Origin of the sequence: Vibrio sp. FF266, from assembly GCF_041439695.1 — a bacterium.
Classification (GTDB): Bacteria; Pseudomonadota; Gammaproteobacteria; order Enterobacterales; family Vibrionaceae; genus Vibrio; species Vibrio tasmaniensis_A.
The window spans coordinates 350736-408406 of record NZ_JBGOOO010000001.1; the positions used below are offsets into that span (position 1 = coordinate 350736).

The following is a 57671-nucleotide window of genomic DNA, read 5'->3' on the forward strand; positions in this document are numbered from 1 at the left end:
GACTCCACGTAGTTTTCCATTAAATCAACATCTATTAGATACAAAAAAGCCCGAAGCCTGATACACAGAACACTTCGAGCCTTTATACAGCAGTAGATACACTACTTAATTCAATTGAGCTAACTCCGCTCGCATTGAATCGATAGCTTGTTGATAATCTTCACTATCAAAAATAGCAGAGCCCGCAACGAACATATCGGCACCCGCTTCAGCAATCTCTTTTATGTTGTTAACTTTCACACCACCGTCGACTTCTAAACGAATATTTCGACCTGATTCATTAATGCGCGATCTGATTGAACGCAGCTTAGTTTCAGATCTCAGGTCCGCTACCCACTTCCAAACCATTCGCTGGAACAAACTTAGTTATCTGCCCGTTTTCAACCATGTAGCAATCCATGCCTGCCGATGTCGCTGCGTGCTGGCCTATAATCGTATCTTCAAACACCACACAATCGCTCGGTTCAAGCTCTAACTGGCTAGCGACTTTCAGAAAAGTATCTGGGTTAGGTTTGTGATTTTCTACGTCATCGGAAGTCACAATCGTACGTATCATTGATGGGATATCGGTCGTCTTTAAAATCGCCCTTGCATGCTTGGCTTGAGCACCAGTGCCGATGCCTATCTTTTTCAACTGATACTGTTGCTGTAAGAGTGCGTATGTCTCTGGAATAACATCCCCTTTGTGCTCAATAGCCTCAAAGTTAGCGATTTTGTCCGAAGTAATTTGTTGAGCATCAAGAGTTAGATCGTAACGCTTAAGGATCTCTTGAGTCACTTTTCGCGATGGCATCCCACCAAGTTGATCGAGCCACTCTTTGTCGTAGGGAATACCAAACTTCTGACAAGTTTGTTCCCACGCATGAGCATGTGCCACCATAGAATTGACCAGAGTCCCATCGAGATCAAAAATAATTCCTTTATATTTATCTAACTTTGGCATCGTCAATCTCTCATATTGTTTTGAGACTCATACTACTAATCACCATACATAAAACCTATTCATGATCGCCTTAATATGATCTTATTCAACAATCCGACAATTAAACGAATTGATGCAATAAAAGCCGTTGTTTTACTATTGAAATCATATTTTGAGCACATCTCACCCATTTTTACTTAAACCAAGTAGAGTTGCATAAATTGAAGATGATATAGTCCACGAAAATCAAATACCTTGGACACGACCATGCATTCTAGCGACATCATCAAATTGGCAAATTTAGGCGTTAATATCGAAATTTCAAAAGACTCTTCATTGCATCCTTCTGATGCGTTGGAAGTGGTAAAGATTGTTGCTGAAATCGGTAGCCAAATCGTCATCAAGAAAAAATACCATACGGACTACCTGATTCAGATGGCTGAAGTGGGCCGTGATCATGTGACGATCGCTGTTTAAGAACCGCCACTATTTCGAAATTGACATAACCTCAGCTTCAACAGTTTAGAGCGACATGTTGATATAAAAATGCAGCATATTGGGGGCAATATGCTGCATTTTCTCTTTTCGTTAGGAGCATCGAGAACGCAAAGAGAAACTGGTTAATCATTCTAAGTAGAGTTAGTGGTCAAACAATCTCGGAACACCCGTTTGCACACAAACATCATTCAGTCGTTTTTGTGCCGTGAGAATATTCTCTTTCCAACGTTCATCTTGAGCCCACATCTCGATCACGAGTGGCACAACGCACTCAGTCTCTTTCAACGTTTCAAAAATAGCATTGAAGTCAACTTCGCCATCACCAATCACTAAGTCTCGAAACTGCCCTTTGTACTCGTCAGTCACTTTATAAGTGTCTTTGAGGTGGATCTGAGTGATATGAGGCTTACTCAGTTTTAGCTCAGTCACTATGTCGTAATTCCAACCAGAAATATTACCCACATCCGGATACGCCGTGAAATACGGTGAATTGACTTCGCGACTCAGCACTTCGAACTTACTCAAAGAGTTCAAGTAATCGGTGTCCATAATTTCCACAGCAAGCATTACGCCTGATCTTTCCGCCAACTGCGCCGAAAGCTTCATGCCTTCAATGAACCTCTGGTGAGTCACTTTATCGGCTGGCTCGTAGTAAACGTCATACCCAGCCAATTGGATGGTACGAATACCCAATTTGTAAGCGAGTGAGATCGCTTTTTCCATATGAATAACTGCTTGTTCACGAATCGCCGGATCTGCTGAACCAAATGGGAACTTACGATGCGCGCTTAAACACATGGATTGCAGCGGTACACCATGCTTTTCACACAGGTGACGCAAGGCATACACTTCTTCGTCATTCCAATCTAATCGACTGCGACGCTCGTCTGATTCATCGACCGATATCTCAAGAAAATCAAAGCCGAGTTCTTTGGTTTGCTTAAGTTTATCTTCCCAGCTGAGTTCGTTAGGTAGAGCCTTTTCATAAAGCCCAACACGGTGGCGTAACAAGTTTTGATACATAACGCCTCCTAGTTCCAGTAGCGATCGATCTGAGCTTTTAGCGCTTCTGCTGTCTCTTTACCTTTGTCGCCTGCAAGTGCACGGCCTGCGATAAAGGTTTTCGCCTTAATGCCTTCAAATAGGTATAGGTCTTCAGGCACGATACCGCCCGTGATAGAAAGCTCGATACCCATTTCAGACAATGCACGCATCTTCACGAGATCTTCTTCAGTCCAGCCCACACCAGCTAATTCAGCGTCACGAGAACGGTGATAGATAGCTTGAGAGATACCTAGGTCGACCCAAGATTGAGCATCGTCCATTGTCCAGTTACCATAAATTTCGATTTGGATTTCACCGTTAAATTCATCAGCGACTTTCTTACATGCACCAATGGTTGCGATGTGTGCAGCAGCAGAAACGGTAATCCAATCAGCGCCCGCTTCGAATGCCATACGAGCCAAAATAGCACCGCCATCGGTGGTTTTCATATCGCATACAAGGATATGGTCTGGGTGGTTTTTACGAAGCGTAGAAACCGCCGTCATGCCTTCTGCGAAAGCCAAAATAGTGCCCACTTCAATCACATCAACGAAGCTTTCAACGTTGTTTGCCACTTCAATTGCTGCAGGAAGATTTGTTTGGTCTAGCGCGATCTGAATCATTGGTTTAGTCATGTTGTTATCCTTTAATTTGTTCACGTATTAGACGGGCTAAGCCATCATGGTTGTTATCTGTTGAGCACACGCATTGAACGTGTGACTTGACGATGTCATCAGCATTGAGCATCGCTACGCCTAACCCGGCGTACTTGAGCATGGAAATGTCATTGTGGTTATCACCGACGGCAATGACGTCATCGGCTTGATAACCGAGTTCTGCGATGTATTCAGCAAGGCGTAGGCCCTTACTGTTACCTTTCGCAGCAAAGTCGATTCGGTTTGACCAAGAGCGCTCACCGTTGAAGTTCTCTTCTATCCATGGGTGTTGCATTAAACGGTCTACTGAGTCTTGGCTACCTTCCACCACAAACTTCCAAACGTGTTCGGCTTGCTGAGCCGTTTCAATGAATGATTCCACTTGGTAAATTTGAGGGCGATGTTGCTCTGGTGCCGTTTCCGCCCAACTTTCCAATGCCAACATGTAGGCAAATGGGTTGTAGTGTGAGTACGTCATGGCATGCGTGATGTACATGACCATTTTGAGCTGAAACTCGTCTGCCATATCGATGAAGGTCAGCGCTTTGTCTTTATCTATCGCGTTTTGAGTCAGTACCGTTTCAGTCTGATAGTCGTAAACATAAGTGCCGTTACAGCAAATGATTGGCGTATCTAACCCCAATTCGTAGTAATAAGGTCGTGCTGCTGTGTGGTGTCGACCAGTCACAATCACGACATGACAACTTTGTTTGGCTTCTTGGATCGCCTTTTTCAGTTCTGGATGAATCGTGTGATCATCCTTTAACACGGTTCCATCGAGATCTAACGCCAGCACTTTATACATAGAGTCCTCTCACTTATTCCCTGAAGTCGGGCCTAATCAATATTGAAACTACTTAGAGCCGAAGCTCGTTAAACGGCTTACTTAAACAGCCTACTTAAACGAACAACCGATTTACTGTTGGCCGTAATAAGCATTTTCACCGTGCTTACGTAAGTAGTGTTTGTCGGATAGTTCTGGCTGAATTTTGATGCCGCTATTCAAGGTGCGCGTTGCCAACGCCATTGCAGACACTTCTTCTAATACCACCGCGTTGTGAACCGCATCGTTGGCGTCTTTGCCCCAAGAGAAAGGTGCATGTCCTGCAACAATCACGCTGGGAACGGCCATTGGATCGATTCGACGCTGCTTGAACTCTTCAATGATCACCAAGCCAGTATTTTTCTCGTACTCTTCAGCAATTTCAGAGTGAGACAATCGACGTGTACATGGGATGTCACCGTAGAAATAGTCAGCATGAGTGGTGCCCAAGGCTGGAATATCGATACCGGCTTGTGCCCAAATTGTGGCACTGCGTGAATGCGTGTGAACAATGCCACTGACCTCAGGGAAAGCTTTGTAAAGCTCTAAATGAGTTGCGGTATCACTTGAAGGATTAAGTTTCCCTTCAACAATGTTGCCTTCTAGATCGACGACCACCATATCTTCAGCTGTCATATCGCAGTATTCGACACCCGATGGCTTAATCGCTATCACGCCATTAGTACGGTCAAACTCAGAGACATTGCCCCAAGTGAATGTCACCAAACCATACTTCGGAAGCTGCAAATTGGCTTCTAAGACGCGTTGTTTCAGTTGGCTATATATAGACATAGTTGTCTCCTTACGCTGCTTCCGCTTGCAGTAACGCAGCATCAATTAAACGCGCCACTTCTTCTGGGCTTTTGCATGCGCGAAGTTTTGAGAAATCTTCATCGAACTCAATCAAGTTCGCCACTTGCATGGTACCGTCGATGTGTTCTTCTGAATCTTTACCCGCTAGCGTGATCAGTACATCAACTGGCTCATCAACACCTTCAAACGTAATGGGCGTTTCAAGCACGGTTAACGCAAACCCGGTACGAATCACACCATCTTCAGGGCGGCAATGAGGCAGAGCGAACGCATCGTGAATACAGATATAAGGGCCTTCTTCACCAATCGCTTTGGTAATCGCGTCGTAGTAACGCTCTTCAGCAACACCGGCTTTAACCAATGCGTCAGTACCTAGCTTGATCGCCGCTTTCCAGTCAGTTGCTTTTGCGTTCAGTAGGATAGAGTTATTCTTGATAAGAGATTCTTTTAAGTTCATGTTATTGCTCACTTATATAATTGTTTTTATTGGCTCAGCAGTGCGATACCACTGAGCCGTTTTTAATTATTTATGAAAGTTGTTCTCGATGATGGAAACAAGCTCGTCGCCGAAAGTTTTCACCATAATCATGTTCTTAACCGCTAACTGTTGCTTACCTTCAGGCAGACCCGTGATCTTCGCTGCCAGAGCAACCGAAGTAACGATGATGTCGAATGAACCAAGGTGCGATTTGTAATCAGTGATAGCGCTGTTAAAGGTCGAACTAGGAATGCCTTTCTTGTCCAAGTACTCTTTGATTTTCTTAGAGCACATCATTGAAGAACCTTGCCCTGAACCACAGCACACTAAGACACGAACCGGTTTCTGTTCAGCTGCTGGTGAGACGCGAATTTCTGACGTTGTAGGAGCTGATAGAGATTGATCAGTTGCTGTTGATTGTTGTGGTACTGCGACTTCAATGCCCTCAGGTGTTACTGCGGTCATTGTTTCAGCGGCAGCTTCTGCGTCTTCTTCAGCTCGTAGTTGTTTAGAAGCGAAGTACATGTAGACACCAGCTAAAGCCAAAATCCCGAAGAAGAACATGTTAGAGCTCGAAATACCTTGCATGATAGGTGGGAATACCAGAGCCCAGTCAGCCATACCCATCCAGCCATTAAACTCTGCTCCCGATTGAGCAAAGATATGAATTGCCCAAGCAGAACCAACCACTTCGATGATGCCCATCACGAAACAGATCTTCATTACCGCTTTCCAACCACCGAAGTGGTTCGCAAACACACCAATCGTCGCGTTCGAGAAGAACATTGGGATAAAGCCAGGAATGATCATAATAGGAGAATCAAAGGCTAACATTGCAAGAACGGCTGTGAATTGACCAACAGCGCCCCACATGAAACCGAACACCATTGCATTTGGAGAGTATGCGTAGATAGCCGCACAATCGATTGCTAACACAGCGTTAGGAATAAGGCGTTGAGAAATACCATTAAATGCCTCAGACAATTCCGCTACGAACATACGGACGCCGGTGACGATAACTTGAATAGCCACTGCGAATTTCAACCCAGTTTCGAAAATATAGATAAACCAGTGTGTTTTTCCTGCCATGTCTTGAAGGTTATCAAGACCAAATGAAAGAAGAATAATGCCGAAGAAAGCAGTCATGACTAGCGTTGTCGCTGCGATACTGTCGTGGAAAATGTGTAACCATTTAGGCAGTTTGATGTGGTCAACGCTGTCATTTTTGTCGCCAAGCTTAGGAGCAACCTTTGTCGCTACCCATGACGCAAACTGTTGTTGGTGACCAATAGAGAAACCCGCCCCGCCAGTAACCTCTTGGGTAGGCTTGAACATGATGTTAGACGAGATACCCCAGTACAACGCCATCAATATTGCTGAATAGATGATGGTTTCCCACATACCTGCACCAAGCACGAAGTAGAAAACAGCAATGAGGCCAGCTTGTTGGAACATGATATGTCCCGTAAGCATGATGGTTCTGATGCCCGTGATGCGGCGGAAGGCAACAAGAAGAATATTGAGACCAAGTGCCAGTAATACGGCATATCCAACCCAAGAATAATTGTCTCCCATGGTCTCCATGGTAGACATCATGGTTGTGTACGGATCTATCACTGACCCCGTCAATCCATGAATCTCACTCATTTTCAGAATCACTGGTTTGAAACCCGCTACCAATGTTCCTGCACCTACCTGCACTATCATGAAACCAACGATGGTTTTGATAGAGCCGGAGATAATAGTTGTTGCGTCACGCTTGAGTAGAATGTAACCCAGACAAGTAACAAGACCGAGTAGCAAAGGTGCTTTGGTCATTACCTGACTGTAAAAAATATAGAAAATATCGTATAAGAATTCCATATCTTTACCCCTGATTAATTTTAATTTTAATGGTATGTAGGATGTGATGATGTCTATTTTTGCTCACGAATTAGACTTTACCAATCAAAAGTAATCATTCAATGCTCGCTTGTGATTACTTTGATTTATATCAATTAACCACACCCAGAATGTGCCTAATTGAGCTTCGGATCACACCAAAAAACAACAAATCAAATAAAATCAATAACTTATAAATCATTGTGATTAAGATCTAGTTTTTATAGCAATGTAGTTTGACAATCATGATGGTGATTATTAGAATCAAAACAAATCAAAAGTAATCATCAAATTGTCACAACGACATAAAGAGTGATAAATATGAATGAAGTACAAAGACATAACGGCATCGTGTCGCTATTAGAAGATATGCAGACAATAAACGTCTCACATATTATTGATAAATTTAGTGTTTCACCTGCTACTGCAAGACGTGACATCGCTAAATTAGATGAAGTTGGCCGACTTAGAAAAGTTCGAAATGGCGCTGAGCGAGTAGAGAATCAGAAGAGAAAGTGGTCACCACTCAATATCAACAGCACTGAGTTCTATGAAGAGAAAGCAGAGATTGCGCAAGCAGCAGCAGGACTTTGCGAGGCTGGAGATACAGTTGTGATCAACTGTGGTTCTACTGCGTTCCTACTTGGACAACAGTTATGTGGGGAAGATGTACAGATCGTAACGAACTACTTCCCACTCGCAAGCTACTTGATCAACGAAGATCATGACGATGTCATCATCATTGGCGGTCAATACAACAAAGCGCAGAACATCTTTTTAAATCCCGCGCCCAATTCGCTGGGAGGCTATGCCGGAAACTGGATGTTTACCTCTGGTAAAGGCTTAACCGATGCTGGCCTCTACAAGGCCGACATGTTAACTGCTGTAGCAGAGCAGCAAATGCTTGAACAGATCGATAAACTCGTTGTTGTTGTCGACAGTTCAAAGGTTGGACAACGTACCGGAATGCTCTTTTGCAGCACCAAGCAAATAGACATCGTCATCACTGGTAAAGATGCCAACCCCGAAGTCGTCAAGCGGATTGAAGCTCAAGGGACGCAAGTCATCCTAGTTTAAATCGAAGGCTAACTAGCCCACCAATAATAATAAATTTAGCTCAGTGCCTTAATCAAAATTAAGGCGCTCGGCTCCCTACATCCAAAATTAATCAAATTATTGAAATAAAAGGTATTATCATGAGCAACGTAAACGAAATCACTCGCGAGTCTTGGGTCCTAAATACATTCCCTGAGTGGGGCACATGGTTAAATGAAGAGATCGAGCAAACCGTCGTGCAACCAAATACATTTTCTATGTGGTGGCTTGGCTGTACAGGTATTTGGCTAAAATCAGAAGGTGGTGCAAACCTATCAATGGACTTCTGGTGTGGTACTGGTAAAAAAACACAAGCTGTTCAAAAAATGAAAAACCAGCACCAAATGATGCGTATGGGCGGTGTTGAAGCACTTCAGCCAAACCTACGTACTGCAATCTTCCCATTGGACCCTTTCGCTATTAAAGAGATCGATGCGGTTATGGCATCTCATGATCACGGCGACCACATTGACATCAACGTTGCTGCAGCCGTTCTACAAAACTGTGGCGAGCACGTTAAATTCATTGGTCCTAAAGCGTGTGTTGATTTATGGATGAAATGGGGTGTGCCAGAAGATCGTTGTGTTATCGCGAAAGTTGGCGACGAGATTAAGATCAAAGACGTCAATATTAAGGTTCTTGATGCATTCGACCGTACTGCTCTAGTGACACTTCCTGAAGGCACTTCTTCTTTAGACACTGATATCTTAGGTGGCATGGACGATCGTGCAGTGAACTACCTAGTAGAAACGACAGGCGGTTCAGTTTACCACTCTGGTGATTCTCACTACTCAAACTACTACGCTAAGCACGGTAATGACCACAAGATCGACGTTGCACTGCTTTCTTACGGTGAAAATCCACGTGGCGTAACTGACAAAATGACGTCTTCAGACATTTTACGTGCCGCTGAATCTTTGGATTGTGAAGTCGTTGTTCCTTTCCACCACGATATCTGGGCTAACTTCCAAAATGACCCACGTGAAATTGAAATGCTGTGGAACATGAAGAAAGAACGTCTGCAATACGGCTTCGCACCTTTCTTCTGGCAAGTCGGTGGCCGATACACTTACCCTACAGATAAAGGTCGCATGCACTACCAACACTTCCGTGGTTTTGCAGATATCTTTAAAAATGACCCAGAACTGCCATACCGCGCATTCTTGTAATCATTAGTACCAACATTAATTAGGGAGCGATTCGCTCCCTTTTTTAATCATCGAATAAGGATATTGATATGGTATTACGCGAATTTAAGGAGCATTTCAAACGTGGCGATTTAGAATCAGCAATTGCCGTAAACTCTCCAAACAATGATGGCTATTACTTGATGGTTCTAAGCAGCAAATGGGGAATAAATAGTTTCTTAGAGTCCGACCGAAAGCTGAAACCAAGGGTATTCAAGACCCAACAAGCTCTACTAAATGCGGCAAAATCAATTGGCTTCAGTCATCAATCAGTCGATATGCAAAATTTCTAGAGCCTTCTGCCTCCTGCTCTATCAAATGATCCCCTTCGTCTATCTAAATAATTCTAATAAAGCAAGAACAGCCCTTCATAACCGCCAATATGAATTTCAGTCACATACTCTCCGATGTTGCCGTTTTCATCGACAGGCTTCATCGGCACGTCCAATACAATCATCAGCTTCTCTGCCTCATAAAAGCTCGAATTCTTACCGTGGAAATCCGTGCGATACAACACACGACCATTGCTGAACTCTCTCGCTAACACCATATCTTCAGGGCCACCAGCTGCCACCTGATTTTTAGATTGATACATAAAGTACGTGAACGTAGGTAGAACGTGAGTCATACCATTAGGCAGATCAGCATGCACCACTTCACTCATCGATGAATCACCAACGATGGTGTAGTCTGTGGGTTGAGGTGTCGTTGTCGATAGCATCAAAGGGATTGGCTCAAATCCCTGTAGGACCTGATGACTCGGCTCTCCCAAATCAACGGCTAATAACGAACTTGGTTGATAAGCGATATTTTTAGGGACACCACTTTGCCAGAAAATGTCTGCAGTCGTGTTATCACTCCCATAGACGTAACTATTGTTCCACTGATTAAAATAGCTGTGTTGAGCATGTCGATTGAGGTGGTAAATCGCTAGGGTCGAGTATTGGTCTTTCTTCCAATTCTCTTCACTATTTCCTAGATACTGGACTCGCCCGTAACGCGTTGTCGCCTGAAAAATTACTCCTTTTCCATTGTAGGCGAGCGCAGAATTATCCCAGAATTTAGAGATCCCCGAGTAACCACTAAATCCAGTAGACGGAAAAATGTAATGCTCTCTCAGATACAAAGACCCGGCTTCGCTAAGATGAGACTGCCCATTTCGACCCAGCAAGTTCGCCGTACCAATGTTCAACCCAATAGACGCATCACTTTCTAAAGCAGATAGATTTTTGAGAAACGCTGAAAATTGTTGCGTGTAGAGAGCATCCGCTTGATTTGAACCCGCAACAGCTCCTAACTCTTGAACATGTCCGCCAGAATGGACATAGAACTGGTTCGAGCCAATGAGTTTATTTGTGTCGTCGTTGTATGCACCATTCAAACCTTGGATTGCCCAGCTTTGCTTGTAGTAGCGATGAATGGCCGATAAATAATCCGCGTTTGCGACGTTCGTTAACGACCAAGATGAATTCGTGCTCCACATTCGACCAAATGGCACCACTCTTGATTCCCAACGAAAACGCGCTGTCGCATTCTTATTGGTTCGATTTCGATACTCGCTTGGCGACAAGTAGTTATCGCCATTCAGGTCTGCAGACACGTCAAAGCCACGAATTTTTCGCCATTGGCTGATAGCATTGCCATCCGGAGTTGTGGTCGGAGCGTCGGTTAACTTAACGGTTGGAAAGCTGTTTTTGAGTTTTACTTCTTTTAACCGCGGCCTGTCGTCTGCGTTCTCACTTTGCCAACGAACTCTCACAACGTATAAACGGCCACCCTCTCTCAAAAAGGTTGAACCAAAATACTGGCCGCCACCATAACTCACCCCACTGCCATCATGATTTGTGGCTCTTACCCAGTTACCCGGAAGGTTCCAAATCACCGATTGGTTTCTGGTCATATTGAGCGTTTGGTCTTTCTTTACATCGAGCCTTTCCCACTGTGAAACCCTTCCGTGAGAGTCAATAGCTGTTGGGTATTCAATCCAGAATTCGCCGCTGACAGCAAACTGTGAGAACTTAAAGGTCAGACGTTCGAACTGTTCAGCATGATAGACATACAAAGCCCCGCCCAGTTCGAAATTCTCAAACACATCAGCATCCCACGGAGGCTCTTGATACAGCCAAAAGCCAGCATGGTCTTCACTGGCTGTATAGCCCAAGATCATAGGCTTTCCACTTAAGAGAGTATTTTCACCGTGGGTGTTATCGACTTCTGCGAGCACTGTATCTTCAGAAAAATGGAGAAAGAAGTTTTCAAAATTAACGCCATGCAACTCTGCGTTATTACGAAGGTCGTTCTCCAACCAACCAGAATTGAGCTCCAATTTTTGGTTATACATATACCCAATTGTCGTAGCTCGCTTATTGTCGGTTTTATCTGCATAAGAGCCAAATACGAGGTCACTGTTCGCAATTTCCCAATCTATGACGGCATTCGCAGACAATGGGGAGCCCGAAAGATCAACACCAGCTTCATGTTGCCCTGGCAGCACAACCGCTGTACCAACAGCAAAAGAATAGCCGGTAATTAAATATGACGGTATAAGTGCGAGCAGCACAGAAATGTAGGTTTTCATGATTCAAATTTCCTAATCGATACTATTGCCAATCAAAATACCTCATTCAAAATCAACATATTACGTGTCAAATTAGGGAGCAATGTACGAAAAAAGTATCGTCTAGAAAAGTTCATAGTTCAAGCATTAAGCCACCCGGTTCGACGAGCATTTAAGTGTGCCATCGAATACCCGAATGAAGACAATCTGAAACTACCGCCAGCTTAAAAGGGAAATGACAGCTTCACCTCTAAGGTCATTTGAGTTCGGGATGAAATGATTATGTCGGTCGTATAAAAACCAAATGAGAGGGGGATTAGGCTTGCTGTGTCAGTATAAATCGATGAAAACCACCTACGGATGTAAGTGGTTTTCAACGGAATAAATAGAAGGGATATATGTAGGTGCTTGAGTCGCTTTAGCTAGATTTTGTCTACCTTAACAACCTCATCGCTAAATTTAATATATTCCACATTGGTAATCTTGTCCGTTCCAATCGATTTACCAGAAATTTGTGTCACACCGCCGGTCAGTTTTTTAATCGAATAATCGTTTTTATTACCGTTTATTTTCAATACATCGGTACCATCAGAACCATCGAAAGTGTTATTGGCAGAGTTCCCCTCAAAATAATTATCCTGAGAATTTCCAAGTATATCTAAAGCCTCAGAACCTACGATTTTCAAATTTTTAATATATTGAGATTTAAAGGTGTACTTTTCTTTATCATCAGAAGAGATTTGGATCTTAAATGTATTATTTAAAGACGGATTTGCATTTAAATACGTATTGACCTTTGAACTGTCAATCCGCGCCGTATACTGATGATATTCAGGCAAGAATTCTTTGACGATCGCAAAACCAGTACTATCACTAGGCAAAGTTTCTCGGGTAACGTAACGGTAGTTATCCATTCCTCCAAACTCTGAATTAAACCCACCATACATCCCGTAATACGTGTCTGCTAGTGCGGCAAAATACTCGTGAGAAAAGGTTTGCCCCATCTTATACTGCTCAGGCATTCCTAGGTCTTTACCTATATCGTCACCGCCCCAATCGCCATCCCATTGTTCTTCACGTTTTTCATCAAGAGTTGCGCCTGCGGCTTGTGGACTCCAAATGGAACTTTTAGCCACATAATCTTTGCTAGGGTCTTTATCTTCGTAAACATATAGGCCTTTTACGCTCTCATATTTATAATCTTTGAAGATACTCAAGCTATGTTCAGTTATTCTCTTCTGTAACCCGCCTTTATCCCCTTCACCAGTTAAGGGAGCGATTCCTTGAGCTTGAGTTATATGAAGAATTTCTTCTATTGAAGCATCTCTTTTACCTACATTGGTAACGGAATTATAACCAGTGAAATACTCTGTCTCACCAACGTATGTCGTTTCGTTATAACCAAGCGCTTGGCTATGAACAAACCAACCATATTTTTTGAATAGATCATTATCTGAAGCTATCAGCTGCAGGTAGTTATCAGCTGTAGCTGAGGCAAGTTTAGGCTCACGCGCTTTCAACAACCTCAGTAGCTCTTGCTGAAGATTACCAATATCACCTTCTGACGATGCCATAAGAAGCGTACCCTGACGCTGACTTATCGATTTAAAGACATCAAGCTTACTCAGTTCTGTATTCGCTCCATTTTCGGACAAAAGAGAAGTCCACACACCAATGGCTTGACGCAAATCCTCATCACTACCTTTTGTCGCAAGAATGGTAATACTAATACTTGAATCTGAGCGTAACGGTATTTTAATAAAGTAATCAAAACCTGCATCTTTCGCTATCTGGTAGTTACTTGGGAATACCGTATTAAAAGCACTATCGATATTGTAATTGGTAATCAACTTCGATTCATTTGGCAAGGTAAACCCAGGGATTGGTGCCGGCGTAGGGGTCGTAGCGGCTGGACTCTTACTATCGCTACCACATGCTGAAAGCAAAGGTAAAATTGCGAGGATTGTTAGGGTGATTTTATTTTTGTTCATTTAAATACCATTGAAGTTCAAGTGCGCCTACACACATATTCTCAGTGACTAACTGTATTTTTACCTATTAATCATAAAAATACGTCAGCTTCAATTAGCGATACTTATATACGTGACACCCATTCACCTCAATTATATTTACTCAAAAATAGAGTTAACTCATGCGCTGAAAAAGACAAGCATTGTTAATATTAGGTTAACCGAAATTTAATAATTCCCGGTTCTTTCCCCATTGATTAAAATAAACTAAATAGCCCCCCAGCCATTACATTACATTACCTAAGCACTCAGGTCACTGATCCCCCAAACCTATTTACAACCTCTTGTTCCACTTCCCTTGATGGTCGCGGTCGCAATTTTCTTGTGTATCGTAGCTAACATGCTTATCGATATTCTTCAGTTGAACCCCAACTTGATTGAACGCTTGTTGGATAGCCCGAGAGGCACTCTGCTGACCTCTCCCCTCTAAAAAGTTCGTTCTATCTCGATTGGTGTCGAATACGCAGACGATTTTCAAACTTTGCGGGAATGAAGAGAAATTGACCGTATGAGTCACCCAAAGAAAACCATCGTAGCTTTTCAACGTATCTTCACACACGTCCGTTAACACGTCTCTGATTTGATTTTCGATCTTCTTATCTGATTTGCGCATGAAGCAAAGTTCCTATTCAACACCTTAAAAAATAAGGTTTTTCGGTCAATATTGTTTTAACCGACATTGGACACTGTGGCTGTTTCAAATGCAAAGTATTTATTGGGAAGAGTCTACTGGAAGATATAGAGGAAACGCCTCATGCTTGATCACTGACGAGGCAATCAAACATGAGTCGAATACGAATTTACGAAGATCTTAGCTCGCCGCTTGTTCCCAATCAGTCAGTAACTTCATGATCACGCGAGAGTCTTGGTGAGTTGCCATTGGGGCAGCAAGTTGTGTGTCACCTCGCTCAACCGCTTGGCGGATATTGCGCACTTGATAATGGAAACCATCGCCTTGCGCTTCGACTTTCACTTCACGTGTCGACGTCTCATAGATCTCTACCGTAAACGTGTTTTCTGCCGTCGGTAGCCATGGATTAGTATCTAGCGTGATACAGCCTTTGCTACCTAGAATCGTGAAGCCATGCTTTAAGCCGTGATCTTCAGCAGTGTGGATTTGCGCGGTAAAACTGCCGTTGAAACGCATCATCGCCGACGATTCACAGATATTGCCATCTTGGCCACGTCGGCCGATTGCCGAGATCTGCACATCATCGAACACACTCTCGCCAGATTGCTGCTGCGCAACAGAATGAATCAGCGACATTGGATAACAACCCAGGTTGTACAACGCGCCTTTACTTGCAGGATTTACGAACTGATCAATCGCCGCAACGTAGGAACCTTGGATTGAGCGCACTTCACCAATCTCACCGGTTGCCAACTCTTGATGAAGCTTAGCGATAAGCGGGTGATTTAGATACATCAAACCTTCAGCAAAGAATACGTCCGCTTCTTTCACCGCTTGCAGAGCTTGCTCGGTTTTTTCCATATCAACCGATAGAGACTTCTCACACAAGATCGCTTTGCCTTTTTGAGCCGCTTTATTCACATACTCATGATGGATATGGTTTGGTAGGGCAATATAGATAATGTCGACTGACTCATCTTCAATCAAAGCTTCATAGCTGTTGAAGGTTAATGTTGGTTGGTATTGGGCAGCAAACTCGTTTAGTGTTTTTTCAGTACGACCAGCAACGGCATACAGCTCGCTTTGAGCATCGCCTTTGATCGCATCCGCCATTACGCCTGAGATAAAGCTGGTTCCTAGGATTCCCCATTTCATGTCTTAGATCTCCTGCTCTTGTGCTTTGATAGGTCCACGTTGCGTTTCAAATGCTTGCACTAATTCCGTAATACCACGCTCAATAAACGCTTGGGTATGAGGCATCACAAAGTGCTGATTGATCGCCTCGCGGTTTGCGTATTGCTCAAGCAAGATCACGCGATCGCTTTGACTTTGATCATAGGTTGCAATCGCTTGCAGGCAGCCCGGCTCGCTTTGCATGTCTAAACAAAACTGTTCGATGGCTTCGATCGCAGCAGCTCGCTCTATGTTAGTTTTGATCTTAAGTTCGGCAGTAACAAAGATGGTTTCGTTCATTTGAGGCATTTCACGCTCTTATTTTAGTTAATTATCGGTTTGCCATTAATATAATTAACCCCTAATAATTGATAAACTCACGTTTTGTTTATTGTTTATCAACCAAGAGTGTTTAATGGATAAGTTAACCAGCATGAAAGTCTTCGTCTACGTGGTGGAACAAGGCAGCTTTCGTAGCGCCGCCAACCACTTCAACCTGTCGGCGACCATGATCAGTAAGCATGTCCATTCCTTAGAAACCAGTCTGAACTCTCAGCTGATCCACCGCACCACGCGTAAGCAATCGTTAACCGACTCAGGGCAGCTTTACTATCGTGAGTGTAAGCGAATTCTCGAAGACATCAGCAATGCAGAGAACCTGATTCAGACCTTGGAAAATCAACCGCAAGGCACGGTAAAAATTAACTGCCCAGTTACCTATGGAAACAAGGTGCTCGCCCCGATTGTGGCCAAATTTCTCGCACATCACCCAACCATTAACGTTGAGCTGATGTTGAATAATGACCTTGTCGACCCTTATTCATCCGACATTGACCTGATTGTGCGAATTGGCGACCTGTCCGATTCAAGTTTAGTCGCCAGATACTTAGGGGATTATGAGATGTGTTACTGCGCGGCTCCTGAGTACCTTAACCAACATGCTGAAATCAGAGTATTAGAAGACTTGGCGCAGCACCCGTCGCTTGGGTTCAGTTACAGCAGCCAAGCTCCTCACGCCACACCGAACAAAGAACGTGTGCGCTTGATGTCGAATAATGGTGATGTGTTGCGATATGCCGCTCTACAAAGCGTAGGTGTGTTGTTACAGCCGACTATCTTAGTTACCGAAGAAATTGAGCGTGGAATGCTATTGGAAATCCTACCCGGCATGGCGCCGTTACCAAAGCCGATTCACTTGCTCTACAAAACCAAACAACTGTCATTGAAAAACCGAACCTTTGTCGAGTTTTTATTAGCCTCTCTTTCCGAATAGCTAAGCGCTGACTAATTCACAAAAAGGCTTTTAAGTAATGAAGAATTTTCTAAACAACAAAGCCACTAAACCGTTTGCCAATGGTTCATCAAGCGTTTGCCAAGATCAGAAGGTGTGGTGTTATGGACGATCATCTCATCACATTGGTTGAACACCATGAAGTGTTTAAGTTCTTCGCACAAAGCGTGAATCAATGACTCATGGGTTTTAACTCTGTCTTCAACAACCAAGTTACGAATGTTGAGTAAACGGGTCTTCCTGTCGACCTTACAATCCATTCGCGCCACCAGCTTACCTTGCCACAGAATCGGCAAACTAAAGTAACCAAACTGACGCTTGGCCTCTGGCACATAGCACTCAAGGAGGTAGTCAAAGTTGAACAATGATTGCATTCGCTTTCGTTGAATCAACAGGTTATCAAACGGAGACAATATCTTTAACTTGGTTCTGGAAAGAGGTTGATTCAGCAGTTCAAAAGCACCTGGCTGGACATAGTAATCAGAGCCTTGAATATCTACTTTCAGAACCTGCTTATCTTCAAGCATCTGTTGGAGAGCTTTCAGAATCAAAGGCTTAGTGTTCTTGAGTAGGTAGCTCATTTCGGACGCTATTCCAACTCCGTTAGCCTTTAAGTAACGCTTTATGAGATGCTCGATGTACTCTTGTTCAGTCGGTTCAGAGGTATCAATGCCACTCGGCAAAACTCGCTCGGTAAGGTCATACACCTTATGAAAGTTTACTCGGCTTGGCACCATTAAGTCGCCTTGCATGAATAAGGTTTCTAGTGCTTGCTTGGCCGGTTTACCGCCCCACCCGCCGGGGTTTGGCCTATCCCCTTCAAAGTCTTTCGCCATCAACGGCCCTTCATTCTCAATTCGCTTGAGAACATGATCCATGAGTGCGTCATCCTTTTTATACCAATGCTTGAGCTTACCGCTCGCAAAGCCATTCTTGCGATGTAGGCTGAATCGGAAGTCACGCATGGGTAAATACGCAGCGGCATGCGACCAATACTCAAACACTTCTCGACGCTCTAACAGCTTATCCAGATGATCAAGCTTGTAGTCTTGATTACGATTCCACAGCGTATGATGGTGAGCTCGCTGAATCACAGAGATGGTATCAATTTGCACATATCCAAGGTTTTCAATCGCAGACAGCGTGTTCGCCAAAGTGCCTCCATTGCGTTGCTTTTTGGGCGGCAATTTTTGCGAAAGCAGTACAATTTTTTGCGCTTGAGCGAGTGACAGTGATTCCATGAAATTCAGACTCTAATTGATACCAATAATCGGCTTATGATTCAGCAATAAGCTCTTGAAGAATTTGCTTGTATGTTTCTACCGTCTGCGCACCAGTGACTGCACTCTTTCGGTTGAATACCACGGTAGGAACCGCTGAGATTCCCATGCGTTGCCATTCAAACTCTTGCGCTTCAATTTGCTTCAAGTTATCGATGTTCTTTAGGCGCTTCAGTGCTTTCGTTGAGTCTAAGCCAACTGCTTCAAGTTCTTGCGCGATAACCTCAAGATCGGACAAATCTTTCTGCTCTGAAAAATGAGCAGTAAAGAAGCGTAGCTTTAACTCAGTCTGTTTGCCATGCGCCAACGCGAAATCGAGCAACACATGTAGGTGACGTGAATTCACCATTCTCATGCTGTCATAGAAATTGAAATCGAAACCAACCGCTTTGCCACGCGCCGCAAGCTGTTCGCGTGAACTTTGACTCTCTTCTGCGCTAGAGCCGTATTTTCTCATGATATGGTCACGCAGGTTTTCACCTTCTTGCGGCATATCTGGATTCAACTCAAACGGCTGCCATTCAAGTTCAATTTGCTCCGCTAAACCAAGTTCTATAATGGCTTGCTCTAAGTTTTTGTAGCCGACTACGCACCATGGGCACATTACGTCAGAAATAATATCGAGTTGAAGTTTCTTGCTCATCGTCATTCCAAGTGATCATTGATAAGGCATGTCTGCAGTAAAAGCAGGCATCCAATTTATCTTCAGACTACAACAACCTGAACAATCGTTCAAATTTAACTAAATTCAACATTAACGAACAAAAAAGCCAACTCATGTTCACGAGTTGGCTTTGACAAAAATCGGGTCGAGCTTAAGAGCGTTACGCTAGCAACTTCTCAAGTACTTGGAACACACCCGCGTCAACGTTACTTGGCGCGCCAAAACGCGCAATCTCTTTCAGCTTAGGATGGGCGTTTTCCATCGCGTAAGAGTGGTAGCTCTCTTTAAGCATTTCCAAGTCATTGAGGTAGTCACCAAAGCTCATGGTCTGCTCGTAAGTGAAACCTAAAGTGTTCTGTAGATGTTTAATCGCCGCACCTTTTGACGCTTCAGCGTTCATCACATCCAACCAAATTTTTGCACTGACAACCACTTGGTAGTTCTCACCGAATTTGGCATCAATAGTTGGGTTCACTTTCTCTTGTGAACCGTCGAAGTGACAGATAGCTACCTTGATGAAATCGTCTTCTACCGCCAGTAAGTCTTCTACTTGCTCACGGCGATGGTAGTACTTAGAGATCTCCGCTAAAGCACGCTCATCTTTGGTTTCAATGTATGCAGACTTCTTACCACAAAGCACAACGTGTGCACCTTCAATGGCACGCGCTTCTTTGATGATGTCTTTGATGGCATCAGTATCAAGCAAGCAGCTGTAGAGCTCTTGGCCTTTGTGCATCACTAATGTGCCGTTTTCAGCAACGAACATCATGCGATCTTTAAGTGGAGCAAAAGTCTCCATCAAGCTGTAGTACTGGCGGCCCGATGCCGCAGAAAAAATGATGTCTTGAGCTTCTAGCCGCTCATAAAGATTGAAGAATTCTGGGTCTAACTTTCCGTGTTCATTAAGAAGAGTGCCGTCCATATCAGCAGCGATAAATTTGATGTTCTGTTGTGGCATTTCAGGGCTTACCTATAAGTAATACCAATCGTAGTAAATAACTGTTCATCCTAGCTGGTTAAAATACTCGATAACTGCGTTAGAATTTTTGATTGTAGAATAACTACTTATCAAAAAATTCCGCCTTGTTCTCAAGTCTTTTCCCTGCGCTATTTCTGATCATTTACTTACTGTGATTGGTATGAAAATTAAATAGCAAATTATGATTTTTCGTTATCTTGTGTAACGGTTCTGCGTTCAATTATATCGCTAGAGTAGCCAGTGAATGCAATGCTTTTCGGTCGATTTCTCTGTTTAAATCTAAGATCTTGTTTATGCGCAATAAGAAGGCAAAAACAGATAAAAATCGAATATCAAGCTTAACTAAAACCATTGTTCTGAGATGCCAATTTAAGGCGACTTATAAATTTCGCATTGACCAATAAAAGAAATAGGCCTACCATCAATCGTCTTTTAACGATTATGGAAAGCGAAACATCAATATGAACGAAACTTGCCCTACAACTGGTGGCTGTGCTCTACCAATCGGACATGGTGATACCGAAGCTGAAACGCAAATGGCAGCTCTGGCCAAAGCGCTCGCTCACCCGGCAAGAGTTCGTATATTGAGTATCCTTTCAACGCTAGAAAAATCGGGCGGCTGTTTGAACAGTGACTTGGTTAGTGAATTAGGTTTGGCGCAATCGACAGTATCAGAGCACCTAAGAATCTTGAAAACCTCTGGTTTCATCACTGCTGAATCGATACCACCGAAGATGTGCTACCGCATTAATCGAGATAATATTCATCAATTTGAGACGCTAATCGACACTATTTTGAAATAGATTTATCGCGCTTAGTTTGTCGAATACGGAATAAATTAAGCGTATTTTTTTGCTTCCCAATATCGCTTTTCGACGATTAACGATATCAACCAAAGAGAAAATATCATGAAGCCAAAATTAGGTTTTCTAGATCGCTACTTAACGCTGTGGATCTTTATTGCCATGGGTCTTGGTGTACTGCTTGGCATCCTATTCCCACAGATCGAGCAGTGGAACGAATCTATGTCGGTTGGTACCACCAACATTCCACTTGCGATTGGCCTTATCTTAATGATGTACCCGCCTCTGGCTAAGGTTAACTACAACCTATTAGGCACTGTGGTCAAAGATAAGAAAGCCATCAAACTATCTTTGATCATGAACTGGCTTGTTGGCCCAATTCTGATGTTTGTGTTGGCACTGACTTTCTTGGGTGACCACCCAGGTTACATGGTCGGCGTGATTCTGATTGGTCTTGCTCGTTGTGTGGCGATGGTTCTGGTTTGGAACGACATCGGCGGCGGTAACAAAGAGTATGGCGCGGCATTGGTTGCTCTAAACAGTACATTCCAAGTGGTGAGCTACAGCTTTATGGCGTGGCTATTCATCAGCGTTCTTCCACCAGTATTTGGTTACGAAGGCATGATGGTTGATATCTCGATGATCGATATTGCACACAGTGTTCTTATCTACCTAGGAATCCCATTCCTAGCGGGCTTCCTAAGCCGTAAGATCCTGGTGTCGATGAAAGGCGAGCAGTGGTACAACGATGTGTTCATTCCACGCATCTCGCCAATCACACTGATTGCGCTATTGGCGACTATCGTTCTGATGTTCAGCCTAAAAGGCGAGATGATTGTAGAGCTGCCAATGGACGTATTGTTGATTGCGGTTCCACTGACTATCTACTTCACAGCGATGTTCTTCATCAGCTTCTTCATTGGTAAGAAGATGGGTATTGAATACGACAAGAACGCTTCAATTGCATTCACAGCGACAGGTAACAACTTCGAGCTAGCGATTGCCGTTGCTATCTCAGTATTCGGTATCAACTCAGACCAAGCGTTTGCCGGTGTTATCGGTCCACTGATTGAAGTACCTGTGTTGATTTACCTAGTGAACGTGGCGCTTAAGATGAAAGACAAGTACTACAACGGTCAGACGGTTAAACCTAGCGTCTAGCGTCTACATCTACATCTAGCAAGCAAGCAAGCAGTATCACTTTAAACAGAAAGGCTCACACGCTAAGCGGTGAGCCTTTTCTTTATTCAGTTTCGTCTAATAAGCCTTTCAATGCTTGTTCAAGCCAAAGTAATGCAGGACCTTTAGAGCGTGTTTTAGACAGAACAAGATCAACGGGCGGCGACCACGTTTTGTGATCGAATGAGACATTAATCTCCACTAAACGCTGCTTATTCAGCTCCTCTTCGACAAGGTGCTTGGGTAAGTATGCCCAGCCAATATCGCTGCCAAGTACCATCTCTTTGATCACAATAAAGCTGTTCGACCACCATACCTTTCCGGCAATCAGCGGAAACTGGTCCATCACCTTGCCTTTGTCTCCCCTCAACATTAACTGACGATGCGGGAGTAAATCAGAGAGTTTCGCCACACCTGTTTTTGCGAGCGAATGACTTGGATGACACACAGCAATAAACGGTAAGTGACCGATAAAGCAAGGCTCAGAGCCTACATCAAAAGCCAAATTGGTAAACATCAGTCCAATGTCGGCTCTCTCTTCGATAATTAACGGATTAACCTCTGTTGTGGTACACGCAACCAGTTCAACTTCAGTAGCAGGGAATTGTTGACTGAACTGACTAAGGATCTTAGATAAATTCGGAACCAGTAATGAATCATCTAATGCAATTTTGATGAGCCCCTCTTCACCGCTACCCATCGCACTAACCGTCACATTCAGATCTTCAACCTGAAGCACGATTGCTTTCACCTGTTTAAATAACTGCTCGCCCGCTTTGGTTAGTGAAGGCTTTCGAGTCGAACGATCAAAAAGCTCAACATTAAAATCTATTTCAAGATTACTGATACCTTGGCTTACCGCCGACTGGACCTTGCCCAACTCACGAGCACTGGCAGAAAATGACCCTAATTCAACGGCATACACAAACATCTTCAGCTGTTCTATGTTGTACATTCGGTATCTCCTAACACTTACTATCACCATATGTGATGCTAACTATCTTTATATTATCACTTAAATAGATATTATCTAGGCAAGTCATTGGCCCATAGAGGCTAGAAAACATAAAGAGAGTAAAAAGATGTCACATAAAGAACGCATGTTACACATGGTGCTATTTGAATTAGCAGCTTTGATTTTGATGGCCGTGGCGGCAACTTACATTGTTGGGGGCGGAGCAGTAAAAATGGCAGGCTTGGCACTGTCTTTGTCACTGATAGCGATGACGTGGAACTACGTCTACAACTACGGTTACGACAAGATTTACGGCGCTGACCGCAGCCAACGAACCAAGAAAACACGTATTCTGCACGGCTTAGGTTTCGAACTGGGTTTGATGCTGGTGACGTTCCCGCTACTGATGTGGGTACTTCAACTCGATTTCTGGACAGTACTAGTAATGGATATCGGAATTGTTATCTTCTTCGTGCTGTACGCGATTACGTTCAACTGGGTGTATGACTCAATCCGAGCTCAGTTGGTTGCGAGAGGAAAAGTTGCAGCTCTGGTTTAGAGCTGTAAGTTCTTAACTTATAATAAGAACAAACATCCAAATTGAAACTGCCAAACTACAACTTAGTTGGCAGTTTATTCATTTATGCATATAAGCTCATTGGTTAACGCCCTTGTTACATAGCAAAAACATCACACAGCCCTCCCTAATTAAGTCTAATAATCCACCACTCACGAAGTGGCATCACAAATCCGAGCACAAACTCCTCGTACCAGTTGCGCATTCATTTACATATAGGTAGTTTGAGCGACTTCGCAACCTATCAATTCGAGCAATGACGTTCATGCGAGCATCTTTTTCGAGCAAAAGTGTTCGGATTAACATTTCAAGTGACTTTAATTAACAATTTCATGCTCAAACGCTCACTTTTGATGTTCGTTTATTTTCGGGTTCGCAAATTTATGCACAATACGCGTGCTAGATAAGCAAAACTAAAAAGGACTCGAACATGACAACAAACAAACACCCTTCTTTATTTGGGCAATGCTTGGCTGAATTTATCGGTACAGGATTACTCATATTCTTTGGCGTTGGCTGTGTGGCCGCTCTGGTATTAACTGGTGCGACATTCGGACAATGGGAAATCAGCATCATCTGGGGCTTCGGTGTTGCGATTGCAATTTACTGTACTGCCGGCGTTTCAGGCGCACACATCAACCCAGCCGTAACGATTGCACTGGCCATGTTCCATGGCTTTGATAAAGCGAAAGTGGTGCCTTACATCATTTCGCAACTGCTTGGCGCTTTCTGCTCTGCAGCATTGGTTTACAGCCTGTACAGCAACCTATTTACTGACTACGAGATCGCACATAACTTCGTTCGTAGCAGCCAAGACGCACTATCAACTGCTGGTATCTTCTCGACTTACCCACATGCTTCACTTTCTTTCTTCGGCGCTTTTGCTGTGGAATTCGTGATTACTGCAGTGTTGATGTTTGCCATTTTAGCGTTAGGTGATGAGAACAACGGCGCATCTCGCGGTGCAATGAACCCTCTACTGATCGGTATTCTTATCGCGGTTATCGGTGGTTCTTTAGGTCCACTGACGGGTTTTGCAATGAACCCTGCTCGTGACTTCGGACCAAAACTGTTCGCTTACTTTGCAGGTTGGGATTTCGCACTAAGCGGTGCTCGTGATATTCCTTACTTCATCGTTCCAATTCTTGCTCCAATTGCTGGTGCGTGTTTTGGTGGTTGGTTGTACCCACGTGTTATCGGTGCTTACCTACCAGTAGAAGGCCAAGGCTGCACAATTCCAAACCAATGTGAAACAGAAGAAGAAGCTGAACAAGCTCAAGCTTAATCCCTAAGCGACCTTACATTTACTAAAATATAAATAACGAAAGAAAAAGGATTCTTACCATGACCGAGCAAAAATACATTGTTGCCCTAGACCAAGGCACCACAAGTTCTCGCGCTGTAATCCTCGATCACGATGCAAACATCGTTAGTTCTTCTCAACGAGAATTCACTCAGATTTACCCGAAAGCGGGTTGGGTTGAGCATGATCCAATGGAAATCTGGGCGACTCAAAGCTCTACATTGGTTGAAGCTCTTGCTAAAGCAGGCATCCGCAGCGATGAGCTAGCGGGCATTGGTATCACGAACCAACGTGAAACCACCATTGTTTGGAACAAAGAGACCGGCAAGCCTGTTTATAACGCAATCGTATGGCAGTGTCGCCGTACAGCAGATATCTGTGAAGACCTTAAAGCGCGTGGCCTAGAAGACTACGTACGTGACAATACAGGTTTAGTCCTTGACCCGTATTTCTCAGGTACCAAAGTAAAATGGATTCTAGACAACGTTGAAGGCGCTCGTGAAGACGCTGAAGCTGGCAAACTATTGTTCGGTACGGTTGATACTTGGTTAGTTTGGAAAATGACTCAAGGACGTGTACACGTTACGGATTACACCAACGCGTCACGTACTATGTTGTTCAACATCAACGACCTATGCTGGGATCAGAAGCTACTTGATGAAATGGGCATTCCAGCAATCATGATGCCTGAAGTGAAGCGCTCTTCTGAGGTTTACGGTCAAACGAACCTTGGTGGTAAAGGCGGTACTCGTATCCCAATCGCGGGTATTGCGGGTGACCAACAAGCTGCACTTTACGGTCAAATGTGTGTAGAAGCAGGCCAGGCTAAGAACACTTACGGCACGGGTTGTTTCCTTCTAATGAACACAGGCCAAGAGAAAGTAACATCGAAAAATGGTCTACTCACAACGCTAGCATGTGGCCCTAAAGGCGAGCCTGCATACGCGCTTGAAGGTGCGGTATTCATGGGTGGCGCATCTATCCAATGGCTACGTGATGAAATGAAGCTACTGGCTGGTGCTGAAGACTCTGAGTACTTCGCAACCAAAGTAGACTCTTCAAACGGCGTTTACGTGGTTCCTGCATTTACTGGCCTAGGCGCGCCATACTGGGATGCTTATGCTCGCGGTACGATTGTCGGCCTAACTCGTGGTGTTAACTCTAACCACATCATCCGTGCAACGCTGGAAGGCATTGCTTACCAAACGCGTGACGTACTAGACGCGATGCAAGCTGACTCAGGCATCAAGCTAGCGAAACTACGTGTTGATGGCGGCGCAGTAGCGAACAACTTCCTAATGCAATTCCAATCAGACGTGCTGGATACTGAAGTTCACCGCCCGGAAGTAACAGAAGTAACGGCTCTTGGTGCCGCTTACCTTGCTGGCCTAGCGGTTGGTTTCTGGGACAGCATTGACGAGCTTCAAGACAAAGCCGTTCTTAACCGCACCTTCATGCCACACCACGACGAAGAGAAGCGTAACCGCCGTTACAAAGGTTGGAAGCGTGCTATCAAGTGTGCACAGGTTTGGTCTGAACTGCACGATGACGACGAAGAGTAATACTGATTATTCAGCTAATCGTTAATCATTAGCCGCTGACCTAGGAACTCGAGTAATCTAATCGACTAGATTGTTCGAACCTCAGCAAACGAAACTAAAAAGAGCACTATTTTGTGCTCTTTTTTGCGTTTCGGGCTCAAATTCCATGTTTTGAGCAGCGTTTTTGCGGTTTAGACATGATTCCTTACCATCATTACTTCTCTCTTTTCATCAATTCGAGCACAATAGCGTGAGTTTATATTTTCGATTTTGACGCGCTAGAGCCCTTTGCGCGCAGGGAGTGGTAAGTTAAGTGAAGCAGATACCAAGACACCAGCAGATTGTAGACCTGGTAAAAACACAAGGATATGTGAGTACCGAAGAGCTCGTTGAAAAGTTCGATGTCAGCCCACAAACCATCAGACGAGACCTCAATGAACTGGCCGATAGCAACAAAATCCGTCGCTATCACGGTGGTGCAACCATTCCTTTAAGCTCGGAAAACACCTCTTATAACACGCGTAAAGCGCTTAACTTCAACGAAAAAGACGTGATCGCCGACGAGCTGGTTAAACATATCCCAGATGGCGCAACCTTGTTCGTTGATATCGGAACCACACCTGAATCGGTTGCTCGCGCACTCAACAAGAATCATAAGCAGCTACGAGTTGTGACCAACAACATTAACGTTGCGAGCATCCTTCTGCCGAACCCTGAGATCAAGGTTATCTTGGCGGGCGGTGAAGTAAGAAACCGCGACGGCGGCATAGTGGGTGAAGCGACACTCGATTTCGTGAAGCAGTTCCGCCTTGATTTCGGAATCTTGGGCATCAGTGGCATCGACTTTGATGGCTCACTGCTCGATTTTGACTACCACGAAGTTCGTGTGAAACAAGCCATCATCGAAAACAGCCGCAGTATCTTCTTAGCCGTCGACCACACAAAGTTTGGTCGTAACGCGATGGTTAAGCTCGGTAATATCTCTCAAGCCCACATGGTGTTTACTAATAAGCAGCCACCAGAAGAGATTCTCAACATCCTTAAAGATTCCGCAATACCATTAGAAGTGATCGATACCGCTCGTCCTATGAGCGAATAACTCACATAAGTGCTCGGTGAGCCACTTTCTATAATGAATCACGATTCTTTATAGAAAAGTTAAAAAAGTAAAACTTGCTCGCTGTCACTGTCGCTTCTATGCTCGAATTAGACTTATTTGAACCTCTGCTTTCATAAGCAGAGGTTTTTTTATACCCAAATCACATAAAACGCGCATAAACGAAAATAATAAATGACCGCAAACGAAAGTTCATATAGGATTTAATTATGTTCTAAAATGCTCGTTCGCTCAGAAGAGGTCAAAACCATGAGTGCTCAACAAAATAATTCAAACAACAGTACATCTTCCACTTTAGACTTGCTCGTGATTGGCGGCGGCATCAATGGTGCAGGCATCGCGGCAGATGCAGCAGGTCGTGGTCTAAACGTTGGCTTATACGAAGCAAATGATTTCGCATCTGCGACGTCTTCTGCTAGCTCAAAGCTTATCCACGGTGGCCTACGCTACCTTGAACATTACGAATTTCGTTTGGTTTCGGAAGCACTCGCTGAACGTGAAGTCTTGTTAAGAAAAGCGCCTCACGTTGCTCAGCCAATGCGTTTCCGTTTACCTCATCGACCATTTTTACGCCCAGCTTGGATGATTCGCTGTGGCCTATTCCTTTACGATAACTTGGGTAAGCGCACCACTCTTCCTGGAAGTAAGACAGTCAACCTAGCGAAATCGGGCCTACTGAAACCAGAAATGAAGACAGGCTTCGAATACTCAGATTGCTGGGTTGATGATGCTCGTATGGTATTGCTCAACGTGTTGGCAGCAAAAGAAAACAACGCAGAAGTACGTAACTACTGCCGTGTTGAAAAAGCGCACCGCGAAGGTGGTGTTTGGCATGTAACGATCCTTGATGTGATGACAAACCAACGCTTTGAACGCAAAGCAAAAGCGCTTGTTAACGCAGCCGGTCCTTGGGTTAAACAGTTCTTTGATGATGGATTAGAGCAGGCTTCGCCTCGTAACATTCGTCTTATCAAAGGCTCACACATTGTTGTGCCACGCATTCATGACGAGCCACAAGCGTACATTCTGCAAAACAAAGACAATCGCATTGTGTTCATGATCCCTTACCTAGATAAATTCTCGATCATCGGTACTACCGACCTTGAATACAAAGGCGACCCACGTAACGTCGCAATTGATGATGTCGAAGTGGATTACTTGATTGATATCGTTAACCAGCACTTTGTTAAACAGCTTGGCCGTGAAGACGTGGTTTGGACATACAGTGGCGTAAGACCGCTTTGTGACGACGAATCGGATTCCCCACAAGCGATCACTCGTGACTACACATTGGAATTGGACGCAGAGCTCGATCAAGCGCCACTGCTTTCGATCTTCGGTGGCAAGTTGACCACTTATCGTAAGCTCGGCGAAGCGGCACTTAAGAAGCTTGAGCCACACCTAACCAACATGGGTGCACCATGGACAGCGAACGACACGCTTCCAGGCGGTAACTTTAGTTGCAGCAGAGAGCAGCTTGCGAAGATGATCCACACTAAATACCCTTGGGCATCTGAAGCGCTATTGCTTCGTTACGTGACTCAATTCGGTACTTACACGTGGAAACTACTGGAAGGCGCAAATAGCGAAGCTGACCTTGGCATTCAATTCTCAAGCGAGGCACATGGCGTTTATCAAGTTGAAATCGATTACTTGATCAATGAAGAGATGGCGATGACAGACGAAGACATCTTGTGGCGCAGAACCAAGCTTGGCCTGTACATGAGTGAATCAGAGCAGCAAGCAGTAACGGATTACCTGAAAGAGAAACTACAAAGCAAGGTAGTGAGCTTTTCTCAAGTAGGCTAACCCCACCAGCCTAAGCATGGTTCAAGAACATACTTAACAACGAAGCTTAGCGTCCCCCGCGCTAAGCTTTTTTATATCCACCCTATTTACAAAACCTTAGTGCTAACTGAGTTTGTCTATATCTACGGTTTCTTGTATCCAAATATTCTTATGCGTTCAGATAGAGACTGGAATGCAGAAACGAAAAAAAACTCCCGAAGGAGTTTTTGTCTAAGTCTGTAATTCGCCATTTAGCTAGTCAGCAAAATTACCAACTCACTAGCCCGTTAAACGAGCATGCAGTAAATCTTTAAGCTCAGAACGATCATGTTTCAATTGGTGCATCGAGCCGTCATCAATGGGTGAATCTTTCAGCTCTAGTTTACGAATCTCTTTATCAAGGTTGTCGTATGTCTTCATATCTGCTGCAAAGCCATCGTCAGTTTTAGCAAGCTCAGCAATTTTGTCTTTCATTTCAGGAAATTCGTGAACAAGAGAGTGATTTTCACCTAGCATAGAAACCTCTTAAGTTGAGTAAAGTGATTGGTAGTACACATTCATTATTTACCTTAGCAAGGGACTCAAATAACAAATGAGATCCAGTACACAGCCTAGAATATAGACAGTTCAGATTCACAAATTTACAACATAAATCGGCAGGGATGCGTTGTTTTACATAGAAGAAAGCCTCACGTAATCGCAAGGCTTTGTAGAAGTGAGTTCTTTATAAGAACAGTGACAGAAATGATAATAACAGCAGCTAAAAAGTATTTTCAAAAAAGGATTAGCTGCTACAACCACCAGAATGAACTCGATTCATTTGATCATGTGAAGACGTGTCAGAGCCTGTCGATTGGCATCCTGCCACGAACAATAGCGTTACAGATAAGATAAGCCATTTCATAATTAATCCTCTTTTAGTCATGACTAAAGCATAGTGCTTAAAAGCGCGGATACCTCAGTCATTAACTAAAGCCTTACCTGCCGATAAAGCCTTAGTTAATGAACAAAGCATCGCTTCATTAACTAACGACCAGTCTCTGTGCAAAAAACTTTCACCAAACGAACAAAAAACAGTCACAACTCTCTCTAAGCTTCACAAAAACCAGCCTTCCGATTCCTTTTGGTTATTACATAAATAACATCAATTCATTTTTAGAATCATCACCAAACCGATACATTAGTGTCATCTCCTAATGACGACCTCAAGGTAAACGATATGAAAAAGACCATTTTAGCAACACTGATTACCATCACATCAATGCAAACAATGGCAGCAGTTGAAGTAACCGACGAAAACTTCGCTCGTGCAGAAAGCGACCTTTACTTCACTCAACAGTTAGAGCATCAACCGGTTAATGTTTTTGAGCATAATCGCGAAAACGTAACGGTAGAGAACCAAATGATTATCCGCTCTAACACCGACCTGCTCTATTCAACCGCGGTTGTCGATGTCTCAGAAGGCGCAACATTCAAACTGGCGAAAGGCGATGCGTACCAGATCATGCATATCTTCAATAACAATCATGATAACCACATGGCCATTTATGGTGGCGAAGAAATTTACATCGACTCAGAAATCGCAGGTTCAGACTACATCTACATACTGATGCGAACTGCAACAAGTGCTGGCGCAGATGAAGCGCATCGACTGCAAGATGCGGCGGTCATTAATGCGAAATCAGCTAAGCCTTTTGAACCTGCTTCAGATTGGGATGATGCATCTCGAGATAACGTCCGAGCAAAATGGGAGAAGCTAGTTAATGACATCAAGACAGAAGAAGCCTTCACACCAAACATCACAGCAACATCAGATAACAAGCAGTTTATGATTGGTACTGCGGTGGGTTGGGCTGGTATGCCGGCAGAGCATGCTGTGTATACATCACGAGCGGGCACAGGTAAAACAGAATGTGCAAACATCACGTTTGAAGCACCCTCATTACGTTATGACGAAGGCGGTTATTGGTCAATTACGGCCTATTCAAGCCAAGGCTGGTTGATGACGAACAACAACAGTGCTGATTCAACGACATCAACACCCAATAAAGACGGTTCTTACACGATCCACTTTGCGCCAAAAGGGCAAACCTGTGACGCTGCAAATAACGTAATTGAAGTAAACGATGATGGCTGGAACTTTGCGGTTCGTGCATACCGTCCTAGTGATGAAGCGGTAGCATCAGGTGAGATGCACAACTTCCCACAGGTCACTGCTCAATAGCGGGGAATAACGACTGAGTTGCGAGTGATTAGTGTTAATTAACTGGCAATAACAGCTGCTAACAATAACAGCTACTAACAATAACCTAGCCTCTCATTTGAGAGGCTTATTGCTTTTCTTTTATGATGGTTTGGGAGGTAGTGATAATTTTTCGCTTAAGCCATTGATTCATCGGGTGCATTCTCTTGTTATGAGATTCCACCAGCACGATTTTTTTGAGCTCTTCCGGTGCATAATCAGGAAAAGAGAGATAATCGAACTCTTCATTAAGATAAAGAGCAAGCTGCTTGGAACACGGTAGAATCATGTCACTTTGTTTAATGACCTCTAATAGCGTGTGCAAATACGAGCTTCTTGCTTTCACTTTAAGCTGCTCTGTCGACAAATGCTTGGCGATATAAGGCTGAATATCATTCCACCCCGGTATCACCAAACTCGCGTATTCCGCTTCATCTATCTCTTGCTGTGAAATCACTTTGCCAGCTAATGGATGGCCGGTTTTAACCAACCCGACAAAGTCATCCTCACCGATAATCTGATGGGTAAACTGCTTATTCGTGTCGATTGGAGAAAAGTTGATAGCTGCTTGTATCTCGCCATCCAACAATTTTTTCAGCGTTTGAGAGCCCCAATTAACAATATTGACTTGAGCATTGGGCGCTTCTTGAATGAGACCAAGGCATAAACGCGCACCAAGCCAGTTCGAGATAAAACCGTTAATTGCAATCGTGATGTTGCCTTGATACTCGGCAGGGTCAAAGCTTGGGGTTTCAAGAATCACGTCGTCCAAGCTTTCCATGATCATTGGCAGCCGTTCACCAAGCTCTAACGCACGTGGAGTTGGCTTCAAACCGGAATGGACACGAGTAAACAATTCGTCATCAAAGTATTCTCTCAATCGCCCTAGTGCTTTACTCACTGCGGGCTGACTCAGCGCCAATTTATTGCCAGCAATGCGAGTATTTTTGGTTTCTAGCAAAACCAGAAAAACGCGGATTAAATTGAGATCCAATTGTTTCATAGTTACCTGTCATTAAAGTTTGGTCAGGGAGATATTTAGCCGTCTGGCGATAAAAGCTAACTTAGCGAATATCTCTCTCATTATGGCTCATTTGACGATTGATTCGCTTAACGATCTTTAACTCTTTCTTACTCTCTAGACAAACTAAACAATAAATCATCATAGAAAAAAGCAGAACTTCAATTCCTTAAAGTTCTGATTTAACAATCCATGACTGCTTACGCTCTGCGCTTCTTGAAAGCGTGCCAGCCGGCGCTGAGAATTGTTTTTACCACCACACTTAATGCGCTTAGTTTAGGGTCGGTATTCTTGCCAGAGGCGATGCGCCACATTTGATGTTCATACCAAACCAGCCCGACCATCGCCATCCTGTCTAAAGCGGGCTTTCCTGTGGTTGGCACCGTTAGCGGCATACCGTGGCTAGGGTTTTCAATTAACTTGTTAGGGAAATCTGGATCAACCGCCATTGTGCGCGCAATACCAATAAAATCGGTCGCCGAGGTGTTTAATGCTTCATTCATTGCTTGCGCGGTTCGAAAACCACCCGTGACCACCAGCGGAGTGCTCACAAGCTTTCTCGCCTTCACCATGTAATCCATAAAATACGCTTCACGCTTTACCGTGCTGGACTTGATTGATTCAGCTTTGCTCTTTGAACCCATCATTGATGGACTTTCATAGGTGCCGCCAGAGATCTCAATCAGGTCGATACCGTTATCACTCAGTGTTTGCACAACCTGCATCGACTCTTCTTCAGTGAAGCCACCTTTCATGAAGTCGGCGCTGTTGAGCTTAATTCCGACAGGGAAATCTTCACCGACCTCTTTTCGAATCGCGCGATAAACCTCAAGCACAAAACGAAGTCTGTTTTCGAGTGAGCCACCCCATTTGTCTTGGCGTTGATTGTGTCTCGAAGACAAAAACTGACTCACGAGATAACCATGAGCACCGTGAATCTGCACGCCAGTAAAGCCTGCTTGTTTTGAAAGCTTTGCACTCAGCGCGAATTTATCAATGATTGCGATTATTTCCGTCTCAATCAGAGCTCGTGGCGTATTGAAGCCTTTCTCTAACCCGCGCTCTAAAGAGATCGCCGAAGGAGCAACGGGGCTATCACATAAGAATTTAGGAATTTGCTTTCCTGGGTGGTTCAATTGCATCCATATCTGCGAACCATTTTGTGTTCCAGCCTTCGCCCACTCACGAAATACGCTTAAGTCACTTTGCTCATCCAACACAACGTTTTTAGGTTCACCAAGCGCACCTCTATCGACCATCACGTTGCCCGTCATGGATAGGCCAATTCCTCCTTGAGCCCAACGCTGGTAAAGCGTGACTAAACCTTGCTTAGGGTTATGATGTTTATCACCTAGCTGTTCACTCATTGCCGATTTGAACAGGCGATTTTTGATCACTTGGCCATTAGGAAGAGAAAAAGGGTCGTTGAGGCAGATTGGATTCATGCGCGTGGTTACTTTCTTTGGTCTATATATTGCGTCCAGTATGCCCTATTTTATTCGACAGTTCTGAGCATTTAGTGCCTATTTCGAAGCAAATTTCACTCAATAATAAAATGCCAGCGGCATAGCCGCTGGCATTAATTGATTATAAACAAAACCTTAAACAGGCGATCTAAGTCATCACTTTATCGTGGATTTCTTGACCTTAGTGAACGGTGTCGATTTCCATTTATCGGTTCTTACCTCTTCACCGGGCGTGTACATGCGTAACACTGAATACCATTGGTGAGCGGGGATAGGTAAGAAGTTAGGATCATCTTCATGCCCTTTTACATCGCTACTCATGTAAATGGTGTAGCTGCCATCAACATTAGGCGTTAGCGTTCTGTCTCCACGGGAATGACGGTTTAAGTCATTTTTCTCCATCAATCGGCTTTCACCACTGTAGGCCGTGTATGACCAAAAACCACCCTCTTCTAGCGGTGGCGAATCGAAGGTCACCGTGTAATCATACTTACTACCATCGAGCGCACCGCCTTCACTATCGAAGAAGTCACCGCTGTACATAGTGTGTTTTGCAGGCAGCCCCCATTGGCCCATTAAGGTGCCGTAGGCGTGCTGAAAGCTTGGAACCTTGGTCATTTCATCACGAGTGCCTAACACGTCACGTGAATCATCAAAGCCCGCATTAATGATTCGTTCCAGTCCGTCTTTTTGACCAGACTCGATCATACGAAGCTGCTCTTTCATAAATGGATGATTGGCTTTGCCTAATTCAAGATCTCCTAAGCCAATGTACTCGAACAGTTCAACCAGCTTTTGGTCATGTGCCTTCATAGTTCCTTCAGACAGAATGAAATTGGTTCGTTCGACCCAATTAGAATCTTCAGGGTCTGGATACTCGCGCTCAACAGGATCTGGCCCTTTCTGACCTAAATATTCCGACAACGTCCTAATATTCCATTGATCCATTAACTTTTGAGCAGTTGCAGAATCGTCACCGCCAAGGTCCATGATTCGCCCCATCATCTTGACCAGCGGATGCTCGACATAGATGACTTGATCGACACTCGCAGGCACTTCACCTTTCCACCCTTCAACTGCATACATGAAGCTGCCGCCTTTTGTGCCTCGCTGTGGAGAGCCAAAAGCCGAGTCAGTAAAGTGCTGCATATTCATGGTATGGAACAACCAGTATCGATTGTCATCATGGTCTGGAATCGTAACGATGACAGGCTCTGCTGCTAGATCCATCCAACCCATCAAATGTAACGTGTCATTGTTAATCGTCGGGTGCGCAGTGTAAGTGTCGTCAGCAAGTATTCGAATATTTTGGAATCGATTCAAAGGGTAATCTTGCTCAACGACGGTTTTGTAAAAGTATTTGTAGGCTTCATCTATCGAGTACGCGTACTCATAGGCAAGTTGTGCCAATAGCTGATTATCCTTTTTGAGCGACGCTAAACTCGCCATCTCAACGGGGAGAGTTTCCGTCTTTATCTCCATTGCTGTTTTTGTTGCCACAGCTACGCTCGTCGCGTCCACGGATTGGCTCGCGAGTACCGGAGACGGAAGTGCAACCATGAAAGCACAAGCCAGTGCTGTCGCAAGTATGTTTTTTTTCATCATTTAATGTCCTAACTAAAAACGAGTACGGAAGGTGATCCAAGTGTTGTTGTCAGTATCACCACTAAAGATGATGATGTTGTCACTATCGACCTTGTAGCCCAGTTGCATTTCAGCAGAGAAATCTCGTGTGTTCTCACCATCTAATCCGTAGGTGTATTGTGGAGCGAGTAGAAGATAAAATTGGTCAGCAAAATCGTACTTTAAGTAGTTAATACTGCTGATGATTTGCGTGTCCTCAAACTGATTACTCTCCTCCCACATTTGTCCGTACGTTAGGGCGCTGTACAGGTTAACCTTATCGCTCAGCTTGAACGACTGCATGATGCCCGCCGACGCATAGTTTGAGGTTATGCCATCGTTGGAGAAGTCGTGTCCAGCATCAACAAACAAGCCAGTGCCCGTTTTCTTGTTGGGTGTGAAGAATCGTGCTCGATAGTTTTCAAAGTTGTTTTTGCCTTCCAGCTTACCCAACACACCCCAATCGCCACGATTCACGCCAAACTGGAAGGTAGCGCCAAGCCCTTTATTGCCCGCAATAATTTCACCTCCCGTATAAACAGCCATTGGATCAGCCATGTCACTGGCAGGTTCTTCTTGAGCGGAAACACAAAATGCAAAGGGGATAAGCGCAAAGATAGAGAGTGTAAAAGTGGAAAAGGTGCCCGTGAGCAGACGTAACGGTTTCTTCATATTATTGTCCGATAGTAAGGTGCGCTTGTTACAGCACACCTTGTATTAGTCGTATTTGGCGTTAGTCAGCAACCACTGATTTGTCTGCCATACCAATACCACCGGCTTTCTGTCTTGGTGGAAACGCTTTGAGTGACTTCTGATATTCCGCCGCTGATTTTTGCAGCTTTGGTAGTACCCAAGACTTCTCTTTCATCCATAAGAACCAACCACGAGTATCAGGGCTACGCTCATAAGGATCAGCCTTGATGTTGATGAGCATCCCTAGTGGCCACTCTTCAGGAGGCGCAATCCACTCCGTTTTGGTTTTTAGGTGCACTTTCCAATCATCAACTCGGAACGCATTCAAATCTTGCTCGTTGTAGAAGAAGAACTCATGGCGTTGGCTCGGCTCACCTTTGGTCAACATATCCAGCTGGTTATAACCATCCAAGTGGACTTGATAACGCTCGCCGTTTAACTCTTTTCCATCAAGCAGTTCTTGCTTAATGTCGCCTTCACCCACTGCAGCCATAATGGTTGGCACCCAGTCTTCAGAAGTCATGAAGCCATCGGTGTATTCACCTTGAGGGATTTTATCTGGCCAGCTGACCAGCATTGGTACACGGAAACCGCCATCCCACGTCGTGCCTTTTTGACCACGGAAAGAGGCAGAACCACCATCAGGCCAATGATCTAGGTTTACGCCGTTGTCTGAGGTAAACAAGATTATCGTGTTATCAATTTCACCAAGATCTTCTAACTTATCGAGTAATACACCGATCTGGTCATCAAGTTCAATCAAGCCATCGTAATACGTGTTGATTTGGCTCGCGCCTTGATACTCAGGACGCACGTGTGTTTTTTGGTGCATACGAGTCGGGTTGTACCACATGAAGTAAGGTTGTTCGTCTTTCTCTGCTTCATGTCTATCGAGCCAATTAGTAGCAAACTCCAAAAATTCGCCATCAACGGTTTGCATGCGTTTAGAGCCTAAAGGACCTTTATCTTCAATCGTTTGCTTTCCAACCACACCAAACCTTGGGTCTTCTTGCATGTCCACACTCTCGGTAGCGATGGTGTGAAGAACATTACGAGGGCGACCTCTGAAGTTAGGGTCTGTTGGGAATTCCGGCTGTTCAGGCATCTCCATAACGTTGAGGTGGTAAAGGAAACCGAAGAATTCATCAAAGCCGTGCACCGTTGGTAAGTGACTGTTGTTATCGCCTAGGTGACTTTTACCGACATGCACGGTCGCATAGCCTTTGTCTTTCAGCATTTCGGCTAGGGTTGGATCTTCTTTTTGAAGGCCAAGTGAAGAGCCCGGCTGACCGACAGACGTTAAGCCTGTTCGGAAAGGATATTGACCTGTGATAAAGGCAGAGCGCCCCGCGGTAGAGCTGCCTTGTGCGTAGTAATCACTGACCATCATGCCGCGCTCGGCAATTCGATCAATGTTCGGCGTATCCACTGCGCCTAAACCGCGGTGGTAGGCAGACAGATCCGTTGGGCTCACATCATCGAGCATGATGGCAACCACATTGGGTTGGCTCGCTGCGTGTACATTGACGCTCGCCAGTACCGAGAGCGCCAGAGCGGATTTAACAAAAGACTTATACATTTATAACCCTCATTCACTATGAGTAAATCGCTGAAGTCACAACGAACCATTGTTGAGGTAAATGGTATAAGAAAGAGGCCAAAAATGGCTTGATAGCCACTATTACGATTCTTAATAGTGGCCGTTAGAAAGGGGAGTTATTTAAAGGGAATAGTAGCGTGATGCTAGGATTGAATAATCGACGTAATTTCTTTTTGAAGCCAATCCGTGAACGGGTTATTACGGTTTGCTTGATGAGTAAACAGTGCTAATTCTCGACGATAGGTGTCTTTCAACAGTTCCGGCGGTAAATCGATACAACGATAAGAGTGATCAAGCAAATAGCGGCATTTCGACGATGTTACATAGATGAAGTCGCTGTCCTTAACGACTTCTAGCATCAAATTCATATTGTTGCTTCTGAGCCCGATGTGTTTATCTAAGTCGTATTTTTTGATCAACATTTCCGTCTTGGTCGGCTGAATGTAACCAGGGATCATATTGATACAGAGTGGGTATTTCAGAATGTCCTCAAGGGAGTTGCCTTGAATTGGGTGGTCTGCTCTTAGCACCAACATGAACTTATCAAAGCCAACTGGGCGTTCAGTCAGGGTTTTATTGACGTCCATAGGAAGATAGCTCACTCCCCAACACATTCGGTTGGTCTCTAGAGACTGGACGCCATTATCTAACCAAGGTGAGCATTGGAACGTCACTTGCGGCGCTTCTTTGGTCAGCTTTTTGATTAGTGGCACACCCACTGGGATCAACAGCGGGGAAGGCAGCATGATTTGAACCTCCCCTCTTAAATCTTCCAAGCCCCACTCATCATTGGGTATGTAAAGGTTGTCTAGCTGTTCTAATAGTAGAGGCAAGGTTTCGATGAGCTTCAAGCATTTTGGGGTGGGTTCAAGCCTTGCTTTATCTCTAACAAACAACTCATCATCAAATTGTTCTCTGAGCTTACGAAGCATGACACTGATCGTCGGCTGACTTACGTTCAAGGTTTTGGCTGCACTCACCGTTTGACGAGTTTCATTAAGCACCAAAATGAGCCGCAGTAAGTTTAGGTCTTTGGTCATGCCCTACTCCAAATGATTTAGAAAAGTGGAAAGTACGCTGGCGAATACCCTTTTTTCATCGCTTCTACCATAGGCAATAATTTGGGTAATGCGTGACGAAAAAACATCTCATACCCTTGGCATAAATGATTCATCGGACTGCCATCTTCGATTGTTGCTATTCTGTTTTTAGGACAACCACCTTGGCAGAGTTCAACAAAGTCACAACGTCGACAAGTGCTGTTTAACTCTTCATATTTGTTGGTGCCAAACGCGATTTGTTCTGGTGAGCTCGCCATGGTTGCAAGCTTATCACTGTTCATGGTGCCCAGTTGATGATCTTGATACCCATAATGGTCACAACTGTAAACATTGCCGTCATGCTCAACCATTAATTGCTGTCCACAAGTCGCGCTGTGATGGCACATTTGGCTTTGGTAACCCATCAATACCATTAGACAGTTTTCAAAAAACTGGATATACACTTTACCGACATCATTGGCGCTCCATGCATCAAACAAATCACAAAGAAATTGCCCCCATTGCTCACCGGTTAACGACCAATCATGCCCTGTTCGCCTGTCCAACTCATGATCGATACAAGGCTGAAACTGCATGTAACCACTGCCATTTTCAACCAAAAACTGATAGATCGTTTTACCGTGTTTGTAGGTTTTATTGTTCACGACCGTTAACGTATTAAAATCAACATTGTGCTTCTTTAGATAAGACATCCCACGCATTGTGCGTTCAAAAGACGACTCGCCATTTTTGTCGATCCGAGCGATGTCATTCAGGATATTGGGCCCGTCGATACTAATGCCCATCATGAAATTGTGTTTAGCAAAGAAACTCGCCCAACGATCGTTAATCATGGTTCCATTGGTCTGCATCGTATTCACGACGAGCTTGGTAGTCGCTTTGCTTGCCTGCGTTTTCATCGCAGCTTCATAGAAATCGAGCCCTCTTAACATAGGCTCGCCACCATGCCAGATAAAGTCCACTTGCTGATCTTTCATTGGCTGCGCGTCGATATGAGCACCGACAATTTTCTCCATCATGTCCAGAGACATTGAAGACCTCTTATCGACATCTTGTCTATTAAGATAATAGCAGTAGCTACAATCCAGATTGCATTGAGCCCCTTCTGCTTTAATGAATAAGCTAAAAGGATAAGTAGATGTGTTCATATCGATTCCCGTACTTTTTTGCCAACATATCAACCGAAAATCAATCAAACAATAGCGCCTCACGCCCCCTACCTGCACACGTCGTAGAGTCGCTTCACCACCCTAAAATAATGTTAACTAAAACAAATGCTTGAGTGGTAAAATTAGACTATTAACATCCTTAATATCGGCTATTACACTCCTTAATCTCACTTGCTCATATGATAAATGCCTAATTCTGTTCCTACGATCTAAGGTGTTCTATGAGAAAGCTCCTCTATAAGAAAAGTGTACTGACCAGTTTAGTGTGTTCTTTATCCAGTATTATCGCGATGCCATCCCTTGCCCAACAATCTATTAATCCTGAAGAAGAGCTCGCTTACAATCTAGGTGTTCAAGCATTTATCTATGGTACGGGTCCATTAACCGTGGCTGCGGTTAGGCAAACGACCACATCTGTTGATGCGCCGATGGACAACGCTATGGCACCATTGAATGAGATGGGTAAAACACGCGTTCTATCTGGACCTCAGGATAGGATTGTACCGACCGTCAACAACGATACGCTCTACTCACAAGCTCACTACGATCTGGATTTATCAGGTCCAATGGTGATTGATATTCCTCGCACCGATAACCGTTATTACATTGTTCAGCTATTGGATGCTTACTCAGATTCGATTGAAGATCTGCATGTGAAGAATGTCGGCGACCAAGGTTCAAAAGTGCTTTTGGTCAACAAAGGATGGGCTGGTGAAGTACCAGAGGGAATTGATCGTGTCGTAGAATCTCGCACTCCTATGGTTTGGTTGATTCAACGAACGGGCGTGTTTGGCGAGCAAGACCTCAATGACGCACTGGTTATTCACGATAAATTCCTCAGCTACCCACTCGATCAACTCGGCGCAGAGCATGACATCGTAGAGCTCAAAGCTTCGACAGGTCGTATCCCACCCATGGCGAGGCCTGAAGGGTTAGAGTGGTATTCGCTAATTGACCGTGAACTACGTAAAAACCCGATTCCAGAAGATGTTGCCATCGTTGATCAATTCCAACAAATTGGTATTGGAGGATCGACCCCCTTTAACCCTGAAGCGCTAACCTCAGCACAGAAAAAAGGGCTAATGCGCGCGATTAAGTCTTCACAGCAGATCATTCAATACGCTGGTCGAAGCATCGGCGATGTCAATAATGGCTGGTCGATGATGTACGAGGGAGGCCGTTACGGGAATGATTACCTGAGCCGAGCGAGCATCAATATGCGTGCGGCTGGTTTGAATGTGCCAGAGCGAGCACTCTACCCAAATCGATACACGGACTCGAATGGCGAGCAGCTGTCGGGAGACAATCAATATCGAATGACCATGCCTGCCGATGCACCCGCTGACGCCTTTTGGTCTTTGACCATGTACGACGCTAAAAACCTGTTCATGGTTGAGAACTTCATTCAACGCTACTCCATTTCAACCAATCGTAAAGATGAGCTGAAATACGCAGAAGACGGCACCTTGCCAATATGCATTCAATACGTAAAACCGTCCGATCCAACGTGTAACTGGCTACCCGCGCCTCAAGATGACTTCTATCTTCACATGCGCCTGTATGAGCCAACTCAAGCCGTTCTCAACAATGAGTATCCGCTGCCACAAGTTGAAAAACTCTAGCCTCAATTAAGTTAATTACGTCGATTAATCCAACTAAGGCAATTAAGTAGGTCAAGTCGATTGCCACGGCGTTCTTAATGTTCGCTCGTGGCAATTCGTTCTCTCCCCAAATACATGGCTCAAGCTGCTAGCAACATAACTCATACACTGAAAATGAGGTTCTATTCTTGAAAACACCTTTCATCACACTGTCTCTGTTAGTAACAGGGATAGTCAACTCTCTCGCTCACGCGGGAGGGTTAAATCTATCTCAGATTGCGACAACCAAAAGCGTTGGCACAGCCGGCGCAGGAAACGTCACCGCGAACGATGCATCCGCCGTGATCACCAATGCTGCGGGGTTATCGGCTATTGAAGAAAGCGCTTGGATTCTCGGCGTTCAATACCTCGATGTTGAAACCACTTTTGTCCGTGACGATAACTCGGCTTCGACCACAGGAAGCAGCGCCGATGTTCTCCCTCATTTGTCTTACGCATCAAGGCTCAATGACCAATGGGTCGTCGGCGTAGCATTGCACGCAGCTGGCGGCACTGGCGTTAAATACTCACACGGCGTTGGCGCACACCCTGCTTTATTGATCAAAGAAAATAGCATTTCGGCACTCAACTTTACGTCGTCATTGTCATATCAGGTCAATGAACAACTGTCTCTTGGTGGTTCTTTGATATTGCAGCACGCTGCGCTTGAAACTCAAGCATTGAATGGTCGAGAGCTTCAAGGAGATAGCCTCGACCTAGGATTCGGCCTGAGTCTCAATCACCACATCAGTGACAACACACAATTGGGTGTCAGTTATCAGGGCCAATTTGATCACGACCTTTCCCTTGATAACGCCAACGCTTTTGGCATTAGCTCTGAACTAACATGGGTTCGAAGCTTAAACTTAGGGTTGAAGCATTCATTAAATGAAGACTTAAACCTTCTACTCAGCTCCAACATGGAGACATGGCAAGATTATGATGACAAATACTCAACCACCTATTCTCTTGGGGTTGGTGTGGAATACGCATACGAGGATTGGTTGCTGTACAGCGGAGTGAGCGGTGACACGAGCCCTGTAAGCAGTCAAAACAGAGATGTGTTACTCCCGCTCGATAAACAGTGGCGTATCGGATTCGGCGCTGAGAAGAAGATATCCAACGACTTACATCTAGGATTGAGCTACCAATACCAAGATTTAGGCCATGGTGAAATTAATGCTGACTCAGGACTATTTCAGCCTTCTGGCAGCTATTCGACCAACAGAGTTCACTTCATCACTTTGTCTCTTCGCCATTAAAGCGAACTCTTGAGCGTTATTCGCTTCTAGCAAGAAACCGTACAAAAAAGGATTGGCTGTGACAGCAATCCTTTTAAATTCATGAATATCATTCTGCCAACCAGAAAGGCTCGAACACCCTTTACGCTCATGGTAATTGTCGTTATTGTGATTCTCTACGTCATCATCACAAGGACTGTCTGAGAGTTATGAACAGCACGATTGAAACTATTCTGGGGCACCGCTCCATTCGTCAATATACAAATCAACCGATTGAAAAAGCACAACTTGATGTGATTATTCAAGCTGGTCTCGCGGCTTCGTCCTCGAGCTTACTGCAGGCTGTTTCTATCGTGAGAGTGACAGACAAAGAGAAGCGCAAACTGTTAGCCGAATACGCAGGTAACCAAGCTTACGTTGAGAACGCTGCAGAGTTTTTGGTGTTCTGTATCGACTATCAACGCCACGCTCAAATCAACCCTGAAGTGAAAACCGACTTTACTGAACTGACCCTGATTGGCGCGGTAGATTCTGGCATCATGGCGCAAAACTGCATGCTGGCTGCTGAGTCTCTAGGTTTGGGTGGCGTGTATATTGGTGGGCTGCGTAACAGCGCACAACAAGTGGATGAACTGCTAGAACTGCCACAACACACCGCCGTATTGTTCGGAATGTGCTTAGGTCACCCGGCACAACAACCAGAGGTGAAGCCTCGCCTTCCAGCTCACGTGGTGATGCACGAAAACCAATACCAACCGCTGAGCCTAGATGAAATTGCCAGCTACGATGATTCAATGCAGAGCTACTACGCAAGCCGTTCAAGCAACCAAAAGCAGAGCAGTTGGTCACAGCAGATCACGCAAAAGCTGTCTGGCGAATCTCGCCCGCATATCCTGCCTTACTTGAACAGCAAGCAGCTGACCAAGCGTTAAGCCGTTAAGAGCTTGCAACAAACCACAGCAAACAGCAGTACAAACAAAAATGTCAGCGTAATATACGCTGACATTTTTATTTATCCGGAGGCGGCTAGCTTACAGATATTTCTCAATCGGTAACAACTGTAGGAAGCCTGACTGCATTCGTTCCCACTTACCCGTTTCAGGTTCGCTGTCCCAACTTTGCTCGCCTGAATACCAATACACATCACCGTCTTCCAGTTCCAAGCGCCAGCTATTATCGTCACTCATCGCTTGCTCAATAGTGTTAGCTAACGTTTCAGCAATCTCTTTATTCTCAATGATCAAAACCGATTCCGTGTTCAAGTAGGTAGAACGCAAGTTGAAGTTAAATGAGCCGATGCTCGCGATGCTACGATCGAATACGACTGATTTAGCGTGCAAGCCATAGGCCGTTTCAGGCGCACATTTAGACACGTCTTGAGTCGAAGCTTCACACAGCTTAGATTCTGGTTTTAGCTCAAACAGGTCAATACCATGCTCCAGCATGTCGTAACGTCTGCCCGCATAAGCGGAGTGATTCGTCACCAGATCATTAGACGCCATAGAGTTCGTTAGCGCTTTTATCTCAACCCCCTGGTTGTTCAATACCTGCCACTCTTCAAGCTGACCATCATCGAATACAAGGTAAGCCGATTCCAACAAGATCTCTTGTTTCGATTCGCTCGCTAACTTCCCTAGAAGAATCGCGGTCGCTTTCGGTTCATCGGTATTATCTGAGTCCTCAGGGACGGGCTGATCGTAAACAAAGCGCGCATTCACCCAAGTCATCTCACCAATCACCTCTTTCAGTAAGCTATCAGAAGCCTTACGATCTAATGGTAATTCAGGATAATTTTGATAATGCGGAACGACAATATTATCTATCTTCGAGAGATCAGGTTGCTCGTCATCACCCAGCATATCGACAGGGTAAGACCAACGGCTGTTCCAGTATTCAACAAAACTGGTTTGGATGGTGTTAACTAGCGAGCCCATGACTAATACATCGCGGTCTCGGAAATTGATTTCATCAGAAAGGTCGAAATATTCATCACCAATATTACGCCCACCCACCACAGACAAGGTGGCATCGACGGTAAACGACTTATTGTGCATGCGGCGATTTAAGCGAGAAAAATCACCGACAAAGCTCAGCCATTTACTGAAGCCGCGACGTGTTGGTGTTGGGTTGAAGATACGAATCTCGACGTTCGGGTGCGCATCCAATGCCGACAGCAAACCTTCACGTTCGTTAAGGTTGATATCATCCAGCATTACGCGAACCTTCACACCACGCTCAGCCGCGGCTAATAAACGGCTCGCGAGATAGCTGCCCGATTCGTCAGAGTTCCAGATGTAGTATTGAATGTCGATGGTGTGCTCGGCACTTTCGACCAGCGCTAATCGCTGTGCTAAAGCATCCCAACCCGACTCTTGCAGACGAACCGCAGTGGTGCCTTGCTCTAAAGCTTCAGGCTGAAATTCATTGGTTAGAACCGATAAAGAGCTAGGTGCAGGAGAGGTTGGCGGTTCTGTTGGATGATCGATGCCTTCAGGAAGTGAAGAACACCCACCTAAAACGGCGATTAAGATTAACGTTAAACTGATGCGTTGGAGCACAGGCATGTATCTGACTTCCTTTTCACGATGGCGTCTTTAGAAACTTTCCGGACAGCTTTTCAATGAACAAGCTATTCCGATCTATTCATTGATTATTACTGCTAAAGCCTGAAATTTATAGGTAATTATCCAGTATAAATTTAAAGGTCAGTAAATTGCCTACAGATCACTTAAGTTGAGTGAGTGCTAAACAGTATAAACTCAGCGGCTTTTCGACCATTTCAATGGTGAGTTCAGTTCGGTCTGGGTTGCAGTTCAACGCCAAAGCGTAGCCGTGTAAATAATCCACCAGCAAATCCAGCGCGTTTTTGGTTTGCTCATCGGTTAACGCTAACGGGCTCAACACCGCTTCAAAGCGTTCACTAAATACTTCCATTGGCCCGAGGGATTTCATGGTCAATAAGGTCTCTAACAAGCCTCTATATTCGTTGAGCATCGACAAGTAACTCACACTGAGCCGATATAGGTTATCTTGCCAGTCTTGATTCAGCTCTGGCTGTGCCACTTCTTCAATCAAAGAAACTGTGATTGCCTCAAGCAGATCGTTTTTGTTTTTGAAGTAATAGTATATAGCCATCGCATCGACCCCGAGTTCCGTCGCCAACCCTCGAACACTTGGCACTTTGCCACTCTCTCGCATCATGCTTTTAGCAATAGTGAGAATTCTCTCTGCGCTGAGTTGGCTTGATCCACTCTTTGGTCGACCTCGTTTCTGATCCTTGACAGTCATACCGTCACCTCTTAAACTTTATTTCTACACTGTAGAATATTTTAATTTATTACCGTGTAGATGCCAAGTTTCTCATTGATATCGGAGTTAAAAATGTCAAATATTGTATTCATCGCAACCAGCCTTGACGGTTACATTGCAGACAAGCAAGGTGGCTTAGATTGGCTGCAAGCGATTCCAAATCCAGACGGTGACGACATGGGTTACAACGCTCATACTGATCATATCGATGCACTGGTCATGGGACGTAATACAATGGACATGGTGTTGAGCTTTGGCATTGATTGGCCTTACAGCAAGCCAGTCTATGTACTGAGCAACACTTTAAATGAAGTACCTCAAGAGCTTGAAGGTAAAGTATTTTTGATGAAGGGCGAGCTTAAACAGATTGTCGCGAATTTGAATAACAAAGGCCTAAAGAACTTGTACATTGATGGCGGCATCACCATTCAAAACTTCATCAAAGAAGACCTGATTGATGAGCTGATCATCTCGACCATTCCTGTCGTGCTTGGTGGTGGGTCCCCGTTATTTGGTGACTTAGTATCTCCCGTCGATTTTACATTGAAAGACGTCACGACGTACCTTGATGAGATAGTGCAAACTCATTACTTACGTAAGCGTTAAAGCTGTTGTTGCTCTAAGGGCATGAAAGGATCAACACCGAAAACATTGTTCACGCGACGTAAGCTTTACCGTCTCTACACAAGCCTCCCCTAAAGTAGTACCCTTTATCGTCTCTCATTCTTGATGGTAGCTGGATATTATGAAGCTTTTGGTCGATCGCACTGGTGAACAGTTTTTAGAAATTCTGCAAGAATCTGGAGACACGCTGACGGTTCAATTCATTACCAATGAAGGCAATCGAAAGGGTAAACCGTTCCAAGATAACTTGAGTGGATTGTTCCTCACGGGGTGGAAGCCGCGCACTACTTCAACCGCCATCGGATTAGAACGCTTTAAGCAAGGCAAACTTGAAGATCCCCAAGTGAGTTTCGCATTGCACCAGCTCTATCCACTGGGTCGATACGTAAAATTACCTTCTGGTGATATCGCAACAATCGCGAGTTACGCCAATACCCATGCCGATGGCTACTATATGTTTGTGCGCCTCAACGATGAGTTAACCCGACTTAAGATTACGCCCGATTGGGAACTGCAACCTTCCGCTCAAAGGTTAGCCTTGCCTTATTACCCTGCGCCAAGAAGCCAGCAAGAACTCGACAATATTGATGACTTCGATGCTTGGGCGGGTGGGTTTTAAACACTGAAAGTCAGTAAACGCTATTGAGATCACATCCACCTATCGAATCTCAATACAACAATATGTGCTCTCTAAACATTGATACGAATACCCGTTCTCAAACGATTCAAATAACGGTTTGGCTGTGTGCTGCTAAAGAGTGTTTCATTCTTCCCTACAAGCTCAAACGGGGCTGTATAAAATCAATAAACGCCGAGATACGTTTAGAGACAGAGGACGACTTGTAATAAACCGCATTCACTCGCTCTCGGTCTGTGTTGGCAAGTTTGTCTTGTTCCAAAATAGGGATTAGACGCCCTGCTGCCATATCTTCCTGCACCATAAACCCCGACAGACAAGCAATCCCATTTCCAGCTAAGACTAGTTGACGCACGGTTTCACCATTACTGGCTGTCACAGTAGGCACGACGTCACTTTGGTTTGGTAAAGGCCAATGGTTAAGCACTTTGTTACCCGCAAATCCCACAATTTGATGCGAACTCAAATCTTCAGGTTTGGTGGGTAGCCCACGCTTAGCGAGATAATCAGGTGACGCCACAATATGGAGTAAACTTTTTCCTAACGGTCGAGCGTGCAATGTTGAATCGGACAACTTACCGATTCGAATCGCAACATCGGTTCTCTTTTCGAGAAGATCAACGAAGCCTTCGTTGGAAGTGAGTTCCAACTCAATGTCTGGGTAAGCCTCTTTGAATGACTGCACCAACGGCACTAGCTGATGGAATACGAATGGGCTGGCGGCATCGACTCTTAAACGACCTTTAGGCAACTCACCGCGCGACACGATTTCTTCTTCCGCGCTCTGGATCATTTGTAATCCCACCCTGACTGAATCGACAAACTGCCGCCCTTCCTCCGTCAATTCCACGCGTCTCGTTGTTCGGTTGAATATTGAGACGCCGAGTTGCGACTCAACCTTACTCACCGAACGAGATACCTTGGCGACTTGCACATCCAACGTCTCTGCTGCCGCAGAAAAACCACCAGCATCGACAACGGTGAGTACCATTTCTAAATCATCTGAACGGGTTAACATAAGGCTCCTTCGCTATCTTCATTTTGTTTAATGTCATCTCGCTAGTGCTCATCACAGCTCAAATCATCTATGTCTTTTCGATCTCATCAGCTTAACCCAATGATCGGCTAACTCTTTAATTATTGCAAATTTCACAAAGGTTATTTGTTAATGGTGGCATTTTTCACAAATATATTTTGCTAGATAATCCTCGCCATCAAACGAAGCGCTCCTATTGCAGTCACAAGCTGCCCCATTTTATCGCGCTCGGTATTTAACAAAGAACAGTAAGAGAGATGATTATGCCATTAGCATTACTTGCATTGACGCTCAGCGCCTTTGCCATCGGAACCACAGAATTTGTCATCGTAGGCTTGATTCCTACCATGGCGAGCGACTTAAATGTATCTCTGCCATCGGCAGGCCTATTAGTCAGTTTATACGCGCTTGGCGTTGCTATTGGCGCACCAGTATTAACGGCATTAACCGGAAAGTGGAATCGTAAAGCGGTATTGCTAACCGTGATGGCATTGTTTGTCATTGGTAACTTATTGGCGTGGCAAGCTCCAGGCTATAACACGCTGATCGCCGCACGAATTTTGACCGGCCTCGCCCATGGTGTGTTCTTCTCGATTGGATCGACCATCGCGACAGGTTTGGTTTCAAAAGATAAAGCAGCCAGTGCCATTGCGATCATGTTTACGGGTTTAACAGTTGCATTGGTGACTGGCGTACCGCTGGGTACTTACATCGGCCAAACCTTCGGCTGGCAAGCGACCTTCTTGATCGTTGCTCTGCTTGGCCTTGTTGCTCTTATCGGTAGCGCTATCTTGGTTCCAAGCAACCTTAAGCAACCACCAGCGGCGAAGATTTCGGCACAACTAAAGGTTCTAACTCAACCACGCTTACTGTTGGTTTACGCTATCACAGCACTGGGTTATGGCGGCACATTCACAGCGTTTACGTTCCTTGCTCCAATACTGGAAAACGTATCAGGGTTTGATTCGAGCTCAATCAGCTTAATCATGTTGGTCTACGGTGTGTCAGTAGCGGTAGGTAACATCTGGGGCGGAAAAATGGCTGACAAGATGGGGCCGATTAAAGCGCTAACCGTTATCTTCTCTGGTTTAGCCGCAGTACTGGTGGTATTCAACTTTACCGCAGTAAACCCTTATGCAGCTGTTGCTACCATTTTGGTTTGGGGTGCATTTGCATTCGGTAACGTTCCAGGACTACAAGTGTATGTTGTGAAACTGGCTGAGAAATACACACCTGACGCCGTCGATGTCGCTTCTGGGTTGAACATTGCAGCCTTCAACGTCGGTATTGCATTAGGCTCATGGGGCGGTGGTTTGATTGTCGCGAAATCTGGATTAATGAACACCCCTTGGGTAGGTGCTGTGATCGTTTTGATCGCTCTTGTTCTGACTCGATTCAGTGGTGCGTTAGATAAGAAGCAAGCACAACAAGCTGTTCCATCTAGCATCTAGCATCTAGCATCTAGCATCTAGCAAGGATAGAAAAAACAAAGCCCGAACCTAGGTTCGGGCTTCGTCATTTACATCTGATTATTGTCCGTTATCGATCGATTTCAGCACTTTACATGGGTTACCGACTGCAACCACATTGGCTGGGATGTCTTTAGTTACCACACTGCCCGCGCCAATCACACTGTTTTCGCCAATGGTCACGCCAGGGCAGATGATCACACCACCACCTAACCAAACATTGTCACCAACGTTAATTGGCGTGCCAAACTCAACGCCTTCTTCTACACGGCCTTTCACATCGAGTGGGTGACCTGCGGTCAGGATTTGAACGTTCGGACCAAGCAGCACATTGTCGCCAATGGTCACTTCAGCCACATCCAAAATCACGCAGTTAAAGTTAGCGTAGAAGTTCTTGCCCAGCTTGATGTTCGAGCCGTAGTCACAACGAAATGGAGGTTCTAGATGCGCGTTTTCACAGCCCGGAATGAGCTCTTGCGTTGCCGCTTCCCATTCAGGAGTGTCAGGAATACTGTTATTGAGTTTTTGAAGCACCTTACGACACTCGATACGAGCGGCATAAAGCTCTTTATCCCAAGCCTGATAAGGTTCGCCTGCTAGCATTTTTTGTTTTTCTGTTTTCACGTTACTTACCTGTTCTCGCATCACTCAGCTATTTTCATATTACTTAGCTAGTTTCACATTACTTAACTAATGGTGGTCAATTCATCGACCAAAAAACGCAATATCGCACATCTAAATAACAGTGAATAAGGAGTGTTTGAGCTTGGTTTAAGAGATGCGCAGCTCGTCACTTTTTGTAGGTGAAATATGAAATTCGAACGGTGCTAATTTAGCTTCGCTATCGAATCACGTAACACCAAACTGCCAGTGGTATTGATGGTGGTCGCTTGCTCTGTTTCACCGACAATTTGCAGGATCGCCTTTTGCGTCATTTGCTCTAATGGCACACTGACAGACGTTAAGCTTGGCGTTAAAAACGCCCCCACTTTGCTGTTATCAAAACCAACGATAGAAACATCTTGAGGCAATGAGTACCCAAGTTCGGTTAACGCCTTAATCGCACCAATCGCCATGTCATCGTTTTCAGACAAGATAGCGGTGAATGTTGCTTTGCTTTTTACCAGAGCCTGAGCCGCATGATAACCGCTCTCCATCGTCCAATCACCTTGAACAACTTTGGCCTCATCCAATGCAATACCATGTTTAGTTAGCACATCTTGATAGGCTTGGTAACGCAGCTCATCTGTCGAAGAACCGGCTTTACCACGAATAACCGCAATCTCTGTATGACCCTGCTCGATGATGTGTTCCACCATCAAGCAAGCACTTTGGTAATGGTCGGTGGTAATGGCATGATTAGGCTTCGACGGCATTTCTCGGTTGAGTACCAGAATCGGTGTGTCTGTGCTTTCGATGACCTTTGCAATCTCACTTTCGGTTAAGCACTGTGGATAGATGATGATGCCCGCACACTTCATATCCAGCAGGAAGTTGATCGCCTTTCTTTCGTCTTCTGCGCTGTGTTTACCATCGGTGATCACCAGCTGGTGATTCGACTTTTCGCTATAAGAAGCCGCGTGATACATCAAGGAAGAGAAGTAAGGGCCATTGAACAACTCATTAGTGATTACAAAGCCGATGAAATTGGTCTTCTTGGTCGCCAATTGCTGGGCCAACAAGTTCGGTCGATAACCTGTTTCTTGAATCGCATCGAATACCTTTTTCACCACATCTGGGCGCACGATGTTCTTGCCATTTAAGACACGAGAAACGGTCGATTTAGATACGCCTGCGCGGTTCGCGACATCAAGCATGGTTACCATTCGCTTCTTTTCCTTTATAAAAAATTAGCCGACATAGGCCGACTAATTCATTGCAAAATGACAGCTCACAGTTCACATAACTGCGCTGGGAAATGCATTCTAAATAGTGGTACCGTTAGATGCAATCACGCCTTTATACCACTCGAACGACTTCTTGCGTTTGCGTTCTAGTGAGCCAGATTGATCGTTGTGCTTATCTACGTAAATGAATCCGTAGCGTTTTTTCATCTCGCCCGTGGTGAATGAAACTAAGTCGATACAGCCCCAAGGGGTGTAGCCCATCAAGTCAACGCCATCAATCGCTACGGCTTTTTTCATCTCTTTGATGTGGTCACCAAGGTAAGCAATGCGATAGTCGTCATTAATGCTGCCATCTTCTTCAATGGTATCAACAGCGCCAAAACCGTTCTCAACAATAAACAATGGCACTTCATAACGTTCATACAGAGACGCTAAACAGAAACGTAAACCTGTTGGATCAATTGGCCAGCCCCAATCGCTAGACTGGATAAATGGGTTATCGACCGAGTTCTCATGACCGCCGTCCATCGCTTCTTCGGTTGACTGATGCGAAGAAGAATCCAAGGTATTCGACATGTAGTAGCTAAAGCCTAAGTAATCCGCTTTACCTTCTTTCAAGATTTGCTCATCTTCTGGCTGCATTTCAATATTGAAGCCTTTGATTGCCCAGTCACGCTTAGCGTAATTTGGGTAGTGACCACGCACCATCACATCCGAGAAGAAGTAACGATCACGCATCGCTTGCTGTGCCACCATGATATCTTCTGGCTTTGAAGAACGAGGGTAGAAAGGCACCATCGCACACATCGCACCGATCTGAAGATCTGGGTTGATCTCGTGACCTTTCTTAACCACTAAAGCACTTGCCACAAACTGGTGGTGGACCGCTTGATACATTGCTTCTTGCGGCTTTTCGCACTGTGGGAATTTCACGCCAGAGCATAACCAGCCAAAGATATCTGCCGAAGTATTCATCTGGTTATTTATCTCATTGAACGTCATCCAGTATTTCACTTTGTGCTGGTATCGCTCCATCACCGTAGTTGAATACTTAACAAAGAAATCGATCACTTTTCGGTTCATCCAGCCGCCATATTCGTTAGCTAGGTGGTAAGGCATTTCAAAGTGACTCAGTGTTACCACTGGCTGAATATCGTATTTCAACAGCTCATCAAACAAATCATCGTAAAACGCTAAACCCGCTTCACACGGCTCGGCTTCATCGCCATTTGGGAAAATACGCGTCCAAGCAATACTGGTTCGGAAGCACTTAAAGCCCATCTCAGCAAATAACTTAATGTCTTCTTTGTATCGATGGTAGAAATCAACAGCGACTTGGTTTGGGTAGTTTTCGCCGTCGATCACGCCGTCAGTGATTCGACGTTGTACACCATGAGCGCCCGCTGTTAAAACATCAACAACACTGACACCTTTACCATTCGCATCCCAGCCGCCTTCTAGTTGATGTGCTGCAACCGCACCACCCCATAAAAAATCGTTCGGAAATTCGTTGTTCATACCATTACTCGCTACAAGTTATTCGTGAAAAAGATCAGGATTAGAGAGCTCATTACAGCCCTGAAACCGATTTCAATAAAAGCAAAGATACAGATTGAAACCGGTTTCAGCAATGACTAAACGATCTTTTCCTGATCGAACTACAGACTAATCAAAAGTCAGCGTTACGATCAGTGCTCTTCAAAATATTGATCATGTGTGTGTTTGCTAGATTGGTCTTGAGTTCCGGGATAGAACTGAACCAAAGTCTGATCGGCTAGTGTGAGGTGAATCCAACCCTCTTTGACTTTCAGCCAATTGGTGCCGTTGGTCTCGTAGACGGCAGGAAAAATGCCCCAGCCTGATTCTGATACCTGCAACTCTTGAAAACGGTCAATTGGAGTGAGTTTATTGCTGTTGAAATCAGCATCGGAGTAAACCAACAGAGTCTTGATAGCATCGTTTGACTTAAACGTATAACAGCTCACAGAGGCTGAAGTGCGATCAAACCACTGGTAAGGTTGTGCGCCTGTTAAATCATAGACCGTACAGTCGTTAAATTGAATGGCCCACTCTTGGTGAGCTTTAAAACCGAGGTAACCTATGGGTTGTGATGGTTCAGGTTTCGAGTCCGTCTCCTGCTCATACACCGGTTCTGAGGTAGCACATCCCATAAGCCCAAGACTAAAAAGGAAAGTCACAGCAAGCTTCATCATTGTCATACCTCAGTTCCGTTAGTAGATGAGTAACTCAATTAAGTCTCTACATTAAACGGTAAGTTCCAAACGATTACCATCAGGATCGAGCACACAGCTCTCATAATAGCCATCACCTGTTCTTCTTGGGCCATCTAAGCGCTCATAGCCGTCTTCGACCAAGCGTTGAGTCAGTTGGTCGACCGCTTGTTCCGAACCTAGTGATATCGCCATATGAATGAAGCCTGTGAACTGGTCATAGATATCGTCTTTCGATTCAGGGACAGAGAACATTTCCATGATCTCTAAGCGACTACCGCTTTCAAAAGACAAGAAATATGAAGAGAAGCCTTTGCTTGGATTGTGATATTTCTGGTTGGACGTTGCACCAAAGTAATCCTCATAAAAACGTTTAAGCACTTCGAGTTGTTTGGTCCAAATTGCGATGTGTTCGATCTTCATTTTTATCACCTAATGTTTACATATGACACTAGATTACTCGTCAGACAAGGAAGGATAAACAGAACATAATTCATCAAAAGTGTTCCTATTTAATAGTCAGTTCCGTTATCAAAATGCCAACAATTAGCTGCACAGTATTAACATCTAAATTTGTGCAATACATAGCTTTGATCCATAGTCGGTGTTTTACACAATCTGAGATTCAAACTGTGAGCTTTTTAAAACTGATACTACTTGCGGCTATATGGGGAGGCTCGTTTCTTTTCATGAGAATGGCGGCCAATCCATTAGGGCCCGCAGTCTTGATTGAAGCGCGAGTTCTGTTTGCAGCACTTACTCTGCTTTTAGTTTCTTTCTATTTAAAAAAGAAGCTCTCTTTTCATGATCACGCTAAACACTTCTTCATTCTCGGGCTGTTTAACACCACACTTCCTTTTTTGCTTTTCGCTTATGCCGCGCAGACACTTAACGCCTCGACACTCGCCATCTTGAACTCTACCGCGCCAATATGGGCGGCAATCATTGGTGCAATATGGACCAAAACAGCACTCGAGGCGAAAGTTCTATTGGGACTTGGGATTGGGGTAACGGGAGTTGGCGTGTTAGTCGGTTGGAATGCGATGAACATTGGCCGTGAGGCTATGCTTCCTATCTTTGCAGCAGTGATGGCGGCCTTTAGCTACGGAATAGCGTCAAACTATACGAAACAAGCCCCTAAAGTTGAGGCATTCAACAATGCTCATGGCAGCATGTGGGCTGCGGTGTTGTTGGTTTTGCCATTTGTATTCTTTATTCCAATGAGAGAAACACCCGACGTTACGATCACTACGTCGGTTATCTTATTAGGCGCGGTATGTACTGGGTTAGCGTATCTACTTTACTTCAATCTCGTCTCTGAACTCGGCGCACCTTCAGCCCTGTCCGTAACCTTCATCATTCCGGTATTTGGTATTCTCTGGGGTAACTTATTCTTAGATGAAGCAATTGGCATCAATACGATTGTTGGTTCAATTCTGGTTATCACAGGCACCATGTTGGTGACAGGTATGTCGCCAATGAAAATGTTCAAAACAGCTCGTCAGAAACGCGCACAATAAGTTGATTGAACCCCAAAAACCTAATTAAAACCCTCAAGTAACAGAGACAAAAACGGCCTCCAAATGGAAGCCGTTTTTCATTGAATCGTTAACAACTTTGAGAGCTCGTCATGTATTGTTGAATCTTGGTTCTTAACCATTGATGTGCCGTGTTTAAGTCTGTTCGTTTATGCCAAATCATATACTGTTTCATCGGCAAGACCTCAAAAGGTTGCTCGAGCACTTGCAGTTGGAATCGCTCCGCAAACTGATTAGCAAAACCTCTAGATGTACTACCAACACAGTCGGAGCCAGAGACCAACACACACATCGTCATTAATGAATCACATTCGGAACTGACTTTTCGCTGCTGTATCGGATTTTTTGTAAAGTAATCCGCGGTGTAAAGGTGAGAGCGACGCATTCTGAAGGTGATGTGTTTCTCATGATAATACTGCGCTTCCGTTACCGATCCATCAATCCTTGGATGCCCTTTCTTGGCGATCAGCACGAGCTCATCTTCAATCACTTGCTGGTTCATATAGCCATTCACTTGTGGGTAGTGAATATCGATCGCTAAGTCGGCTTGCTGCATGCTCAAACTCTGCAGCAGATCTTCTTCATTGCTTGGCACCATATTGAATTCAATTGAGATGTTACCAAGCGTGTCGTCCTTTTCCACAAGAGGCTGAAGCTTGGTTAAACCGATCTCGTTGACCAAAATTCGAAACACATGATGCTGCTGATTATCGAACTGCTTTAGCGTGCTGACCGCGCTAGTTATCCCGTCCAATGCGGGCTCTACACGTAACGCCAACTGCATCGCTGCATTGGTCGGTGTTATACCTCTACCCTCTCGAATAAAAAGGTCTGTACCCAATTGTGCTTGCAGCCGTTTCAAAGCGCCACTGACTCCAGGTTGAGTCATACCAAGCGATTCTGATGCAAGCGTGATCGACTTTAATCGATACACTTCTAAGAACACGCTCAGTAGATTTAAATCCAACTTTTCCATGTCGCTCACCGTTACTCTCCCTGTCAATGTGCTCTTAATCAATCATAGGTCAGGTTTTATCTTCGTTCCCTAACCATTGCACGACTCAATACATAGCCAATCGTGATGTGTTAACTAAAGCTTACTTTATTTTTTGCTATATGTCTTAGGCATATAATTTCCTCAACGAAACGAAATCCCGAATTGAAGAGGCTCCTATGACTCCATCACGCACTTTCAAAAATGCATCACTGTTCCTAGCAATCTCTCTTGCGTTTCCTGCTGTTGCAGCTAACCATGACCACGCACACTTTAGCGATATCGGCGATCAGGGTGGCAAAGACGCGACCGAGATGACGACGAAAGCAAACCAAGAATTCGCGAAAACGCTGAACTTCGAAGACACTCGCGCGTTCGACAATAACAACAAAGGGTTGATTGCGAGCTTCGATCAAGAAACTGGCGATATTATTCGTAACAGCTTCAACTTCATCGACCCTAGCGTGAACAATGCCGATCAAGCGCCCGATTCAGTGAACCCTTCACTTTGGCGTCAAGCCGTGCTGAACCAAGCTGCTGAAGGTTTATACGAAGTTGTCCCAGGCAAGGTGTATCAAGTTCGTGGTGCTGATCTGGCGTCTATTTCTTTCATCCGCAGTGACAATGGTTGGATTGCTTACGACGTTCTTCTCACAAAAGAATCCGCGGCTAAGTCATTAAAGTTCTTCAAGAACAACGTGCCTGATGGTGGCGACTTACCTGTCGTAGCGATGATTTACTCACACTCACATGCCGATCACTTTGGTGGTGCACGAGCAATCAAAGAAGCTTACCCAGACGTAAAAGTGTACGGTTCTAAAAACATCACTAAAGAAATCGTCGACGAAAACGTGCTGGCGGGTAATGCGATGTCTCGTCGTACCGCTTATCAATATGGCGCAACACTAAATCGTCATGAGCACGGCATTGTGGATGCGGCACTCGCGAAAGGCTTGTCGACTGGC

At 44.7% G+C, this 57671-nt stretch carries 54 protein-coding genes and 1 pseudogene (1 of these 55 only partly in view); 21 read left to right on the forward strand and 34 right to left on the reverse strand.

Features of this window, described 5'->3' with window-relative positions:
• Positions 1 to 105 precede the first annotated feature (105 nt).
• Positions 106 to 309, reverse strand: a pseudogene (locus tag ACED59_RS01510) (ribulose phosphate epimerase); the annotation flags it as partial.
• A gap of 4 nt (positions 310 to 313) precedes the next feature.
• Complete coding sequence (locus tag ACED59_RS01515) at positions 314 to 943, reverse strand: HAD family phosphatase (RefSeq protein ID WP_017092754.1); 630 nt, start codon at positions 941 to 943, stop codon at positions 314 to 316.
• A 246-nt stretch (positions 944 to 1189) separates the two neighbouring features.
• On the opposite strand from ACED59_RS01515, the gene ACED59_RS01520 reads away from it, so the two are divergent.
• Positions 1190 to 1399 carry a hypothetical protein gene (locus tag ACED59_RS01520; RefSeq protein WP_009845895.1) on the forward strand — a complete coding sequence of 70 codons (210 nt, stop codon included), beginning with the start codon at positions 1190 to 1192 and terminating at the stop codon, positions 1397 to 1399.
• A 162-nt stretch (positions 1400 to 1561) separates the two neighbouring features.
• On the opposite strand, the gene ACED59_RS01525 is transcribed toward ACED59_RS01520, so the two are convergent.
• The 6 genes from ACED59_RS01525 to ACED59_RS01550 all read right to left on the reverse strand — a co-directional run bounded on the left by ACED59_RS01525 (position 1562) and on the right by ACED59_RS01550 (position 7097).
• Entirely contained in the window at positions 1562 to 2443 is an 882-nt protein-coding gene (locus tag ACED59_RS01525) for an L-ribulose-5-phosphate 3-epimerase (RefSeq protein WP_017096285.1), read from the reverse strand.
• Positions 2444 to 2451: 8 nt separating this feature from the next.
• A complete protein-coding gene (locus ACED59_RS01530; protein ID WP_009845897.1) occupies positions 2452 to 3099 on the reverse strand; it encodes a 3-keto-L-gulonate-6-phosphate decarboxylase UlaD in 648 nt (215 codons plus the stop codon).
• A gap of 4 nt (positions 3100 to 3103) precedes the next feature.
• The gene (locus tag ACED59_RS01535) at positions 3104 to 3925 is read right to left on the reverse strand and encodes a pyridoxal phosphatase (protein WP_017096287.1); all 822 of its coding nucleotides are present in this window, start codon (positions 3923 to 3925) and stop codon (positions 3104 to 3106) included.
• A gap of 111 nt (positions 3926 to 4036) precedes the next feature.
• The gene (locus ACED59_RS01540) at positions 4037 to 4729 is read right to left on the reverse strand and encodes an L-ribulose-5-phosphate 4-epimerase (RefSeq protein WP_029222802.1); all 693 of its coding nucleotides are present in this window, start codon (positions 4727 to 4729) and stop codon (positions 4037 to 4039) included.
• A gap of 16 nt (positions 4730 to 4745) precedes the next feature.
• On the reverse strand, positions 4746 to 5213 hold the full coding sequence (locus tag ACED59_RS01545; protein ID WP_009845900.1) for a PTS sugar transporter subunit IIA: 468 nt from the start codon (positions 5211 to 5213) through the stop codon (positions 4746 to 4748).
• A 66-nt stretch (positions 5214 to 5279) separates the two neighbouring features.
• On the reverse strand, positions 5280 to 7097 hold the full coding sequence (locus ACED59_RS01550) for a PTS ascorbate-specific subunit IIBC (RefSeq protein WP_017096289.1): 1818 nt from the start codon (positions 7095 to 7097) through the stop codon (positions 5280 to 5282).
• A 339-nt stretch (positions 7098 to 7436) separates the two neighbouring features.
• Here ACED59_RS01550 and ulaR point away from each other — a divergent pair, with 339 nt between their 5' ends.
• From ulaR to ACED59_RS01565, 3 genes are all read left to right on the forward strand, one after another.
• The gene (gene ulaR, locus ACED59_RS01555; RefSeq protein WP_017096290.1) at positions 7437 to 8192 is read left to right on the forward strand and encodes an HTH-type transcriptional regulator UlaR; all 756 of its coding nucleotides are present in this window, start codon (positions 7437 to 7439) and stop codon (positions 8190 to 8192) included.
• A gap of 119 nt (positions 8193 to 8311) precedes the next feature.
• Positions 8312 to 9379 (forward strand): L-ascorbate 6-phosphate lactonase, encoded by a 1068-nt coding sequence (gene ulaG / locus ACED59_RS01560; protein WP_017096291.1) that lies wholly within the window; start codon positions 8312 to 8314, stop codon positions 9377 to 9379.
• 68 nt (positions 9380 to 9447) lie between these two features.
• Positions 9448 to 9690, forward strand: a complete 243-nt coding sequence (locus ACED59_RS01565; RefSeq protein WP_009845904.1) for a hypothetical protein — start codon at positions 9448 to 9450, stop codon at positions 9688 to 9690.
• Between the two features lie 53 nt (positions 9691 to 9743).
• On the opposite strand, the gene ACED59_RS01570 is transcribed toward ACED59_RS01565, so the two are convergent.
• The 5 genes from ACED59_RS01570 to ACED59_RS01590 all read right to left on the reverse strand — a co-directional run bounded on the left by ACED59_RS01570 (position 9744) and on the right by ACED59_RS01590 (position 16097).
• Positions 9744 to 11975: a hypothetical protein gene (locus ACED59_RS01570; protein ID WP_017096292.1), complete on the reverse strand. Its 2232-nt coding sequence runs from the start codon at positions 11973 to 11975 to the stop codon at positions 9744 to 9746.
• 401 nt (positions 11976 to 12376) lie between these two features.
• A complete protein-coding gene (locus ACED59_RS01575) occupies positions 12377 to 13945 on the reverse strand; it encodes a hypothetical protein (RefSeq protein ID WP_017096293.1) in 1569 nt (522 codons plus the stop codon).
• A gap of 313 nt (positions 13946 to 14258) precedes the next feature.
• Positions 14259 to 14597 carry a hypothetical protein gene (locus ACED59_RS01580; protein WP_017096294.1) on the reverse strand — a complete coding sequence of 113 codons (339 nt, stop codon included), beginning with the start codon at positions 14595 to 14597 and terminating at the stop codon, positions 14259 to 14261.
• A gap of 198 nt (positions 14598 to 14795) precedes the next feature.
• Complete coding sequence (locus ACED59_RS01585; protein ID WP_017096295.1) at positions 14796 to 15770, reverse strand: Gfo/Idh/MocA family protein; 975 nt, start codon at positions 15768 to 15770, stop codon at positions 14796 to 14798.
• Positions 15771 to 15773: 3 nt separating this feature from the next.
• Positions 15774 to 16097, reverse strand: a complete 324-nt coding sequence (locus tag ACED59_RS01590; protein ID WP_017100305.1) for a putative quinol monooxygenase — start codon at positions 16095 to 16097, stop codon at positions 15774 to 15776.
• Between the two features lie 106 nt (positions 16098 to 16203).
• Here ACED59_RS01590 and ACED59_RS01595 point away from each other — a divergent pair, with 106 nt between their 5' ends.
• Positions 16204 to 17061 (forward strand): LysR substrate-binding domain-containing protein, encoded by an 858-nt coding sequence (locus ACED59_RS01595; RefSeq protein WP_017096297.1) that lies wholly within the window; start codon positions 16204 to 16206, stop codon positions 17059 to 17061.
• A gap of 65 nt (positions 17062 to 17126) precedes the next feature.
• On the opposite strand, the gene ACED59_RS01600 is transcribed toward ACED59_RS01595, so the two are convergent.
• The 3 genes from ACED59_RS01600 to ACED59_RS01610 all read right to left on the reverse strand — a co-directional run bounded on the left by ACED59_RS01600 (position 17127) and on the right by ACED59_RS01610 (position 19981).
• Positions 17127 to 18320 carry a winged helix-turn-helix domain-containing protein gene (locus ACED59_RS01600; RefSeq protein WP_017096298.1) on the reverse strand — a complete coding sequence of 398 codons (1194 nt, stop codon included), beginning with the start codon at positions 18318 to 18320 and terminating at the stop codon, positions 17127 to 17129.
• A gap of 34 nt (positions 18321 to 18354) precedes the next feature.
• A complete protein-coding gene (locus ACED59_RS01605) occupies positions 18355 to 19002 on the reverse strand; it encodes a DsbA family oxidoreductase (RefSeq protein WP_017096299.1) in 648 nt (215 codons plus the stop codon).
• Positions 19003 to 19183: 181 nt separating this feature from the next.
• On the reverse strand, positions 19184 to 19981 hold the full coding sequence (locus tag ACED59_RS01610; protein ID WP_017096300.1) for a Cof-type HAD-IIB family hydrolase: 798 nt from the start codon (positions 19979 to 19981) through the stop codon (positions 19184 to 19186).
• Between the two features lie 482 nt (positions 19982 to 20463).
• Here ACED59_RS01610 and ACED59_RS01615 point away from each other — a divergent pair, with 482 nt between their 5' ends.
• Both ACED59_RS01615 and arsB read left to right on the forward strand, forming a co-directional pair.
• On the forward strand, positions 20464 to 20805 hold the full coding sequence (locus ACED59_RS01615) for a helix-turn-helix transcriptional regulator (protein WP_017096301.1): 342 nt from the start codon (positions 20464 to 20466) through the stop codon (positions 20803 to 20805).
• Between the two features lie 105 nt (positions 20806 to 20910).
• Entirely contained in the window at positions 20911 to 21966 is a 1056-nt protein-coding gene (arsB, locus tag ACED59_RS01620; RefSeq protein WP_017096302.1) for an ACR3 family arsenite efflux transporter, read from the forward strand.
• Between the two features lie 82 nt (positions 21967 to 22048).
• On the opposite strand, the gene ACED59_RS01625 is transcribed toward arsB, so the two are convergent.
• A complete protein-coding gene (locus ACED59_RS01625) occupies positions 22049 to 22939 on the reverse strand; it encodes a LysR family transcriptional regulator (RefSeq protein ID WP_017096303.1) in 891 nt (296 codons plus the stop codon).
• 127 nt (positions 22940 to 23066) lie between these two features.
• Here ACED59_RS01625 and ACED59_RS01630 point away from each other — a divergent pair, with 127 nt between their 5' ends.
• The 5 genes from ACED59_RS01630 (at position 23067) to glpD (ending at position 29286) form a co-directional block, all read left to right on the forward strand.
• Complete coding sequence (locus tag ACED59_RS01630) at positions 23067 to 23498, forward strand: PACE efflux transporter (protein ID WP_017096304.1); 432 nt, start codon at positions 23067 to 23069, stop codon at positions 23496 to 23498.
• Between the two features lie 448 nt (positions 23499 to 23946).
• Complete coding sequence (locus ACED59_RS01635; protein ID WP_004732234.1) at positions 23947 to 24801, forward strand: MIP/aquaporin family protein; 855 nt, start codon at positions 23947 to 23949, stop codon at positions 24799 to 24801.
• A 59-nt stretch (positions 24802 to 24860) separates the two neighbouring features.
• A complete protein-coding gene (gene glpK / locus ACED59_RS01640) occupies positions 24861 to 26381 on the forward strand; it encodes a glycerol kinase GlpK (RefSeq protein WP_017082581.1) in 1521 nt (506 codons plus the stop codon).
• 292 nt (positions 26382 to 26673) lie between these two features.
• Positions 26674 to 27459 (forward strand): DeoR/GlpR family transcriptional regulator, encoded by a 786-nt coding sequence (locus ACED59_RS01645; protein WP_017096306.1) that lies wholly within the window; start codon positions 26674 to 26676, stop codon positions 27457 to 27459.
• Positions 27460 to 27726: 267 nt separating this feature from the next.
• Positions 27727 to 29286, forward strand: coding sequence for a glycerol-3-phosphate dehydrogenase (gene glpD / locus ACED59_RS01650; RefSeq protein ID WP_029223718.1), 1560 nt, complete (start codon positions 27727 to 27729; stop codon positions 29284 to 29286).
• Between the two features lie 258 nt (positions 29287 to 29544).
• On the opposite strand, the gene ACED59_RS01655 is transcribed toward glpD, so the two are convergent.
• Positions 29545 to 29781, reverse strand: coding sequence for a YdcH family protein (locus ACED59_RS01655; RefSeq protein ID WP_017060944.1), 237 nt, complete (start codon positions 29779 to 29781; stop codon positions 29545 to 29547).
• A gap of 667 nt (positions 29782 to 30448) precedes the next feature.
• Between ACED59_RS01655 and ACED59_RS01660 the strand changes: the two genes are divergently transcribed.
• Positions 30449 to 31489 carry a DUF1214 domain-containing protein gene (locus tag ACED59_RS01660; protein ID WP_017096307.1) on the forward strand — a complete coding sequence of 347 codons (1041 nt, stop codon included), beginning with the start codon at positions 30449 to 30451 and terminating at the stop codon, positions 31487 to 31489.
• A 106-nt stretch (positions 31490 to 31595) separates the two neighbouring features.
• Here the strand turns inward: ACED59_RS01660 and ACED59_RS01665 are convergent, their stop codons facing one another.
• From ACED59_RS01665 to ACED59_RS01695, 7 genes are all read right to left on the reverse strand, one after another.
• Positions 31596 to 32510 (reverse strand): LysR family transcriptional regulator, encoded by a 915-nt coding sequence (locus ACED59_RS01665; RefSeq protein WP_017096308.1) that lies wholly within the window; start codon positions 32508 to 32510, stop codon positions 31596 to 31598.
• Positions 32511 to 32728: 218 nt separating this feature from the next.
• Positions 32729 to 33973, reverse strand: a complete 1245-nt coding sequence (locus tag ACED59_RS01670) for an NADH:flavin oxidoreductase/NADH oxidase family protein (protein WP_017102289.1) — start codon at positions 33971 to 33973, stop codon at positions 32729 to 32731.
• A gap of 177 nt (positions 33974 to 34150) precedes the next feature.
• Positions 34151 to 35599, reverse strand: a complete 1449-nt coding sequence (locus tag ACED59_RS01675) for a DUF1254 domain-containing protein (protein ID WP_017096310.1) — start codon at positions 35597 to 35599, stop codon at positions 34151 to 34153.
• A gap of 12 nt (positions 35600 to 35611) precedes the next feature.
• Positions 35612 to 36289 (reverse strand): hypothetical protein, encoded by a 678-nt coding sequence (locus ACED59_RS01680; RefSeq protein ID WP_017096311.1) that lies wholly within the window; start codon positions 36287 to 36289, stop codon positions 35612 to 35614.
• Between the two features lie 61 nt (positions 36290 to 36350).
• Positions 36351 to 37889, reverse strand: coding sequence for a sulfatase-like hydrolase/transferase (locus ACED59_RS01685; RefSeq protein WP_017096312.1), 1539 nt, complete (start codon positions 37887 to 37889; stop codon positions 36351 to 36353).
• A gap of 164 nt (positions 37890 to 38053) precedes the next feature.
• On the reverse strand, positions 38054 to 38950 hold the full coding sequence (locus ACED59_RS01690; protein WP_017097581.1) for a LysR family transcriptional regulator: 897 nt from the start codon (positions 38948 to 38950) through the stop codon (positions 38054 to 38056).
• A gap of 17 nt (positions 38951 to 38967) precedes the next feature.
• Positions 38968 to 40119: an anaerobic sulfatase maturase gene (locus tag ACED59_RS01695; protein WP_032499755.1), complete on the reverse strand. Its 1152-nt coding sequence runs from the start codon at positions 40117 to 40119 to the stop codon at positions 38968 to 38970.
• A 242-nt stretch (positions 40120 to 40361) separates the two neighbouring features.
• Between ACED59_RS01695 and ACED59_RS01700 the strand changes: the two genes are divergently transcribed.
• From ACED59_RS01700 to nfsA, 3 genes are all read left to right on the forward strand, one after another.
• Positions 40362 to 41762, forward strand: coding sequence for a DUF1254 domain-containing protein (locus tag ACED59_RS01700; RefSeq protein ID WP_017097579.1), 1401 nt, complete (start codon positions 40362 to 40364; stop codon positions 41760 to 41762).
• 167 nt (positions 41763 to 41929) lie between these two features.
• The gene (locus ACED59_RS01705) at positions 41930 to 43042 is read left to right on the forward strand and encodes an OmpP1/FadL family transporter (RefSeq protein ID WP_371704973.1); all 1113 of its coding nucleotides are present in this window, start codon (positions 41930 to 41932) and stop codon (positions 43040 to 43042) included.
• Positions 43043 to 43230: 188 nt separating this feature from the next.
• The gene (nfsA, locus tag ACED59_RS01710; RefSeq protein WP_012600115.1) at positions 43231 to 43953 is read left to right on the forward strand and encodes an oxygen-insensitive NADPH nitroreductase; all 723 of its coding nucleotides are present in this window, start codon (positions 43231 to 43233) and stop codon (positions 43951 to 43953) included.
• Between the two features lie 99 nt (positions 43954 to 44052).
• On the opposite strand, the gene ACED59_RS01715 is transcribed toward nfsA, so the two are convergent.
• Together ACED59_RS01715 and ACED59_RS01720 are read right to left on the reverse strand one after the other, a co-directional pair.
• Positions 44053 to 45585, reverse strand: coding sequence for a phospholipase D family protein (locus ACED59_RS01715; RefSeq protein ID WP_017097577.1), 1533 nt, complete (start codon positions 45583 to 45585; stop codon positions 44053 to 44055).
• Positions 45586 to 45745: 160 nt separating this feature from the next.
• On the reverse strand, positions 45746 to 46309 hold the full coding sequence (locus ACED59_RS01720; protein WP_017097576.1) for a TetR/AcrR family transcriptional regulator: 564 nt from the start codon (positions 46307 to 46309) through the stop codon (positions 45746 to 45748).
• A gap of 60 nt (positions 46310 to 46369) precedes the next feature.
• Between ACED59_RS01720 and ACED59_RS01725 the strand changes: the two genes are divergently transcribed.
• Together ACED59_RS01725 and ACED59_RS01730 are read left to right on the forward strand one after the other, a co-directional pair.
• Positions 46370 to 46936 carry a dihydrofolate reductase family protein gene (locus ACED59_RS01725; RefSeq protein ID WP_017097575.1) on the forward strand — a complete coding sequence of 189 codons (567 nt, stop codon included), beginning with the start codon at positions 46370 to 46372 and terminating at the stop codon, positions 46934 to 46936.
• A 139-nt stretch (positions 46937 to 47075) separates the two neighbouring features.
• Positions 47076 to 47573, forward strand: coding sequence for a hypothetical protein (locus tag ACED59_RS01730; protein ID WP_017097574.1), 498 nt, complete (start codon positions 47076 to 47078; stop codon positions 47571 to 47573).
• A 154-nt stretch (positions 47574 to 47727) separates the two neighbouring features.
• On the opposite strand, the gene ACED59_RS01735 is transcribed toward ACED59_RS01730, so the two are convergent.
• Positions 47728 to 48609 carry a LysR substrate-binding domain-containing protein gene (locus ACED59_RS01735; protein WP_017097573.1) on the reverse strand — a complete coding sequence of 294 codons (882 nt, stop codon included), beginning with the start codon at positions 48607 to 48609 and terminating at the stop codon, positions 47728 to 47730.
• A 281-nt stretch (positions 48610 to 48890) separates the two neighbouring features.
• On the opposite strand from ACED59_RS01735, the gene ACED59_RS01740 reads away from it, so the two are divergent.
• Positions 48891 to 50078 carry an MFS transporter gene (locus ACED59_RS01740; RefSeq protein ID WP_029223892.1) on the forward strand — a complete coding sequence of 396 codons (1188 nt, stop codon included), beginning with the start codon at positions 48891 to 48893 and terminating at the stop codon, positions 50076 to 50078.
• 78 nt (positions 50079 to 50156) lie between these two features.
• Here the strand turns inward: ACED59_RS01740 and ACED59_RS01745 are convergent, their stop codons facing one another.
• From ACED59_RS01745 to ACED59_RS01765, 5 genes are all read right to left on the reverse strand, one after another.
• Complete coding sequence (locus ACED59_RS01745; RefSeq protein WP_004732276.1) at positions 50157 to 50720, reverse strand: sugar O-acetyltransferase; 564 nt, start codon at positions 50718 to 50720, stop codon at positions 50157 to 50159.
• A gap of 203 nt (positions 50721 to 50923) precedes the next feature.
• Positions 50924 to 51922 carry a LacI family DNA-binding transcriptional regulator gene (locus ACED59_RS01750; RefSeq protein WP_017097570.1) on the reverse strand — a complete coding sequence of 333 codons (999 nt, stop codon included), beginning with the start codon at positions 51920 to 51922 and terminating at the stop codon, positions 50924 to 50926.
• 99 nt (positions 51923 to 52021) lie between these two features.
• Positions 52022 to 53461, reverse strand: coding sequence for a 6-phospho-beta-glucosidase (locus tag ACED59_RS01755; RefSeq protein WP_017097569.1), 1440 nt, complete (start codon positions 53459 to 53461; stop codon positions 52022 to 52024).
• Between the two features lie 170 nt (positions 53462 to 53631).
• The gene (locus ACED59_RS01760; protein WP_029223891.1) at positions 53632 to 54156 is read right to left on the reverse strand and encodes a hypothetical protein; all 525 of its coding nucleotides are present in this window, start codon (positions 54154 to 54156) and stop codon (positions 53632 to 53634) included.
• Between the two features lie 51 nt (positions 54157 to 54207).
• Positions 54208 to 54597 carry a VOC family protein gene (locus ACED59_RS01765; protein WP_012600103.1) on the reverse strand — a complete coding sequence of 130 codons (390 nt, stop codon included), beginning with the start codon at positions 54595 to 54597 and terminating at the stop codon, positions 54208 to 54210.
• A gap of 209 nt (positions 54598 to 54806) precedes the next feature.
• Here ACED59_RS01765 and ACED59_RS01770 point away from each other — a divergent pair, with 209 nt between their 5' ends.
• On the forward strand, positions 54807 to 55694 hold the full coding sequence (locus tag ACED59_RS01770; protein ID WP_371704974.1) for a DMT family transporter: 888 nt from the start codon (positions 54807 to 54809) through the stop codon (positions 55692 to 55694).
• Between the two features lie 88 nt (positions 55695 to 55782).
• Here ACED59_RS01770 and ACED59_RS01775 read toward each other — a convergent pair whose 3' ends face one another.
• Positions 55783 to 56697, reverse strand: coding sequence for a LysR family transcriptional regulator (locus ACED59_RS01775; RefSeq protein ID WP_017097566.1), 915 nt, complete (start codon positions 56695 to 56697; stop codon positions 55783 to 55785).
• 188 nt (positions 56698 to 56885) lie between these two features.
• On the opposite strand from ACED59_RS01775, the gene ACED59_RS01780 reads away from it, so the two are divergent.
• Positions 56886 to 57671 carry the beginning of an alkyl/aryl-sulfatase gene (locus ACED59_RS01780; protein ID WP_017097565.1) on the forward strand. The gene runs 1287 nt beyond the window's last position, so only the first 786 of its 2073 coding nucleotides appear in the window; it begins with the start codon at positions 56886 to 56888; its stop codon lies off the right edge, out of view.

Coding starts and splice junctions, on each gene's coding strand:
- ACED59_RS01515 (WP_017092754.1), bottom strand. CDS start 943: ATGCCAAAGTTAGATAAATATAAAGGAATTATTTTTGATCTCGATGGG.
- ACED59_RS01520 (WP_009845895.1), top strand. CDS start 1,190: ATGCATTCTAGCGACATCATCAAATTGGCAAATTTAGGCGTTAATATC.
- ACED59_RS01525 (WP_017096285.1), bottom strand. CDS start 2,443: ATGTATCAAAACTTGTTACGCCACCGTGTTGGGCTTTATGAAAAGGCT.
- ACED59_RS01530 (WP_009845897.1), bottom strand. CDS start 3,099: ATGACTAAACCAATGATTCAGATCGCGCTAGACCAAACAAATCTTCCT.
- ACED59_RS01535 (WP_017096287.1), bottom strand. CDS start 3,925: ATGTATAAAGTGCTGGCGTTAGATCTCGATGGAACCGTGTTAAAGGAT.
- ACED59_RS01545 (WP_009845900.1), bottom strand. CDS start 5,213: ATGAACTTAAAAGAATCTCTTATCAAGAATAACTCTATCCTACTGAAC.
- ACED59_RS01550 (WP_017096289.1), bottom strand. CDS start 7,097: ATGGAATTCTTATACGATATTTTCTATATTTTTTACAGTCAGGTAATG.
- ulaR (WP_017096290.1), top strand. CDS start 7,437: ATGAATGAAGTACAAAGACATAACGGCATCGTGTCGCTATTAGAAGAT.
- ulaG (WP_017096291.1), top strand. CDS start 8,312: ATGAGCAACGTAAACGAAATCACTCGCGAGTCTTGGGTCCTAAATACA.
- ACED59_RS01565 (WP_009845904.1), top strand. CDS start 9,448: ATGGTATTACGCGAATTTAAGGAGCATTTCAAACGTGGCGATTTAGAA.
- ACED59_RS01570 (WP_017096292.1), bottom strand. CDS start 11,975: ATGAAAACCTACATTTCTGTGCTGCTCGCACTTATACCGTCATATTTA.
- ACED59_RS01575 (WP_017096293.1), bottom strand. CDS start 13,945: ATGAACAAAAATAAAATCACCCTAACAATCCTCGCAATTTTACCTTTG.
- ACED59_RS01580 (WP_017096294.1), bottom strand. CDS start 14,597: ATGCGCAAATCAGATAAGAAGATCGAAAATCAAATCAGAGACGTGTTA.
- ACED59_RS01585 (WP_017096295.1), bottom strand. CDS start 15,770: ATGAAATGGGGAATCCTAGGAACCAGCTTTATCTCAGGCGTAATGGCG.
- ACED59_RS01590 (WP_017100305.1), bottom strand. CDS start 16,097: ATGCCTCAAATGAACGAAACCATCTTTGTTACTGCCGAACTTAAGATC.
- ACED59_RS01595 (WP_017096297.1), top strand. CDS start 16,204: ATGGATAAGTTAACCAGCATGAAAGTCTTCGTCTACGTGGTGGAACAA.
- ACED59_RS01600 (WP_017096298.1), bottom strand. CDS start 18,320: ATGGAATCACTGTCACTCGCTCAAGCGCAAAAAATTGTACTGCTTTCG.
- ACED59_RS01605 (WP_017096299.1), bottom strand. CDS start 19,002: ATGAGCAAGAAACTTCAACTCGATATTATTTCTGACGTAATGTGCCCA.
- ACED59_RS01610 (WP_017096300.1), bottom strand. CDS start 19,981: ATGCCACAACAGAACATCAAATTTATCGCTGCTGATATGGACGGCACT.
- ACED59_RS01615 (WP_017096301.1), top strand. CDS start 20,464: ATGAACGAAACTTGCCCTACAACTGGTGGCTGTGCTCTACCAATCGGA.
- arsB (WP_017096302.1), top strand. CDS start 20,911: ATGAAGCCAAAATTAGGTTTTCTAGATCGCTACTTAACGCTGTGGATC.
- ACED59_RS01625 (WP_017096303.1), bottom strand. CDS start 22,939: ATGTACAACATAGAACAGCTGAAGATGTTTGTGTATGCCGTTGAATTA.
- ACED59_RS01630 (WP_017096304.1), top strand. CDS start 23,067: ATGTCACATAAAGAACGCATGTTACACATGGTGCTATTTGAATTAGCA.
- ACED59_RS01635 (WP_004732234.1), top strand. CDS start 23,947: ATGACAACAAACAAACACCCTTCTTTATTTGGGCAATGCTTGGCTGAA.
- glpK (WP_017082581.1), top strand. CDS start 24,861: ATGACCGAGCAAAAATACATTGTTGCCCTAGACCAAGGCACCACAAGT.
- glpD (WP_029223718.1), top strand. CDS start 27,727: ATGAGTGCTCAACAAAATAATTCAAACAACAGTACATCTTCCACTTTA.
- ACED59_RS01655 (WP_017060944.1), bottom strand. CDS start 29,781: ATGCTAGGTGAAAATCACTCTCTTGTTCACGAATTTCCTGAAATGAAA.
- ACED59_RS01665 (WP_017096308.1), bottom strand. CDS start 32,510: ATGAAACAATTGGATCTCAATTTAATCCGCGTTTTTCTGGTTTTGCTA.
- ACED59_RS01670 (WP_017102289.1), bottom strand. CDS start 33,973: ATGAATCCAATCTGCCTCAACGACCCTTTTTCTCTTCCTAATGGCCAA.
- ACED59_RS01675 (WP_017096310.1), bottom strand. CDS start 35,599: ATGATGAAAAAAAACATACTTGCGACAGCACTGGCTTGTGCTTTCATG.
- ACED59_RS01680 (WP_017096311.1), bottom strand. CDS start 36,289: ATGAAGAAACCGTTACGTCTGCTCACGGGCACCTTTTCCACTTTTACA.
- ACED59_RS01685 (WP_017096312.1), bottom strand. CDS start 37,889: ATGTATAAGTCTTTTGTTAAATCCGCTCTGGCGCTCTCGGTACTGGCG.
- ACED59_RS01690 (WP_017097581.1), bottom strand. CDS start 38,950: ATGACCAAAGACCTAAACTTACTGCGGCTCATTTTGGTGCTTAATGAA.
- ACED59_RS01695 (WP_032499755.1), bottom strand. CDS start 40,119: ATGAACACATCTACTTATCCTTTTAGCTTATTCATTAAAGCAGAAGGG.
- ACED59_RS01700 (WP_017097579.1), top strand. CDS start 40,362: ATGAGAAAGCTCCTCTATAAGAAAAGTGTACTGACCAGTTTAGTGTGT.
- nfsA (WP_012600115.1), top strand. CDS start 43,231: ATGAACAGCACGATTGAAACTATTCTGGGGCACCGCTCCATTCGTCAA.
- ACED59_RS01715 (WP_017097577.1), bottom strand. CDS start 45,585: ATGCCTGTGCTCCAACGCATCAGTTTAACGTTAATCTTAATCGCCGTT.
- ACED59_RS01720 (WP_017097576.1), bottom strand. CDS start 46,309: ATGACTGTCAAGGATCAGAAACGAGGTCGACCAAAGAGTGGATCAAGC.
- ACED59_RS01725 (WP_017097575.1), top strand. CDS start 46,370: ATGCCAAGTTTCTCATTGATATCGGAGTTAAAAATGTCAAATATTGTA.
- ACED59_RS01730 (WP_017097574.1), top strand. CDS start 47,076: ATGAAGCTTTTGGTCGATCGCACTGGTGAACAGTTTTTAGAAATTCTG.
- ACED59_RS01735 (WP_017097573.1), bottom strand. CDS start 48,609: ATGTTAACCCGTTCAGATGATTTAGAAATGGTACTCACCGTTGTCGAT.
- ACED59_RS01740 (WP_029223892.1), top strand. CDS start 48,891: ATGCCATTAGCATTACTTGCATTGACGCTCAGCGCCTTTGCCATCGGA.
- ACED59_RS01750 (WP_017097570.1), bottom strand. CDS start 51,922: ATGGTAACCATGCTTGATGTCGCGAACCGCGCAGGCGTATCTAAATCG.
- ACED59_RS01755 (WP_017097569.1), bottom strand. CDS start 53,461: ATGAACAACGAATTTCCGAACGATTTTTTATGGGGTGGTGCGGTTGCA.
- ACED59_RS01760 (WP_029223891.1), bottom strand. CDS start 54,156: ATGATGAAGCTTGCTGTGACTTTCCTTTTTAGTCTTGGGCTTATGGGA.
- ACED59_RS01765 (WP_012600103.1), bottom strand. CDS start 54,597: ATGAAGATCGAACACATCGCAATTTGGACCAAACAACTCGAAGTGCTT.